The organism is Labilithrix sp. (genome assembly GCA_019637155.1).
Lineage (GTDB): Bacteria > Myxococcota_A > Polyangia > Polyangiales > Polyangiaceae > Labilithrix.
Genome location: JAHBWE010000014.1, coordinates 115,344 through 172,607 on the forward strand (window position 1 = coordinate 115,344; position 57,264 = coordinate 172,607).

The following is a 57,264-nucleotide window of genomic DNA, read 5'->3' on the forward strand; positions in this document are numbered from 1 at the left end:
CGCTCCTCGTCGAGGCCGACGATCCCGTCGCGCACGCGCTCGACATCGCGGCTGCCTCGGTCACCGGCCCGGTGAAGGCCTCGTTCACGAACGGCGCCGAGCTCCGTCGCTCGTCGGCGGAGGTCCCGCTCGACCGCGCGACCGCGGCGCGCGTGAAGACGACGTGGCAGTCGCTCCTCAAGCTCGCCGACGCGCGCATGCGCCTCGAGCGCACGCGCCCGCCGATGCTCGTGCGTATCGCCAACGCAGAGCTCGAGGGCCCGCCCCCGCCGCCGACGGCCGCGGAGTCGGTGCTCGGGATGCTCGATCAGAAGATCGCCGAGCACGTGACCGTCCTCTCGAAGGCGTACACCGCGGTCGACGCCGCCTCCGCCGCGCGCATCGGCCTCGACGACTCCGCGCTCAAGACGGTCGAGTCGCTCGGCGACAACCTCGAAGAGGTGAGCCGCGCGCTGGTGGAAGTCCGCGGCTCGTAGCGGCGTTATGCTCGGCGCCTCATGCGCCGGCTCTTCTTCGTGCTCCTCCTGATCGCGGCCTGCGATCGCAAAGCGAATACGACCGAGGCGCAGCCTGCTTCTTCCAAAGCAGGGCCTGCGCCTTCGGCGTCCATCGCGGCGCCGGTGGACGCGGGGCCGCGCGCGTGGCCGGTGTGGACCGCGAAGATCGCGAACGAGGAGGAGTTCGAGCACTACTCCACGCAGACCGGGAACGAGCGGTTCCTCAAGCTCGTCGTCGACCTGCACACGAAGGCGACGTACTACGCGGACGCCGACCTCTACCCGATGCACAAGGACTTCATCTTCGCGGAGATCCTGAAGAAGCCGCGCACGCCGGAGGCGGTCGCCGCCTTCGACAAGAACTACGGGAAGGACAAGCCCGACTTCTTGATGCTCTACGTCGTGCATCACCTGAAGCAGGACGTCTGGACGCTCGCGTACTGGGAGGGCGACAAGGCGACGGCGGCGCATACGCGGCTCGCGTTCGAGCGCCTGAAGGCGACGTTCTACGCCGCGGAGAAGGTGAAGCTCCGGCCGTGCTCCAACGATCAGGAGGCGGTCGCGAAGGAGCTCGCTGGCGAGATCGAGAGCATCTCGAACGACGCGCTCTACAAGGCGCTCAGCTACCAGCTGTTTCACGCCGGCGTCGCGGTCGGGAAGCTCCGCGTCGTGCGCGGGAACCCGGAGCGAGCGGTCTTCGCGCCGGACGAGATCGTCATCCTCTCGGAGCCGCTCACCGATCTCACGCCCGTCGCCGGCATCGTCTCCGAGTCGTTCTCCACCCCGCTCTCGCACGTGAACCTCCGCGCGGCGGCGTGGGACGTCCCGAACGCGGGGATGAACGGCGCGACGAAGGCGTTCGCCGCGCTCGAGGGCAAGGTCGTCCGCTACGAGGCGGGCACGCTCGGCGCCGACATCCGGCTCGCGACGCCGGAGGAGATCGCGGCGGCGCAAAAGGCAAAACGCGAGCGGACGACGATCCAGGTCCCGAAGGCGAACCTCGGCGCGACGTCGCTCGCGACGTTGAACGAGCTCCACGCCGCCGACGCGAGCGCTTATGGCACGAAGGCGGCGAACCTCGGGGAGATCGTGAATGCCAAGTTGGCGGGCGTCGCGGTCCCGCCCGGATTCGGAATACCGATTGGCTACTACGCAAAACACGTCGAGGCGATCGGGATCCCGGCGCAGCTCGACGAGCTCCTCGCCGATCCGAAATTCAAATCGAGCCCCGCCGAGCGCAAGTCCGCTCTCGAGAAGGTGCGAAAACGGATCAAGGACGCGCCGCTCGCGCCGGAGCTCGTCGCGCTGCTCCGCGACTCGCTCGCCAAGCTCACCGAGGACGCCGGCGCCGACCCCGGCGTCTTCGTGCGCAGCTCCACCAACGCGGAGGACCTCGACGGCTTCTCGGGGGCGGGGCTCTACGACACGGTCCCGAACGTGCACGGCGCGGCGGCGGTGGGCGACGCGGTGAAGCAGGTCTGGGCGAGCGTCTGGAACCTCGCCGCCTACGAGGAGCGTGAGCTCTACAAGGTCGATCAGAAGCAGGTCTACGGCGCGGTGCTCGTCCAGATCGGCGTGCCCGCGACCGCGGCGGGGGTCCTCGTCACCGCGCACCCGACCGACAAGAAGGACAAGCACACGATCCAGATCAACGCGAAGAGCGGCCTCGGCATGCGCGTCGTCGACGGCAAGAAGCTCCCCGAGATCGTCCTCTACAACACGTTCAACAAGGGCCTCCGCATCGTGTCGCGCTCCGATGAAGACACGATGCTGGTGTTCTCCGGCGACGGCGGCGTGCGCGAGGTCCCGAACCCGAAGAAGGGCGAGCCGATCCTCACCAACGCGCGCGTCGAGAAGCTCGCCGCCGCGGCGCTCAAGCTCCGCGGCGTCTTCCCGAAGGAGCGCCCGCTCGACATCGAGTGGGTGCTGAAGGGCGAGGAGCTCTTCATCGTCCAGTCCCGCCCGTTCATGGGCGGCCCGGACTAGCGGAACTGCGCGTCGCCGGTGATGGTCTTGTCCGCCTCGATCTCGCCGGGCAACGTGTCGACGAGCGTCTGGCCGTCGTCGCTCGTTACGCGGAGCTTGAGGCCGTTGGGCTGGTCGCCGACGCCCTTCTGGACGACGAAGTAGTTGTAGTCGAGGCGCGGGATCGCGACCCACGCGCCGTCCTTCTCGTATTCGAGCTTCGCGATCGGGTGCTTGTGGTTCCGGACCTGGATCGCGGTCCACCACTTCGAGCTGCCGTCCTTGAACCGGTAGGCGACGTTGCCCGTCACGGAGCAGGGGACCTCGGCGTAGCTGACGTCGACGCGGCCTTGCTTCGGCTCCGCGATCTTCGCGAAGGCCTTGGCGCCGAGATCGAGCGTGACGCCCTTCGACTCGCAGCCGGGGCAGCGATCGGTGACGCGCACGGTGACGATGCCCTTCGGTCCCTTCACGCGCAGGCACGCGCCGCACGCCTTGCTGCCGTTGTACTCCGGGTGCGCGAGCGCGACGACGTCGAGGTCGTCCGGCGTCGCGTCGAAGCTGCAGCTGCCCTCGCCGTTCGCGTCGTAGAACGTCGCGACGCCGTCCGTCGCGGAGGCAGGGAGCGAGCGCTCGTCGTCGACCGGAAGCCGCGCCGACTTGAGCGCCCCTTCGCTGCCCTCTCCCTCGCTCTCCTGGTCGGCCCCGCAAGCGACGAGCCCGACGGCGACGGCGAGGACGACCAACACGCGCTTCACGTCACTCAGCGTAGCCGGACACGCCGCGCAGGCGGAGTCTTCGAACGCGTGACCTCTCGATGTCGCAGGTGGGCACCTGCACTATGCAACCATGTCGCCCACGACCGCCCCTGGGTGGCCGTCGATGATGCCCTCGTACATCTCGCGGAGAAGGCTGGCGATGTGGGCGGAGCTGCCGAAGCTGCTCCTCGACCGCGACGTCGCGCCCGACCCGGCGCACGCGTGGCTCCGGCGCCTCGTCGCGAGCGTGAGCCGCGCGAGCTGATCAAGTGCAGATTACATGCACTCGAGCTTGTACGTCTTGCGCCCGGTCGTGGGGTCGATCGTGAAGTTCTGCTCGCAGCCCTTCTTCACCGGCGTCGCGCTCGCCTTCGGCGCGGGGGCGGGCTGCGGGCGCGGGTGGACGATCGGGGCGCGCGGCGCCGTCGGCCGCGGCTTCTCCGGCTCCGGCTCCGGCTTCGCGTCGTCGTCGCCGAGCTCCAGCGGCTCGTCGTTCGCCGCCGCGGAGGCGGGCGGATCGGGGATCGCGCGGTCGGGGCTCGCCGGCGCGCTGCTCGGCGCGGGATCGCCGCCGCTCGCGGCCGGCGCGTTCGACGCGATCGGCTTCGGCGCGTCCCCGGCCTTGCCCGCGACGACGAACACGACCACGACGATCAGCACGAGGAGCCCCGCGAGCGACGCGAAGATGGGGAGCTTCCGGCTCAGCGGGAGCTGCATCGTGCTGGTGAAGAGGTTCGAGCGCGTGCGCGTGCCGGTGTCCTCCGGCGTCGCGCGCTTCGGCGGGACGTGCCCCGGCGCGTGCTCGGAGCCGTACGGGATCGTGTCGATCGCGCCGCCCGCGGCCGCGACGATCGCGCGGGAGGAGCGAGCGAAGTCGGAGTCGCTGCTCTCCGGCGGCGGGATCGACTGCGACACCGTGATGCTCTGCGAGCTGAGCTCGATCTGGGCGATCGCCTCCTCGCGCGCGTTGAGCGACGGACCGACGAGGTCCTCGACCCACTCGCCGACCTCGGTCGGGCTCGCGATCCCGACGCACCGCTCGAGCTCCAGCGCGAGCTCCTTCGCGGTCGCGTGACGCTTCGTCGGATCGCGCGAGAGCGACTTCAAGACCGGCGCGTTGAACTCGCGCGGGACGCCGGCGTAGACCTCGCTCGGGGAGGGGACCGGCGCGCGGAGGATGCGCGTGAGCGTCTCCGCCTCGGTCTCCGCCTTGAAGAGGCGCTCCGCGGTGAGGGTCTCCCACATGACGACGGCGGACGCGTAGATGTCGACCGCGCGCGAGAGCTCGCGGCCGGCGAGCTGCTCCGGCGGCATGTACGCGAGCTTGCCCTTGATCTGGCCGTCGCGCGTGACCTGGATGCGTCCCGCTGCCTTCGCGATGCCGAAGTCGAGGACGCGCGGGATCCCATCGGCGCCGACGAGGACGTTCTGTGGCGACACGTCGCGATGGACGAGGTTCAGCGGCGAGCCGCGCTCGTCCTTCGCCTCGTGCGCGGAGTGCAGGCCGTGGAGGAACCCGCACATGATCGCGGCGGCGATGCGCGGCGGCACGTGCGCGTTCTTCTTGCGCACCATGCGGAGCAGCTTCGAGAGCGACTCGCCGCGGACGTAGTCCATGATGAGGAACAGCTCGCCGTCGGTCGCGACGACGTCGATCGTCGCGACGACGTTCGGGTGCTGCACGCGCGCGGCGAGGCGCGCCTCGTCGAGGAACATCGAGACGAACTCGGGGTCCTTCGCGTACTGCGGGTGCAGCCGCTTGACCGCCACCGTGCGCGCGAAGCCGACCGGCCCGAGGAGGCGGCCGAGGTGGATCGTCGCCATGCCGCCGGCGGCGATCTCGTTGTAGAGCGCGTAGCGCCCTACCACGCGGATCGGTGAGCGCGCGGCAGCCATCATCGCTCGAAGAGGATACCGCCCCGCGGTCTAGATCACTGCACTTTCGACGCTTCGGCGCAGGCGGTGGCGTCGACGGCGCCGCTCGCCCACCCGAAGAGGCACTTCCACCCGTTGTCGTCCTCGGCGTCGGTCAGGACCGGTCCGCCCTTGTGGCGCATTCCACCGTTCTCGAGGCTGAGGGGTTTCTTCAGCAGCTGCAGCAGAGTGTAGTCCTCACCCTTCGTGTCGTAGCACTTGGCGAGCTCCTCCGGCTCGAGCGACACGACCGCGCGGTAGTTCGCGACCCGCTCCGCCTGCGTCGTGGCCTTGGCGACGCGCTGGCCGTTCTTGTCCGCCTCGAGGCGGAGCCCCCACTCCGAGAAGAGGCGCAGCGGGCGGCCCTCCTGCCCGTGGCAGTCGAGCATGCCGCAGCGGCGCTCCATGTAGTCGGAGACCTTCCCGTCGATGAACGACTTCTGATCGGGCACCGCGCCGACCTCGCCGTCGGCGGTCGCGATCGAGCACGAGAGCGCGCTGACGGCGATCGTGACGAGGAGCGTGGCGCGGGACATCGGGATCACTAGAGCGTCTTGTAGATCTGCCCGGCGGAGGCGCGCGAGAGATCGATCGTGGTCGCTGGATCGTCGGTCTCTTTCGGATCGACGTTGGGCTGGTGGCAGAAGTTGCAGGACGGCTCGCGACCGATGAGGCTCTTCATCACCTGCAACGGCGGATCGCCTTCGCGGTCGTAGATCGCGACGCGGACGGGGAACGCGAGATCGGGCCAGTCCTCGATCGGGACGTAGAAGTTCCCGGTCGGGCCCGTCTCCGGGATCGCGGCCGGCTTGTTGCCGTTCGCGTCGACGAACTGCACGACGACCGCCGGCGCGCCCTTCGAGCCGACCTTGCGCGTCTCGTAGACCGTCCCCGCGATCGCGAACGACTTGCTCTCCGCGGGCCCACCTTCGGAGTGGCAGAGGACGCAGGGCTGGCCGGGACGATGGTCCTGGTTCGGCGCCTCGGTGTCGGGGCCGAGCGCCTCGATCTGCGCGGTGCGCACGGGGTCGGAGCAACCTGCGCCGACCTCGGTGCCGAGGACGGCGAGCACGGAGAGCGTGATCGAGAGGGCCCGGTTCATCTCAGAATTCGCCTTCGACGCCGACGGTGCCCCACAGCGCGGTGCGGCCCGTGATGTAGAGCGACTCGAGGTACTTATTGTACATCACGTCCGCGGACACCACGACGCCGAGCATCGGGAACGAGCCGGGGGTCGTGAGCGTGAGGCGGACGCCGCCGCCGCCGGTGAGCCCGATCATCGGCGCGAGCTCGCGGTCGGTCGTCCGGAACTGCGGCACGATGATCGCCGCGTCGCCGGTGCCTCCCGCCGCGACGTAGGCGAGCTGGTGGAACGAGGCGCCGGTCTGCGCGTGGAAGCGCCCGTGCGGCCACACCCGGATGCGATCGCTCAGGTCGATGAGGTAGACCCCATCCGTGGTCGACGCCGAGATCCCCCAGTTGTCGTTGTAGAGCCGCTCCTCGAGCCGGACCGTGCCGCTGGGGCTGACCTTGTAGTTCAGGCGGCCGTTCGCGGCGACGCGGAGGCGTTGCTGGGGGAGGTTCTCGCGCGGCCGGAGGTCGATGCGGTTGAAGTTGACCGCGTCGGGTGAGAGGCCGGGCTGCACGCGCGCCGCGACGTCCTCCGTGAACATCGGGACGAAGCGGTAGAGCTTGGCCTGCTCGCCCGCCTCGTACATGAGCGTGAGCGTCGCGACGACGAGCATGTCGGGGGCGACGATGAACGTCGCGCCGCCGTCGAGCGTGTGCGTCGTCAGCGACTTCGAGAAGTTCTCGAACGGCGTGTCGCGGTAGCCGAGCGTGTTGAGGCCGACGCGGTAGCCGACCTGCGGCATGATCATGCCGTCGCTCGTCTCGGTGTCGTAGGTCGCGCCGAACGAGATCGAGCGGTAGTCGGGCTCGGTCGAGAAGTAGCCGAGCGCGCCGACGCGACCGAACGCGAACTTGTAGGCGCCGTTGCCGCTGGCCTGATGGCGCACCTCGCGGAAGCGGCGCGACGCGCTCGACACCATGTCGGGCGAAGCGGCGGTGATGAGGTCGACGAGGTAGCCGCCGCCCGCGCGCCACTCGTTGTCCGGCGCGGCGACGTTGAACGTCACCGACGGCGTGGCGAGGTGGACGTTCGCGGTGTCGGTGTACCCGCTCATGAGGAGGCTCGCCCGCGCGATCACGGCGCGCGGAGCCTTCGGCGGCGCGGGCGGACCGTCGGGCTCGCCGCTCTCCGTCTTCAGCTTCACCTCGACCGTCTTCTCGTCGCCCTCGTCGAGCGTGATCGTCGACTTGAACGAGGCCTTCTTGCCGCTCTCGCTCTTCACCTCGAGCTTGTACTCGCCCGGATCGAGGGTGACCTTCTCCGCGAGCTGGGCCGGCTTCACCGGCTTGCCGTTGAGCGTGATCTTGAGCCCGTCGCTCTTCGCCGGCAGCTCTACCTTCAGCTTGGCGAGGCGCGGCAGGAGGTCGTTCACGCGCTTGAGCGAGGCCTCCTTGAGCTCGTCGTCGTCGTCCTGGAGCGCGGCCTGGAGCGCGGTGCGCGCGTTGATCAGCGCGTCCTTGTACTTCTTCTGCGCGGCGTAGCAGCTCGAGATGTGGAGCCGCACGTAGGGATGGTCCTCGAGGTTCAGCGACTCGCTGTCCTTGGCGATGCACTTCTCGATGTCGCCCGCCTTCTTCGCGTCGATCCCCTCCTTCGCGAGGGCGAGCGCGTCGGGGTTGTCCCAGCCTCGGGCCGCGCTCGCCCGTCGGGAGACGACGAGCCCCAGCACGAGGAGAAAGACGCGGAGAGCCCACAGCTTACGCAATGCGGGCCGAACGATACCTCGCTCCGCGGTATGAGACATGCTCTCCTTACGCCGATGCGGGCGATCGGTCTTGCTCTCGTCCTCTTCGCCGCCTTCGTCGCGGCGGCATGCAAGGATCCCGAGACCAACTTCGGCGAGGCGAACTCCATCGTCGGGCGCGAGCTGCCCGACGAGGGCACGCCGAGCACCTCCTCCGGCGGCAGCGGCACCGTCGAGCCGTCCCCGCCGCGGCTCTCGATGAAGGAGGCCCACGACGGCAAGGCGGGCGCGCCCGCGCCTGGCGGCAAGCTCGACTGCCTCTTGTGCCACAAGACGGGCGGCACCGCGCTGGCTTTCACCTACGGCGGCCAGTCGACGGCGGGCGCGGTGATCAGCATTCCAGGGACCGACGCGGTGAAGGCGGACGCCGACGGCTACTTCTGGCTCCCCGGCGGCGACATGCCGGCCAACTCGAAGGTCACCTCGACGAAGGGCGGGACCTCCAAGACGATGTCGGCGGCGCTGAGCCCGCCGACCGGCGGCAGCTGCGACGCCGCGAACTGCCACGGGAACGCGGACAACCCTGCAATTTGAGCGTCCGGGCGAGTAAGCTGGCGCGCGGTGGAGCGCGTCATCGCCGATCGGTTCGTCGTCGAACGCCTCGTCGGCTCGGGCGGGATGGGCGAGGTGTTCCGCGCGCACGACAAGGTCCTCGGCGGCCCCGTCGCGATCAAGGTGCTCTACACGTCGATGAAGCGCGACGCGGATCGCTTCAAGCAAGAGGCGCAGATCCTCGCCGACATCTCGCATCCGCGCATCGTCCGCTACGTCGCGCACGGGATGATCGAAGGCGGGCGCCCCTGGCTCGCGATGGAGTGGCTCGAAGGCGAGGACCTCGCCGATCGCCTCGAGCGGAGCGGGCTCGGCCTCCGCGATGCGCTCCTCCTCGCGCGCCGCACCGCGGAGGCGCTCGCGGCGCTGCACGATCGGAACGTCGTCCATCGCGACGTGAAGCCGTCGAACATCTTCCTCACCGACAACGACGTCGATCGCGCGAAGGTCCTCGACCTCGGCGTCGCGCGGCTCCTCCACGGCGCGCAGCCGTCGACGCGGAGCGGGGTGATGGTCGGCACGCCCGGGTACATGGCGCCGGAGCAGGCGCGCGGGACGCGCGAGATCGACGCGCGCGCGGACGTGTTCGCGCTCGGCTGCGTGCTCTACGAGTGCATCGCGGGCCGGCCCGCGTTCCAGTCGGACAACATCGCCTCGCTCCTCGCGAAGATCCTCCTCGAGACGCCGCCCTCGCTCCGCGAGATCGGCTGCGAGATCCCGCTCCCGCTCGACGAGCTCGTGCAGCGCATGCTCGCGAAGGCGCCCGCCGCGCGGCCGGCCAGCGCGGCGGCGGTGTTGAAGGAGCTCGAGACCTTCGGCGCGATCGCGGACGGCCCCGCCGTGCGCGCGAGCACGCCCGCGATGCGCGCGCTCACCGCCGGCGAGCGCCGCCTCGTCTGCGTGGTGATGAGCACGGCGCCGGCGCTCGCGCAGGACGACTCGCAGCCCGACCTCGGCGCGTTCGGTCCGACCGACTCGGGGACCGAGACGATGGCGGCGTCGTTCGATCCGCGCACGCTCGTCACGAGCTTCGGCGCGGAGGCGGAGGTCCTCGCCGACGGCACGATCGTCGCGACGCTCACCGGGATGGGCGGCGCCGGCGATCAAGCCGCGCAGGCGGCGCGCTGCGCGCTCGCGCTCCGCTCGCACCTCATCGACGCGCCGGTCGTCCTCGCGACCGGGCTCGCCACCGTGACGGGGCGGAGCGCGGTCGGTGAGGTCATCGAGCGGGCGGCGGCGATCCTCGCGTCGGCGCGCGTGCGCCACGGCGCGATCGGCGAAGATTCGCTCGGCGGCCAGAGCCCGGTGTTCCTCGACGAGACGACGGCGGGGCTCCTCGACATGGGCTTCGACGTCGGCGGCGACGAGCGCGGGCTCTTCATCCGCGGCCTCCGCGAGCGCGACGCGAAGGCGCGCACGCTCCTCGGCAAGCCGACGCCGTTCGTCGGGCGCGACCGCGAGCTCTCCACCCTCGAGGCGCTCTTCGAGGAGTGCGCGAACGAGCCGGTCGCGCGCGCGGTGCTCGTCACCGGCTTCCCCGGCGCGGGCAAGTCGCGCCTCGTCGCCGAGATGATGCGGCAGATGCAGCGCCCCGGCGTGGAGCTGTGGCTCGCGCGCGGCGACGCGATGAGCCAGGGCTCGCCGTTCGCGCTCGCCCTTCGACTGCTGCGCCGCGGCGCAGGGATCACCGGCGGGGAGCCGCTCGTCGTACGGCAGCAGAAGCTCCGCGCGCGCGTGGCGCGTCACGTCGCGGAGGCGGACGTCGTGCGCGTGACCGAGTTCCTCGGCGAGGTCGCGAGCATCCCGTTCAATGACACCGACAGCGTGCAGCTCCGCGCCGCGCGGCAGGACGTGCAGCTGATGGGCGATCAGATGCGGCGCGCGTTCTGCGATCTCGTCCTCGCGGAGTCGCGCGCGAACCCGTTCGTGCTCGTGCTCGAGGACCTGCACTGGGGCGACCTACCGAGCGTGAACCTGCTCGACGCCGCGCTGCGCGCCGCGAACGAGCAGAGCTTCATGGTCCTCGCGGTGGCGCGCGGCGAGGTGCACGACGCGTTCCCGCAGCTCTGGGCGCAGCGCTCGCTCCAGGAGGTGCGCCTCGGTCCGCTCGTGCGCCGCGCGGGCGAGAAGCTCGTGCGCGACGTGCTCGGCGAGGACCTCCCCGCGACGGAGGTGGCGCGCCTGCTCGATCGCGCGGCGGGCAACGTCTTCTACCTCGAGGAGCTGATCCGCGCGTTCGCGGAGGGGACCGGGCGCGTCACGCGCGCGAGCATCCCGCCGCCGGGGACGATCCCGCCGCCGCCGACCTCGTCGACGGTGATGAACGCGGGCGAGCCGTGGTCGCTCCCCACCACCGTGCTCGCGATGGTGGAGGCGCGCCTCCAGCGGCTCGATCCGATGGCGCGGCGGGTGATGCGCGCGGCGAGCGTGTTCGGGGAGGCCTTCTGGCGCGGCGGCGTCGTCGCGCTCACGGGCGGGCAGTACAAGGCGACGGAGATCGACGAGTGGATCGCGGAGCTCGTGCGGCGCGAGATCGTGCAGCGGCGCGACAACTCGCGCTTCGAGCTCGAGACGGAGTACGCGTTCCGCCACGCGATCGTGCGCGACGCCGCGTACCAGATGCTGACGACGGAGGACCAGGAGCTCGGGCATCGCCTCGCGGCCGACTGGCTCGAGAAGGCGGGGGAGGACGATCCGATGGTGCTCGGCGAGCACTTCGAGCGCGGAGGCAACCGCGCCCGCGCGGCCTTCTTCTACGCGCGCGCCGCGTTCCAGGCGCTCGAGGGCAACGACTTCGTCGCGGCGAAGCTCCGCGCGGACCGCGCGCTCCAGGCCGGCGCCGGCGCGGACGTGCGCGGGCAGCTCCAGCTCGTGCTCGCGGAGGCGTCGCGGTGGTCGGGCGAGCACGAGGCCGCGCGCGGCCACGCCCTCGCCGCGCTCGAGGCGCTCGAGGCGCGCTCCGCGGATTGGTACGTCGCGGCGGCGGAGGCGACCGAGTCGGCGATGACGCTCGGCCACGTCGACGAGGCGCACGGCATCGCGCGGCGCCTCACCGAAGACGACGCGCCGATGAGCCCCGCGCGCGTGATCGCGAGCTCCCGCATCGCGGTCGTGCTCGGCGTCACCGGCATGTACGACGTCGCGACGCAGCTGCTCGCGCCGATCGAGCGCGCGACGGAGCTCCTCGATCGCGAGCCGGCGGCGCGCGCGTTCCTGCTCTCGGCGAACGTCTCGCGCGCGCTGTGGGAGCCGGACCTCGAGCGCGCGGTCGTCCTCGCGGACAGCGCGATCGCGTCGTTCGAGGAGATCGGCGACGCGCGGAACGCGACGCGGCAGCGCCAGAAGGCGGGGTGGGCGCTCGCGGAGCTCGGGGCCTACGACGAGGCGGAGGCGATCCTCACGCGGGCGCGGGCGGACGCGGAGCGGCTCGGCCTCGTCGCGGTCGCGAACGACGCGACGCTGCGGCTCGCGTTCGTCTGCGTGCGCACGGGGCGCTACGACCACGCGGTGGCGCTGACGAACGAGATCATCGCGGCGTACTCCGCGCAGCGCGATCGCGCCGGCGAGGCGCACGCGCGCGCGTACCTCGCGAGCGTCTATTACTTCGGCGGGCACTTCTCCGCCGCGGCGACGGAGGCGCGCGGCTGCCTCGCGCTGATCGAGCACTCGCCGCCGTACCGCGCCGCGGTGCTCGGCTTCCTCGCGCTCACGCTGATGCACGAGGGCGCGCCGCCGGCGGAGGTCGTCGCGACGGCGAAGGAGGCGTTCGACCTCCTCGAGGAGCTCACCGGCATCGCGGAGGGCGAGGCGGTCGTGCGCATCGCCTACGCGGAGGCGCTCCACTACGCCGAGGACCTGGAGGGCGCGAAGAAGGCGGTCGCGTCCGCGCGCGATCGCCTGCTCGCGCGCGCGGCGAAGATCGGCAACGCATCGTACAAGCGCAGCTTCCTCGGCGCCGTCCGCGAAAACAGCCGCACCCTCGCCCGCGCCGGCGAATGGCTAGCGTGAAGCACACACCCTCGCGAGGGCGGGGGCGGGTACCGAGCGACGGCGTGCTGCCGACACGCGTGCATGGGGCGCTCTTTATTTTTTTCATCCTCTGCGCGGTGGCGTGTGGGGCGTCGTCGCGTGATGCGGCGGAGCCTCGGGCGGGCGGGGGCTCGGTGGGGGTGGTGCGGAGCAACGTGCGGTTCGAGGACTACGCGGGGACGGAGTCGTGCCGGCGCTGTCACGCGGCGTACGTCGAGAAGTGGCTCGCGACGCCGATGCACAACATGACGCGGGCGGCGCGCACGGCGGAGGGGGTGCAGGGGCCGTTCGACGGCACCGTCTTCAAGTTCCGCGAGGACACCGCGACGCTCACGTCGGACGGAGGCGAGCGCTTCGTGACCCTCGCGTCGAAGCGCTTCGGCGGCGGCATCTACAAGGTGACGCGCGTGATCGGCGGGCATCATCGCGAGGACTACGCCGGCGTCACGGTGTCGGCCGCGCGCGCGGACGCCAAGCCGATGGGCGATCCGACCGAGGAGCTCGTGCTCCCGGTGAGCTGGGTCTACAAGACGAGGTCGCTCCGCTACAAAGGGTTCTCCGTGATGGTGAAGGAGCGCGCCGGGCTCCGCGCCGGTCCGGTCTGGAACCAGACCTGCATCTTCTGTCACAACACGCCGCCGTATCTCTCGACCGTGCTCGGCGCGCTCTCCGGCACGCACGGCTACCAGGGCGAGGTGCTCGATCCGCTCCTCCCGTCGTCGATGCGCGCTCAGTACGTCGTGACCGATCCGAAGAAGATGGAGGAGGCGCTCTCCGCCGAGTCGGCGCGGCTCGGCGGCTCCGGCCGCACGTTGCGCGCGACGATGGCGGTGACGCGGAGCCGCTTCCGCGCGAGCCACCTCGTCGAGGTCGGGATCGGCTGCGAGTCGTGCCACCTCGGCTCGGCGGAGCACGTGAAGGATCCGGAGCGCCTGCCGTCGCTCGAGCCGCGGAGCGACGCGTTCGCGGTGCGCCTCGCGAAGCCGCCCGCGGCGCAGCGCGCGGAGTCGATCAACCGCGTCTGCGCGCGCTGCCATCAGGTCCTGTTCTCGGGCTACGACCCCACCTGGGAGGGCGGCTCGCGAAAGCGCGGTCCGGGCGGCAGCCACATCAACTCGGGCGAGGCGCGCGACATGATGCTCGGCGCGTGCGCGACGAAGATGTCGTGCGTCGACTGCCACGATCCGCACGCGCCGGACGGCGTCGCGCAGCTCCGCGCCGCCGACGCGGCGACGATGGATGCGCTCTGCACGAAGTGCCATTCCAAGTACGCGGGGGCGGAGGCGCTGCGCGCGCACTCGCATCACGATCCGGCGCGCGAGGGGGCGCGGTGCGTGAGCTGCCACATGCCGAAGAAGAACATGTCACTCGACGGCGACCTCACGCGCTACCACCGCGTCGGCTCGCCGACCGACATGACGAAGGTGATCGAGGACCGTCCGCTCGAGTGCGCGCTCTGCCACGCCGACAAGTCCGTGAACGACCTCGCGCGGACGATGGAGAAGTGGTGGAGCAAGGCCTACGACGACGGCTCGCTCGAGCGGCTCTACGGCTCGCTCGACGCGAACGTGCTCCTCGCGACGGCGGAGAAGGGGAAGCCACACGAGCAGGCGGTCGCGTTCCAGGTGCTGGGCGACGCGAAGGTGAAGGAGGCGGCCCCGGTCCTCGCCCGTCAGCTGACGCACACGTACCCGCTCGTCCGCGGCTACGCGAAGCGCGCCCTCGAGTCGATCCGAGGCGCCCCGCTCGCGATCGACATCGACGCGCCGGACGACGCGATCGCGGAGCAGGTGAGACAGCTCCGCTGACGCGCCCGCGCCGCCGCGCCGCTCACTCGCGCTCGACGACGTTGCCGTGCTCGAAGCGGGTTCGCTTTCGGAACGTGCCGTCGGAGCTCCATTCGCGGACGACGCCGTGGAGGACGCCGCCGGCGTACGGCTCCTCGCGCCAGACCTTGCGGTTCGCGTGGAGCATGAGCTGCACGCCCTCGCGCCGGTCGTCGACGCGGTTCTCGATCGACCACGGGTTCCCTTCGGCGTCGAAGCGGAAGAACCGGCCGTTCATCTTGTCGTCGACGTACGTGCCTTGCTGCTGGAGCTTGCCGTTCGTATGGAAGCGGAGAAAGGGACCGTGGAATTTCCGGTCGGGGCGCCGGCACGCGAGCACGAGCTCGTCGCGGAAGATCGTCGTGCCCGCCGGGCAGGGAAGCTCCGCCTTCATCGAAGGCGACGCCACGACGGGGACGAACGCAGGCACGAGCGGCGGCGTCACGTCACCGGACCCACGCGGTGACGGCAGCGAGGATTCGTGCACCTTACCTGCACTCGTCCATTTGACGACGAAGATCATAAAGAAGGCAAATACGGTAAATACGGCAGCGAACGCCAGGCCGACCACGGTTCCCACCCCGACCTTGCTCGTCGCCGGCCGCTCCCGCCACGCAGTCGCCGCTGCGATGGGGAGCGCTGGCGTGCGCGCGAGGTTGGGCGGCGTCGCTGCGATGGGGGGCGCCGGCGTGCGCGCGAGGTCGGTCGCTGCCGTCTCGAGAAGCGCGATGACCTCTTTCATCGAGGGGTGACGGCGATCGGGATCGCGATCGAGCGCGCGATCGAGCAGCAGGGCGATGGCCGCCGGTGCGTGTGCGTGGGTGGGGAGCGGCGGCGGGCGGCGATGCAGCTTCGCCTCTCGGATCTCCTCGTACTCTCCGGTGAAGGGGCGCTCGCCTGCGATCGCCTCGTGGAGCGCGACCGCGAACGCGTATTGATCGGCCTTCGCGGACGCGGGCAGTCCGAGGTGCTGCTCCGGCGCCATGTACGCGGGCGTGCCGAGGACGGCCCCGGATTTCGTCAGCGCGCCCGCGGCGAACGGCGCGTCGTCGGCGGCGCGGACGAGCCCGAAGTCGCCGACGCGCACGCGCCGGTCGCGCCCGACGAGCACGTTGTCCGGCTTGAAGTCGCGGTGGATCAGCCCCGCCTCGTGCGCCGCGGCGAGGCCGCGCGCTGCCTGGAGGAACAGGTCGATCGTCTGCGCGAGGTCGCCCGGCCGCGCGCTCGCGCGCAAGGTCCCGCCTTCGACGAGCTCCATCGCGAGGAAGAGCTGGCCGTCGGGGAGCTCGCCGACGTCGTGGACCGTCACGACGTTGGGGTGCGTGAGCTTCGCCATCGCTCGCGCCTCGCGCGACATGCGAAGGCTCGCCGTCGAGTCACCCTCGTCCGGGCGAACCAGCTTCAGCGCGACCTTCCGCTCGAGCGCCGGATCGAGCGCGACGAAGACGACGCCCATCCCTCCACGACCAAGCTCACGCTCCACGACGTACCGCGCAACCCGGTCCCCCGGCGCCAGGCCCCCACCCCGCCCCCGCCGCTCCACCGGGATCGTCGCGCCCGCCACCGTCACGCCCGCCGCGTCCGCCGCCCCTCCTCCCTCGGTGCGGAGGTGGACGAGGTGTGCGACGACGGTCCGGCACGTCGCGCACTCGTCGAGGTGGGCCGCGACGGCGCTTGCCTCTCTCGCGTGGGCGGAGGCGAAGGCGGCGAGAGCGTCGTCGCTCGGGCATCCGGTCACGGTTCGAGGTGCCCGCGTAAGGAGAGCTCGATCCCGCTCGCGAGCACACGAAGGAGGCTCGCGACGCTCTCGTCGCGCGCGCCGATGCGGCGGCCCACGCTCGCGATCAGCTTCGCTCGTAGGTGGTCGCGCGCGGACCCGATCCATCGCGCCGCCGTCGCGCGGTGGATGCCGTAGAGCTCGCCGATCGCGTCGATCGAGAGGCCGTCGCAGACCGCGAGGCGGAGGAGCGTGCGCTCGCGCGGCTCGAGCTCGCCGACCGCCTCCGCGAGCGAGTCCTTCAGCGCCGGGCCGTAGAGCCTCCGCGCGTGGTCGACCTCCGCGTCGGCCCCCTCGCGCGGCAGCACCGCCAGCATCGCGTCGTCGAGCTCGATCTCGCGCGGCGATCGCGTCGCGAGGTTGACGAGCACGCGCGTGACCGCGACGCGGAACCACGCCCGCAGCGGCCCCGCGCCGGTGTAGCCCGCGACGCGCGGCGGCGCGTCCTCGCTCCGGACGAAGAGGCGATGCCGCATCATCTGCGTCACCTCGTCGACGCCGACGTTCGGACGAACACGCGCGTGCGCGTGACGGACCTCGCCGAAGCACTCGCGCTCGAACGCCTCGATCGCGGCGCGGTCGCCCTCCGCGCAGCCGAGCGCGATCACGAGCTCGCCGCCGCGCAGCGGAGCGAGCCGCTCGGCGAGCGCTCCTTCGCCCGGCGCGACGCCGACGGCGAGCACGTGCGCGGCGAGCTTCGCCGGCGCGACCTCGATCACCGGACGTTCCCGCCGCGCCGCGTCGACGAACGCCACGAGCGCGGCGAGATCCGCGGCGCTCGCCACCTTCGCGCGGTGCTCTTCCGGCAGATCGTCGAGCGAGAACGACATCGAAGGAGGAGCGTACCGACTCACCTGAGGACCGCCAACGACGCGCTAGCGCGGGCTCATCTCGAGCTCCTTGCCGGACTCGTCCACGCACGCGCCCTTCGCGAAGTCGCACTCGAACACGCCGTTCTCCGCGTACACCCTCACGCCGTCGCCGAGGCACACGTAATAGAAGCCGCCGTCGACCGGCGGCCGCAGGCACGTCTCGCCGTCCTGGACGAGCATCGAGAAGTCGAGCGTCTCGCCGCCGGAGCGGAGGCCCTCCGCCGACCAGAGGAGGTTCGGCCCGAAGGAGGAGGACGAAGCCTTCGGCGCCTTCGCGCTCTTTCCTCCCGTCCACGTGCTCTTGTCGACGATCGGATCCTTGCTCTGGATCATCGTCATGCGCCCGTCGAGGGTGCTGTCGCCGAGGCGGCAGTCACGGAACACGAACGACATCGTGAGCTCGCCTTCGAGCTTCTGCGCCTTCACCGCCTCGAGATCGCTGATCGCGTACGAGACGTCGCCGGAGCCCTCGCACGGGCAAGTGCCTTCGTCCTTGCCCGCCTCGATGTCGGGGCAGTCCGTCGCGGGCTCGTCGGAGAGGAGGTGGATCGAACGCAGCGCGAGCGCGCGCGTCCCGACGCCGGGCGTGCTCGTCGCGCCGCCGCCGCCGAGCGGGTTGAAGCCGCCCGCGCTCCGCTGCTTGCTCGACGTCGCGTGCGCGCCCGCGCCGTTCTCCTTCGTGAGCGCCGCGGTCGCCGGCTCGGACATCGCGCGCTTCGCGGACGCCGCTCCCGCGCGAGCGCTCGCGGCGGCGCCGCCGTCACCGTCGCCGCACGCGAGCACGAAGCCGGCGGTGGCGACCAGAGCGACGACGCGGCCCGAAACCGAACGGATGCTGAACATGAGCCTCTTCTCCTTCGCGAACGCTGCGCGCGCGGCCCCCGTGGCCTCGTGCCGGAGCGTCGTTCGGAGGCCAAGACACGGCGCGAGCGCGAGGTCGCAAAGATCGGTGCGCGGAGGTGCGCAGCGACGACGATGACGATTTCGATGCGACGAGCGCCGCGACGCGTGTCCAGGAGGCGCTGGAGGAAAGATCCCGATGAAAATGAGCTTCCGTCCCCTCGTCCTCGCGTCCGTGCTCTCGCTCTCCCTTTCCCTCGCCCTGGCGCCGGACGCCGCGGCGGCAGGAGAGACGTTCGTCGAGCCGAAGGAGCTCGCCGTCGTCGAGCACGCGTACGTCTCTCCGCCGCGCGGCAAGGACGACAAGGAGAACTACACGCTGCAGCTCCAGATCTGGGGCGAGCTCCGGAACGACTCGAAGCAGACGGTGCGCACCATCACCGCCGACGTCACGTTCTACGACGCCGCGGGCAAGCTGATCGGGATCGACTCGATCGGGACGGCGTCGAAGAAGGACGTGAACGACCCCACCCCGGGCGATCGGGTCGACGCCGAGGTGCACTTCGTGCCGCCGGGCGCCTCGGTGCCGTTCCAGTATCGCCGCAACCTCGCCGCGATCCGCGGCGTCCCGGCGACGCACAAGATCACGCTCCGCAAGGCCGTCGTCGTCCCCGACGGGCCGCGCGCCGTCCTCACGAACGCGTCGGAGAGCGTCGCCGTGACGGCGAACCCCAACCTCCCCGACAACCCGACCGTCGCGCGGCGGCGCGTCTTCTCCGCCACGCTCGAGAATCAGGGGCCGGCCGCGTGCCGCGCGCCGCGCCTCGTCATCTCGTTCTTCGGGCCCGACGGCAAGATCAAGGACGTCCGCACGTTCGGCGCGCGTCCGGAGAAGAACTGGGAGCTCGTGGTCCCGAAGGGCGGCTCGGTGCCGGTGAAGGGCGCCGTGCTCGTCGAGCACGCGAACGCCTGGTACGAGAAGGCGCCGGTGAAGACGTACGCCGACTGCGATCCGTTTGGCTGACGCCGGCGCGGCGTTCGCGCGCCCGAACGGCGTCGCGCCGGCCCGGACCGAGACCGCGTGAAATCAGGCCTCGTCGGCAGAATCCCGTTATCCTTGCCGGCGGATGGCGCGTTACCTCTACGGCGACTCGACTCCGTTCCCGCTCGGGTACAACTTCCTGACGACGCTCGAGGCGTTCATGTCGGCGGCGACGCGCATCGTCCAGCTCGACGTCGAGGGCAGCATCATCGCGAAGCAGCGGGACGAGGTCGCGCAGAACCGCGTGCGCGGGCTCGAGGCGCTCGAGCAGTTCCACACCGTCGTGATGCGCGCGGTGCAGGACACCGCCGCGAAGGTGCATCACCAGCACGCGCTCGACTACGCGCGCGCGGTCGCGGAGTACGCGACGCAGTACATCGAGGACCATCGCCGCGCGACGCTCGCGAACAACGAGCGCGAGTCGCTGCAGCTCCGCGGCGACGGCGACCGGCGCGCGAGCGAGATGCGCGCGCACCTCGACGCGTTCCTCAAGGCGTCGCTGCTCCCGGTCGTGAGCTCGCGCCTCGCGCTGCGCCTCAACATCGAGGGCAAGGACGCGCGTCACTCCGGGAGCGCGTCGTTCGAGCATCCGGACGGCATCGCGTCGTCCTTCACCCTCGCCCCGATGCGCGCGCCGAGCTGGCAGTCGCCGCGCAAGGTCTCCGACTTCGCGTCGGGCGTCGACCTCCGCGTCGGCGTCGAGAAGAGCTGGCTCAGCGGCAAGGTATCGGCGAAGCAGCTCAACGTCGACGACTGGACGATCATGCAGATCGACCTCACCGACGACACCTTCGAGCTCACGCTGCGCAAGAAGCTCACCGAGCGCGAGATGCTCACGCTCGCTTTGCGCCGTCACGAGTCGGGCGCGACGACGGGCACGGTGGAGCACGGCGGCATGCCGGGCGCGGAGTCGCTCCCGTCGAACCTCGCCGGTCAGGACGTCGCGCACATGGAGCGCCTCTGGACCGCGATCAAGAACGCGACGCGCGAGGTGCTGGAGCACAAGGAGCAGCTCCTCGGCGTGACGCTCGACAGCCAGCCGGTGTTCGAGGGCGGGCTCGCGGTGCCGTTCGTCGTGCGTCTCGTCGCGATGTTCGCCCCGACCGTGCGCGAGATCGCGAAGCGGAGCCCGAACGAGGTGGAGCTCACGCTGAAGGTCGAGAACGAGAGCGGCCGCCGCGAGGAGCTCTACCTCCGCAAGGAGGGCCTCCTCAACGCGCTGCAGCCGCTCCCGGCGAAGGGCCGCGAGGTCTTCGCGCCGCTCGGCCTCGACTCGTGGGTCCCCGCGATGACGACCGCGCCGCCGCCGGTCGTCGCGACGCAGACGCTGCGCGACGCCCACGAGCGCACCGCGGAGAGCCTCGGCCGCACCGCCCCGGCGCAAGAGGGGCCCCCTTCGATGCCGGTCCCTCGCCCGGTCGATCCGGCGTCGAACCCGTTCATCGCCGCGCCGCCCTCGTCGAAGAAGGTCCCTGGTTGACGGTGCTATGATCGACGCGTGAGCGCCGCATCGAAGACCCTCGCGACGGCGGAGACGTTGCTCGCGCTCGGCGACGAGCCGTTCGAGGTCATCGGGGGTGAGCTCGTTCGGCGGGCGGATCCGAGCGCGGAGCACGGCGACGCGCAGGGAAGCCTCGTCGCCTCGATCCGGTCGCGTTTTCATCGGGGCAGCGGCGGGCCCGAAGGTCCCGGCGGTTGGTGGATCTTGCCCGAGGTCGACGTCGAGCTCGCGCGGCACGAGATCGTCCGTCCGGACCTCGGTGGATGGCGCCGCGATCGCGTTCCCGAGCGGCCGACGGGACGGCCCATTCGTCACCGCCCTGATTGGATGTGCGAGGTGCTCTCCGCGATCAACGCGCGAAACGACCTCGTGTGGAAGCTCGACCTCTATCGGCGCGTCGAGATCCTGCACTACTGGATCGTCGATCCTCAGACCGAGACGCTCACCGTGCATCGGCTCACGCCCGACGGTTACCTCATCGCCCTGCGCGCGGACCGTTCCGCGACGGTGCGCGCCGAGCCTTTCGAGGCGATCGAGCTCCGTGTCGGCGCGCTCTTCGGCGACGAATAGTCGCGAGACGCCAGTGATATTGCTTCCGCGGCGCCGCGAACGTAGAGGTCGGCGCGATGTTTCGCCCCTCCCGTCTCGCCCCGTGGGCTCTCGTCCTCCTGGCCGCGGCGTGCACGACGCCGGCGAGCGACGATGGCGCGGCGGCGACCGCGTTCGGCGCGGAGGCGCCGCTCCTCCGCGCGGTGGTCACGACTTCGGACGCGGCGCCGCTCTTCGCGGCGGGCTTCGACGTGGTCGAGGGCAGCGTCGAGGCGACGTCGCTCGAGGTGATCGGGAGCGAAGAGGAGATCGAGCGGCTGCGCGCGCTCGGCTACGAGGTGGAGGTCATCGGTCGCGGCGGTCCGCTCGCGGCGGAGGAGGCCCTCACCTACCCGCCGCTCGCGGACATCCACGCGGAGATGCGCGCGATCGAGGCGGCGTACCCCGCGATCGCGAAGGTCGTCGACCTCACCGCGACGCTCGGCACGCCGCCGACCGCGCAGGGCCGTCACCTCCTCGCGCTGAAGGTCTCGAAGAACGTCGACGCCTCCGAGGACGAGCCGACGTACCTCCTCGTCGCGAACCATCACGCGCGCGAGCTCGGCACGCCGGTCGCCGCCGTGAACGCGATGAAGATGCTGACGAGCGGCTACGCGACGGACCCGCGCATCCAGCGCGTCGTCGACACGCACGAGCTCTGGATCGCGCCGACGTGGAACCCCGACGGCCTCGAGCACGTGCACAACGCGGAGAAGATGTGGCGGAAGAACCGCCGCCCGAGCGCGGGCAACCGCTTCGGCGTCGATCTGAACCGCAACTACCCGAGCCTCTGGTCGTCGAGCTGCGCCGGCAGCACGGCCACGTCGTCCGAGACGTACAAGGGTCCGTCCGCGGCGTCGGAGCCCGAGACGCAGACGATGATGGCGTTCGCGGAGGACCGCCGCTTCGCGAAGGTGCTCGACCTCCACTCGTCGGGGCGCGAGGTGCTCACCGGCTATGCCTGTTCGAGCTACGCGCTCGCGACGTACTTCAAGGGCATCGCGACGCAGCTCTCGAACGAGATGGGCTACGGCGGCCACACGCGCCGTCCTTCCGCGCAGGGCGAGCACGGCGACTATCACGTCGGGAATTTTTCGAACCTGTTCTTCCTCGTCGAGATCAACACGACGTTCCAGCCCCCGCTCGCGGCGGCGCAAGCGGAGGCGGAGCAGATCTGGCCCGGCATCCTCTGGCACATGGAGCGCCCGGTCCCGCTGAGCGGCCACGTCGTCGACGCGGTGACGCGCGCGCCGCTCGCGGCGAGCATCGTCGTGCGACCGGTCGCGTACTCGCAGGGCGAGGTGAACTCGAGCGGCGGGAAGTTCGGCCGCTGGCAGGCGTTCTTGCCCGCCGGCGCCTACGAGATCGAGGTCTCCGCGCCGGGCCGCGTCACGCAGCGCCTCGCGGTCGACGTGCGCGACGGCGAGGAGCGGGTCTTCGACGTCGCGCTCGCCGCGCCCTGACGCAGGCGCGCGCGATTCAGCTCCGCGAGCACGCGCGCCTCCAGTGCGTGCGTGCGTGCGTGCGTGCGCGGCAGGAGGCTCGGGAGGCTCGGATCATTTCACTGCGCGACGGGCTCGTCGGCGATCGGCTCCTCGACGTTGAGCGTCTCCGGCTCGTCGAGCGAGGAGAGCTGGCGCGAGAGCGAAGCGCGGAGGTTGGGGCGCGCGGCGGCCTCGTAGGTGACGAAGAGCTTCCGCGCGCGGATGAGGGCGCCGATGCCGTCGTTGATGGTGCGCGGGCTGCCGTTCGCGGCGGGCGAGCCGGCGAGCTCGAGGATGTCGTTCTTGAAGTCGTCGTAGTTGCCGATGATCTCCACGCAGCCGGCGGAGCCCCAGCCGTAGTCGTCGACGCTCGCGGGCCCGGCATGAATGTAGAATGCACCCTTCACGACGATCGCGCCGCCGAACGGCGAGAAGCGGTTCTGGACCTGGTAGTCCGGCTTGTACGTGCTGACCGCGAAGCGCGGCACGTTCGAGAGCCCTGCGGTGACGAACCCGACCGTCTTGTAGTGGTTGTCGTAGAGCGGGCCGGCGGGGTTGTTGTACGGCATGTACCGCGGCGTCTTCCACGTGCGGCGCTCACGCTTGCCCGCGGCGTTGATGCCGTCGACGTACACGTTGTAGATGGGCGCGTTGTACAGCTCGATGCGGCCGTCCTGGTCGACGTCGTCGACCGGGTAGGCGCGCGCTTCGTAGTTTTCGCCCGTCTTCTTCGCCGACACGATGACGTCGACCGCGCGGAGCGCCGACCCGGTCTGGGCGCTCTCGGTGTCGCCCATCTCCTCTTCTTCCGAGGCAGGCGCCACACAGGCGACGGCAAGGGTGGAGACGACGAGAGCACCGAGGAGAGCGAGCTTACGGACCATGAGAGTGTACAATTACACGACCCATGCCTACATCCCGCGACAGTGGATATGGAGTTAAGTTACTGAATTTATTGTTGTTACAAAATTCCAGCGTCAAGGATTCGAGCTGTACAGGATCCAGTCCTGAGGAATCCAGTATCCGCCACGCGCGTACGGCGACGCGGTTGGGCTTCCACGCCCGTGCCGGCGCGTCCTCTCCGGTGCGTGGGCGGCGCCGGCGTGTTCGGGATGGTGCGTCCTCTCCGGGCGCGTGCGGCGTGTTCGGGCGAGTGCGTTCGGGCGGCGCGTCCTCGTGGGCGGCGCCGGCATGTTCGGGACGGCGCGTCCTCTCCGGCGTGCATGGTCGCGGCGGCGCTCCGGCGTGCATGGTCGCGGCGGCGCTCCGGCGTGCATGGTCGCGGCGGTGCTCTGGTGCGTCCGCTCTGGCGCGTGCGCCGGTGTGTTCGGTGCGTGGGGCGGCGCTCCGACGTGCATGGGCGCGTGCGGCGTGCGCCAGCGCGTCATGCGGTCGCCGCGCCGTCGCGCCAGCGCGTTCGCGCTACGCTGCGCGTGTGCGTGGGAGGGTGCGGTCGATCGTTGGGGGCTCGGCTGGGAACCTCGTCGAGTGGTACGACTGGTACGTCTACTCTGCGTTCTCGCTGTGGTTCGCGCCGGTGTTCTTTCCGGCGGGGGACCGTACGTCGGAGCTGCTCTCCGCCGCGGCCGTGTTCGCGGTTGGGTTCGTCGTGCGGCCCGTCGGCGCGTGGGTCATGGGCGCCTACGCGGATCGCCGCGGGCGGAAGGCCGGGCTCACGCTCTCCGTCAGCCTCATGTGCGCCGGGTCCCTCATCATCGCGTGCACGCCGGGGCAGCGCACGATCGGAGCCGCCGCCCCCGTCATCCTCGTGATCGCGCGGCTCGTGCAAGGGCTCAGCGTCGGCGGCGAGTACGGCGCGAGCGCCACCTACCTCTCCGAGATCGCCACGCGCGAGCGCCGCGGCCTCTGGTCGAGCCTGCAGTACGTCACGCTCATCGCAGGACAGCTGCTCGCGCTCGGCGTCCTCATGCTCCTGCAGGCCACGCTCGGTCGCGAGGCCCTCGCGGCGTGGGGCTGGCGCGTCCCGTTCGCGATCGGCGGCGCGCTGTCGGTCGGCGTCTTCTGGCTGCGGCGCGGCCTCGTCGAGACGCTGCGCGCGCCCGCCGATCGGCCCGCGCCGTTCCTGCTCCTGCGCCGGCATCCGCGCGAGTTTGCGCTCGTGTTGGGGCTCACGTCGGGCGGGACGCTCGCGTTCTACGCGTACACCACCTACCTCCAGAAGTTCCTCGTCCTCACCGCGGGCTTCTCGAAGGAGACCTCCACCCGCATCACCGCCGCGGCGCTGTTCGCGTTCATGCTGCTCCAACCCGCCGTCGGCGCGCTCTCGGACCGCGTGGGGAGGCGCCCCGTCATGATCGCGTTCGGCGTGCTCGGCACGACGCTGACGTATCCGCTCTTCAGCGCGCTCGCGCGGACGCGGGCCCCGTACGCGGCGTTCGCCCTCGCGCTCGGCGCGCTCGTCATCGTCTCCGGCTACACCGCCATCAACGCGGTCGTGAAGGCGGAGCTCTTCCCCGCCGAGGTGCGCGCCCTCGGCGTCGCGTTCCCGTACGCGCTCGCGAACACGATGTTCGGCGGCACCGCGGAGTACGTCGCGCTCTGGCTCAAGACCCGCGGCAGCGAGCACCTCTTCTACGTCTACGTCAGCGTGATGATCGCCGCGTCCCTCGTCGTCTACGTCCGCATGCGCGACACGCGAACGCACTCGCGGATCACGGACTGAGGCCAGGAGCAGGGGTCAAGGACGAGCGCCGCCGCGCGCCAGGCTCGCGACGACGGCGACGAGCTCGGCGGGATCGACCGGCTTCGACACGTGCATGTTGAAGCCGGCGTCGATCGTGCGGCGGCGGTCCTCCGCGCGCGCGTAGGCGGTGAGCGCCGTCGCCGGGATCGCGCCGCCGCGCTCCGGCGGCAAGGCGCGGAGCGCGCGGATGAGGTCGTAGCCGTCCTGGCCCGGCATCCCGATGTCCGAGACGAGGACGGTGGGCACCTCCCGCGCGACCGCGGCGAGCGCCTCCGCCACGCTCGCCGCGAGCGTCACGCGCGCGCCGAGCTCCTCGAGCACCGTCTTCACGAGCGTGCGCGCGTCTTCCTCGTCGTCGACGACGAGCGCGTGCACGCCGTCGAGCTTCGGGAGCTGCTCGAAGACGCTGTCGATTCGGAACTTCCGCACGCGCCCCGTGCGCTGGAGGGCGGGGGCGCCCGCGCTTCCGCCGGCCGGGAGCTGCACACGGAACGTCGCGCCCTTGCCCTCGCCCTCGCTCTCCGCCGCGATGTTGCCGCCGTGGAGCTCGACGAGCTGGCGCGTGATCGCGAGGCCGAGGCCGAGGCCGCCGCGCGAGCGCGTGTGGCTCGCGTCCTCCTGCCGGAACGGCTCGAAGACGTGCGGGATGAAGCGCGCGTCGATGCCGCGCCCCGTGTCGGTGACCGCGATCTCGACGCTCTCCTGCTCGCGCACGAGCTCCACGTCGATCCGGCCTCCGCGCGGCGTGAACTTCACCGCGTTGCTGAGGAGGTTCCACACCACCTGCTGGAGACGCGCGGGATCGCCCGACACCGACTGCGCCTCCGCGTCCGTGCGCTCGAGGATCTGGATCTCCTTCGCGTCGGCGGCGGGGCGGATGGAGTCGATCGCGGCCTCGATCACGCGGCCCAGGTTCACCGGCTGCACCTCGAGCCGCATCTTGCCGCTGATGATGCGCGAGATGTCGAGGAGGTCCTCGATCAGCTGCGCCATCGCGACCGCGTTGCGGTCGATCGTCGCCACCGCGCGCGACCTCTTCGCCTCGTCGAGCGCGCCGGAGGCGAGCATCTTCGCCCAGCCCATGATCGCGTTGAGCGGCGTCCTGAGCTCGTGGCTCACCATCGCGAGGAACTCGTCCTTCGCGCGGTTCGCGACGTCGGCGGCGGCGCGGGCGCGCTGCTCGGCGTCGTAGATGCGGGCGTTGTCGATCGCGCTCGCGCAGCGCGCGGCGAGGTCCTCCGCGAACGCGAGGTCGGACTCGTCGTAGAGCTCGCGCGCGTCGTCGGTGCGGACGAAGCTGAGCGCGCCGAGCGTGTGTCCGTGCGCCCGGAGCGGGACGATGATGACGGAGCGGAGCCGGAGCTCGAGCGAGATGCGGAGGTGCTCCTCGTCCTGCGCCGCGGCGCGGATCATCTCCTCCGTCACGAGCGGGTAGAGCTCGGACCGCCCCGTGCGGAGCACGTTCGGCACGCCGTGCGGCGCGTCCGGCGGCGGCGGGTACTTCTTGGCGAGCTCGATCGCCCAAGCCACCTTCGCGGGGTCCACGTGCGCGACCGCGACTTGACGCGTCGTCGTCGCGCCCTCCTCCACGACGTCGACCCCGCACCAGTCCGCGAACCCCGGCACCGCGAGGCGCGCGACCTTCGCGAGGGTCACGTCGTAGTCGAGCGACTCGCCGAGCGCGGCGCTCGCCAGCTCGAGGAGCTCGCGGCGCGTCTCCGCCCGCTTCTTCTCCGTCACGTCGCGGAACACGAGGACGACGCCCTCGATCGCGCCGTCTTCGCCGCGGATCGGCGCGCCGCTGTCGTCGATCGGGGTCTCCGTCGCGCCGCCCCTTCCGATGAGCACGGTGTGGTTCGCGAGCCCGACGACGGTCCCGACCTCGAGGACGCGGTCGACCGGCGAGACGACCGGCGCGCGTGTCTTCTCGTTGACGATCATGAAGACGTCGCCGAGCGGACGCCCGAGCGCCTCGGCCTCGGGCCAGCCGGTGAGCTCGACCGCGATCGGGTTCATCATCGTGACGCGACCGAGCTTGTCCGTCGCGATGACGGCGTCGCCGATGCTCCGCAGCGTCGTCGCGAGCCACGCCTTCGCCGAGAGCTCGCGCTGCGCCGCCTCGAGGCTCGCGAGCGCCTGCGCCGCCTGACCGGCGAAGGTCAGGATGAACGCGCGCTCGGCCGCGTCGAAGACGCGCGGCTCCGCGAACCGGAAGCTGACGACGCCGAGCACGTGCCCCGACGCGACGAGCGGGAGCGAGCACGACGCGCCGGTGATCGCGTGGCTCGGGGAGTCGGGGTACTGCTCGACGAACGCGGCGTTGTTCTCGATCCACTCCGGCTCCGCGGTGCGCAGCGCGCGGACGCCGGCGACGCGCAGCGAGATCGAAAAGCGCGCGTAGGCCTTCGTCACGTCGGCGGGGACGCCGGTGTTCTTGAGGACGTAGACCTCGTCGCCGTCTCGCCGGATGAACGCGCTCGCGTCGGCGGAGAGCGTGGCGGCGCCTCTCTCGACGAGCAGCTCGATGACCGCGCTCGCCGTGCGCGCCCCCGCCAGTGCGACACCGAGGCCCTGGAGCTGCGTGAGGAGCTCGAAACGCGCCTCCATCTCGCGGAGGGCGCCACGCGCCGCCGCCAGCTCGTCCTCGGCGGTGGGTTTCGGGACAGACACTCACGCGCCATCGTACGATACGCGCGATGGAGGAGACGACGAGGAAAGGGCCGCGCGCCTTCCTCATCATGCTCGTGGCCGTCGGTGCGGCAGTGCTCCTCTACAGGATGGGCCGCATTCCGCAGCCGGAGGGCTACCACACGTTCGCGGACACGCGGACGATCTGGCGCATCCCGAACGCGCTGAACGTCCTCTCCAACGTGCCGTTCTTCGTCGTCGGCTGGCTCGGCATCGCGTTCCTGCGCCGCGGCCCGACGCGCGATCCCGACGGACCCTACCGCCCCGGCGCGCACACCGCGTTCGAGTCGATGCGCGAGCGCCCGGCGTACGTCCTCTTCTTCCTCGGCGTGCTCCTCACCGCGTTCGGCTCCGGCTACTACCACCTCGCGCCGTCGACGACGCGCCTCTTCTGGGATCGCCTCCCGATGGCGATCGGCTTCACCGCGCTCTTCGCCGCGATGATCGCCGAGCGCGTGAGCATCTACTGGTCGCGGATGGTGCTGCTCCCGCTCGTGTTCGCCGGCATCGCGAGCGTCGTGCAGTGGCGCCTCTCCGAGGACGCGGGGCGCGGCGACCTGCGCTTTTACATCTTCGTCCAGCTCTTCCCGATCGTCGCGCTCCCGCTGATGATGCTCCTCTTCAAGCCGCGGTACTCGCGCGGCGGAGAGCTCCTCCTCGTCGCCGTCGTCTACGTCGGCGCGAAGGCGCTCGAGCACTTCGACGCGAAGGTCTGGGAGGTCAGCGGCCACGTCGTGGGAGGCCACACGCTGAAGCACCTCGTCGCCGCCGTCGCGACGTACCTCGTCCTCGACATGCTCAAGAAGCGCGGGCGGCCCTTGCCCTCGCTCACCGCGGCGCTGGCGGCGAGCGTCGACGACGACGACGACGAGCCCCAGAAGGTGGGCGACATCGACTAGGATGGCGCCATGAGGCACCTCCTCTCCCTCGCGCTCGCGACCGGGCTCGCGCTGGCCACCGCGTGCGGCGACTCCACCAAGGAGCCCGCGACTCCCGCGAACCCTCCGCCGACGGAGCCGACGGAGACGCCGCCGGTCGCGTCGTCGCCGCCCGCCGCCGCGAGCTCCACGCCGCCGGCGGAGACACCCGTCGCCGCCACCCCCGCGGAGGACGCGGGCGCCCCCGTGGCGCCGGCGTCGAACCCGAACACCGGCATCATCGGCGAGACGAAGGACGAGTGCACGCCGGTCGGCGTCGACTTCGAGAAGCGCGCGCGCCCCAAGCTGAAGGAGTGCTACGCGGAGGGGAAGAAGAAGGATCCGAACCTGATGGGCACCGTGAAGATCAAGGTCACGGTCGACGTGAAGGGGAAGATCAAGAGCACGAAGGTGATCGAGAAGACGCTGCCCGATCCGGTCGCCGACTGCATGCTCAAGGCGGTGAAGGGGACGCCGTTCCCCGAGGTCGACAAGTGCTGGGACAGCACGATCACGATCCCGATCACGTTCCCGACTCCGCACTAGATTCGAGCTGACTAAATCGGGGGATTCGAATAGAGAGCGCGGCCATGCGCCCCGCTCTTCGTTGTCTCCTCGCTGCACTCGGACTCACCCTCACCGCGCGGACCGCGTCCGCACAGCCCAGCGGAGCCGGCGCCGGAGCGCCGCCCGCGACCGCGCCGGAGGGCACGGTCCAGAGCTCGACCTCCGCCGCCGACGGCGCGAACGAGATCGCGAAGGGCGGCATGGTCGTGTCGGCCACGCCGGTGGAGGACGATCCCAAACACGTGACCGACGTCAGCATCGGCGCGGGCGGGCTCTTCTCCGCCGGCAACGCGCGTCAGATCGCGCTCACGACGCTCGGCCGCCTCCGCCTCCGGCGCGAGGAGCACCAGTTCAGCACCGCGCTGACGGGCAACTTCGCGCGCGCCGGCAAGAAGGGCGAGCTCATCGACACCACGGTCGAGAACTACCAAGGCCTCCTCCGCTACGACTACTACTTCGGCGAGCGCGTCTCGGTGTTCCTGCAGTCGACCGGCCGCCGCGATCGCTTCCAGGGCCTCGACCTCCGTCTCAACGTCGACCCCGGCGTCGCGTACTACTTCCTCAACGAGAAGACGCACCGGCTCCAGGCCGAGGCCGGCTACGACCTCCAGCACGACATCCGCCGCGACGGCTCGCGCACCGTGCCGCCGCCGGACGACGCGGCGCCCGGCACGCTCCCGACGCGGCTCGACAAGACGCAGACGCTGCACAACGCGCGTCTCTTCCTCGGCTACGAGAACAAGCTGCGGAAGGAGGTCTCCCTCGTGTCGAGCGTCGAGTACCTCCAGAACTTCGCCGACATCGGGACCTACCGTTTCATCTTCGACGTCGGTCTCAAGTCGAACGTCTCCGACCACCTCGCGCTCGCGGTGGCGTACACGGCGCGCTACGAGAACAAGCCGCTCCCCACCGTCGAGTCGCTCGACTCGATCATGTCCGTCAACCTCGTCTACTCCCTCTTCTGAGGTTCCCCCGATGTCGTTCTTCAAAGAGTTCCGCGAGTTCGCGCTCAAAGGGAACTTCGTCGACCTCGCGGTCGGCGTCATCATCGGCGCGGCCTCCGGCAACGTCGTGAAGGCGCTCACGGACAAGGTCCTCATGCCGCCGATCGGCCTCATCACCGGCCGCGTCAACTTCAGCGAGCTGAAGTACGTGCTCCAGCCGGCGGAGACGGGGCCCGACGGCAAGGAGGTGGTGAAGGAGGTCGCGATCGGCTACGGCGCCGCGATCCAGTCGTTCATCGACCTGCTGATCATCGCGTTCATCGTGTTCTGGATCGTCCGCTTCATGCACCGCCTGCTGCACGAGAAGCCGCCCCCGCCGCCGGCGCAGGAGGTCCTCCTCACCGAGATCCGCGATCTGCTCAAGGCGAAGGACGCGAAGGCGGAGCCCGCGAAGGGCTAGATGCTGCGCTTCACGTCGCCCGGCATGTTCGGGTGGGCGAGGAGCATCTTCTTGAGCGCCACGTTCTTGCGGACGAACGGCTGCTTGATGAGGTGGGCGAGGAGGCCGGGCGGCGACGCGCCGAACTTCGCGACCGACTGAACGAACATCGCCGAGTTGATCGGGCGCCCGCAGAGGATGCCCGTCGTCTTCGCGTCGAAGGTGCACCCCGTCATCAGCGTGAGGCAGCGCGCCTCCGTGCGCTGGAGCAGCTCCGCGCGCTGCTCGGGCGGCGCGGTCCCCCACTTCTTCTTGAGGATGCCGCGCAGCTTCACGCGCGTCGTCTCCGGGATGTCGCGGTCGATCGCGAGCTTGTACGTGTGCAGCACCAGCTTCGCGTTCATGAGGCGGTTCAGCACCACGTCCGGGAGCTGCGGGTTGCGGAAGAGGCGCCGCTCGACGAGGCCGTCGCGGATCCAGTCGGCGCGCCGCGCGAGCATCTCGAGGCCGGTGCCGGTGCGATGGTGGAACGCGATGAGGCGGACGTGCTCGAGGGTGGTGGCCGTGTTCTCGAGGATCGCCGCGACCACGCGCGCCTCGGGATCGAAGCAGAGCGCGAGGAGGTCGGGCCCGCGGATCTCCTTCGCCCGCGCGATGCGCACGTCGATGGTCTGCTTGTGCCACACCTTCTCGTAGAGCTCGCGGTAGTTGCCCTCGCGCACCGCGATCGCGCCCGCGTCTTCATCGGGCGCGCTCGTGTCCGCCGGCGCGGCCTCTTCGGCGGGTGCGGCCTCTTCGGCGGGTGCGGCCTCTTCGTCGGGCGCGGGCGGCTCGGGCGGGGGAGGTTCTTCGAAGGCCTCCGCGAGCGCGGGCGTCATCTCGGGCAGCTCGTCGTCGGCGATCGGCTCGGGCTCGGGCTCCGGCTCGGGCGGGGGAGGAGGCGGCGGCGGGACGTAGTCGTCCTTCGGCTTCGGCGGCGGGCGGCGGACGATGCGCTCCGACGGCGCGGCCTCGGGGAGGTGGAGCGCGCCTGCTCCCGCGAGCTTCGCGACGAGGTCGCCCACGCGCTCGGCGCCGAGGCCGGTGACGTTGCCGAGATCGGCGAGGGTGAGCTGCCCGTCGACGCGCGCGAGCAAGAACCGCTCCTCGCGCGAGAGGCGCAGCCGCGCGGCGTTGACGCCGACGACCCTCGGCTTCCTGCTCCAGTGATCGCTCATCCGGCGGAGGCGATCTTAGCGTTCTTTGCGAGCTGTGACGGCGTCTTCGGGGTGTCCGGCTCGACGAAGACCCACCGGATCTCCGGCCGCTCTCTTCGGAGCGCCGCCTCGTACTCGTTGATGACGCTGCAGGCCTCCTCGATCGTGAGCGACGGGATGAACGCCATCTTCACGTGGACGAGGACCTCGCCCGGACCCTGCTGCATCGTCACGACGTTGAGGACACGCTCGAGCTGCGGGAGCTTCTTCGCGACCGCGTGCGCCGCCTCCGTGATCTCCGCCGGCGCCGCTTCGCCGAGGAGGAGCGAGCTCACCTCGATCGCGAGGAAGACCGCGACGCCGACGAGGACGAGGCCGATCGCGATGCTGCCGATCCCGTCCCAGCGTCCGTCGTTCGTGGTCGACGCGAGCGCGAGCGCGATCATCGCGAAGCCGAGGCCGAGGACGGCGGCGGAGTTCTCGCCGAACACGACGACGAGGTCGGAGTCGGTCGTGTCGCGGAGGTACTTGAAGAAGCGCTTCCCCTTCGCCCGCTTCTTCAGCTCCTTGACGTTCGAGAGCGTGGCCGAGCCCTCGAGCGCGAACGACACCACGAGGACGAGGATGCCGGCCCACACGTGCTCGACCGGCTCGGGGTGCATCACCTTGTGCACGCCCTCGTAGATCGAGAACGCCCCGCCGCCGCTGAAGAGGAGGAGCGCGACCATGAAGGACCAGAAGTAGAGCGCGCGGCCGTAGCCGAAGGGGTGCGTGTCGTCGGCCGGCTTCTGCGCCTGCTTCACGCCGACGAGGAGGAGGAGCTGGTTGCAGCAATCGGAGAAGGAGTGGAGCGCCTCCGCGAGCATCGCGCCCGACTTGGTGAAGAACGCCGCGACGGCCTTCACCGAGGCGATGATCAGGTTGACGACCAACGACTGGATGATGTGGCTCGTGTCGTCGTCTTTGTCTTCCTTCGCGTCCTTCTCAGGGGGCTCCTTTGGCTCGCTCATCGCCCGGCGGAGTATCGCTTAACCGCGGGAGGCATGCAGAGAAGCCGCTCCGGACGACGCTGCAGCGGTACGCGGGCTTGCATTCGAGGGGGCTCGTCTGGCCGCAGCCGACGACCGCGAGCGCGAGCTCGTCCGGATCCGCGACGACGGTCTTCACCTTCGTCGCGAAGTGCCGGGTCACCTTCGGCGTGGTCAGGTCGATGACCACGCGCTCCGTCGCGCCGTCCTCGCGGACGAGATCGAGCTCGAGCGGGAACGCGAAGCCGCCGGCCGGTCCCGTCGTCTGGAGCTGCTCGATCGTGACGTCGACGCCGTCGTCGTCGCCGCTCGACGCGTAGGACACCTTGAGCTCGGGGTGCCCCTCGCCGCGCACGAACGTCTCGAAGAAGCGGCGGAGGTCCTTCTTCGTCTCCGCTTCGAGCTCGCTCCGCAGCTGCTCGGTGTCGACCGCCTTCCCGAAGCCGTGGCGATCGAACCAGCCGCGGAGGAATTTCGCCCACGCCGCCTCGCCGACGATCTGCTCGAGCATGCGCACCGTGAGCGCGCCCTTCGCGTAGGGGATGCTGTCGAAGATCTCGAGGACGTCGATCTCCTCGCCGGCCGGCGCGAGCGGATGCGGGTCCACCTTGTCCTGCTTCAGCACGTCGGAGAGGTAGCCGCGCCAGTGCGCCTTGCCCGCTTCGGCGCCGTCGAGCCGCGCGATCGCGCGCGCGGTGAGGTACTCGGTGAAGCCCTCCGAGAGCCAGAGATCGTTCCAGCGCCGGAAGTGGACGAGGTTGCCGCTCCAGTGGTGCGCGAGCTCGTGGAAGGCGACCGCGCGCGCCTCCTTCGGATCGTCCGCGACGAAGAGCGTCTCGTCCATGCTCACGACCGACGCGTGCTCCATCCCGCCGCCGAAGATCGGCTCCTGGATGAACGTCGCGGTGCCCCAGCGATACGGGCCGACGAAGCCCTCGAAGTAGTCGAGCGCCGCGCCGAGATCGCCGAAGATGCTCTTCGCCTTCGGCTTGCCGCTCGCGTACGTGTACGACGCGATCGGCACCTTCGACGCCGATCTCGCTCGATCGACGTTCCAGCCCTCGTACGCCGCGACGTGGAAATCGTAGGTCGGCATCGGCGTGAGCGCTTCGTAGCGCCACGTGCGCCCGTTCGGCGCGTCGTCGGTGCGGACGTGTTTGCCGTTCGCGAGCACGGTGAACGTGGCGGGGAAGGTGGCGGCGAACGTCACCATCGCGGCGTCGCGCGGATGGTCGCGGAGCGGCAGCCAGCGCCGCGCCTTCGACGGCCAGCTCAGCGTCGTGAAGATGCGCGCGCCGTCCGTGTTCTTCTGCTTCACCATGAAGCCGCCGAACCCGGCGAAGTCGTCGGGGTCCTGGCCGTCGGCCTGGCGGATCGCGCCGTGGTAGGCGATGCGCGTCGAGAACGTGCTCCCTCGCTTCACCACCTCCGGCAGCGTCACGCGCAGCGTCGCGCCGTCGCGCGTGTGCTCCGCCGGACGCGCCCCGACGCTCACGTCGTCGATCTCGTTGCCGTCGAGATCGAGCGTGAGCTCGGTGAGGTCCTCCGTCGCGACGTACGTGCCCGTCACCGTCGCGCGGAACGACTCCTCGTTCGGCGTGTCGTCGACCGCGAGCTCGACCTCGTAGCCGAGCGCGTCGACCTCCGGCAGCGCCTCGTCGATCGCGCCCGCGCGGAAGCGGATCTCCGCGTCGTCGCCGGTCACCGCGCGGTCGGGCGCCGGCGACGCCCCGCACGCGACGGCGGCCGCGAGCGTGGCGAGGCAGACGAACGCGCGGGTCACGGCTCCCGTGACGCAGCCTCCGCGCCACGCGCAACCGTAGGAAATGATTGAGCTCGGGAGGTGTGTGGGTGGATCGGCGACAAGGTCGCCCGGAGCCTCTGCGATCCATCTGATCAGGCCGCGGGGAGACGGACGACGAACGTGGCGCCTCGTCCGGCCTCCGACGTGACGTCGATCGAGCCTCCGTGCTCCCGAACGATCGCGCGCGTGAGGAAGAGGCCGAGGCCGGAGCGATCGCGCGTCGTGAAGAACGCGTCGAAGACGCGCGCGAGGACGGGCGGCGGCATGCCGGGCCCCTCGTCGCGCACGGTCGCGACGATCGCGTCGCCGTCGCGCTTCACGCCGACGTCGAGCTTCACCCTCTTCCCCGTCGTCTTCGCGGCCTGGGCCGCGTTCACGAAGAGGTGGAGGAACGCCTGCGCGAGCCGGCCGGGGCTGCCGCGGACCGGCGCGGGACCTTCGACGTGCGCGCCGACCTCGAGCGAGGCGCGCATGGTGGAGCCGGCGATGCGGAGCGCGGAGCGGACCACGTCGCCGGTGTCGAAGGGCTCCGCGGTGGCGCCGCGCGAGAGCACGCGGAGATCGCGCGTGATGTCGCCGATGCGCTCGGCGCCCTCCTTGATGTCGTCGAGCATCGCGCGGAGCTCGCTCGGATCGAAGCCCGGCCGCGCGATCTCTTCCATCGCGGAGTGCGCGTTGCCGAGGAGGTACGTGAGCGGGCTCGCGATCTCGTGCGCGACACCTCCCGCGAGCTCGGCCACCGCCACGAGGCGATCGTTCGCGACCGCCTCCTCGATGCGCCTCGCGCGCGACCAACGGTGCTCGAGCGCGCGCTCGACGACGGCGCGGAGCTCGGCGCGATCGAGCGGCCGGCGGACGAAGTCGAACGCGCCGAGACGGACGTGTCGCACGACGTCGCCGTCGTCGCCGGCGGGGAGGACGACGACGACCTTGGTCCTCGGCGAGAGCTCGCGCGCGGCGCCGGCGTCTTCGACGAACGCGAGATCGAGCTCGGGATCGACCGCGTCGACGACCGTGCACGAGAGCGCCTCGAGCTCGGCGCGGAGCGCTCGATCGGTCGTCGCGACGAAGACGCTCGCGATCGGCATGTCATCCCTAACGGCCCGTCCGCGTGTCCCTTCAGAGCTCGGCGCGCGGGCCGTTCGTCGATCAGAGGCCGGTGACGGCGACGGGGGCGCGTGTCCCGACCGCTTGCCCGTTGCCGAGCTGGCCGCGATCGCCCGCGCCCCAGCACGTGATCGCGTCGGACGTCGTCGTCGCGCAGGTGTGCTCGGCGCCGGCGCCGATGCGGAAGCCGTCGGCGAGCCGCGCCACCGGGACGCTGCGCGGAACGGCGGTGCCCGCGTCGCGCTGGACGTCGTCGCCGAGCTGTCCGGCCTTGCCTTCGCCCCAGCACACGACCTGGCCGCCCGTCCGCACCGCGCAGGTGTGGTTGCGTCCGGACGCGATCGCGACCGCGTCGCGCAGATCGGCGACGGAGATCGGCGACGGGTTGGGGTTCGTGTTCGCCGCGCCGCTGCCGAGCTGGCCGACCTCGTTCGCGCCCCAACACAGCACCGAGCCGGTCTCCGTCAGCGCGCACGTCGAGCGCTCGCCGGCCGAGACGGCGACGGCCTTCGGCAGCGACGCGACCTCGACCGGCTCGAAGCTGCCCTGCGTCTTGCCGTTGCCGAGCTGGCCGTTGCCGCCTTCGCCCCAGCACAGCACCTTGCCGTCTTCGCCGCGCACCACGCAGACGTGGGCCTGCCCCGCGGAGATGCGCTCGATCCCGCTGAGCCCCGCCACCGCGCGCGGCGTCAGGCTCGGGCTCGTGTCGCCGGAGCCGAGCTGCCCGCTCCCGTTGCCGCCCCAGCACACGACGCTGCCGGCGCCGCGGAGCGCGCACGAGAAGTTGCCGCCGGCCGCGACCGCGAACGCGTTCGTGATGCCGCCGGCGACCTCGACTGGCGCGGGGCTGCGGTCGCCGCTCTTGCCGTTGCCGAGCTGACCGTCGAGGTTGTAGCCCCAGCACGAGAGCTTGCCGCTCACGTGCGCGACGCACGTGTGGACGCGGCCCGCCGCGATCGCGCGCGCGTCGGTGATCGACGTCACCGCCGCCGGCGTCGCGACCACGCTCGTGGTGGCGTCGGCCGCCGCGCCGAGGGTGCCGGTCTGGCCTTGCGAGTCGTCGCCCCAGCACTTCACCGTGCCGTCCGTCTTGCGCGCGCACGTGTGCGCTTCGCCGAGCACCACCGTCAGCTTGTTCTCCTGCGTCGCGCCGTCGACCGGCGGCGGGGGGGTGGTGTTGTCGTCGTCGTCGTCGTCGCCGACGACCTCGCCGGCGTCGTTCCGGTCTCTCTTCAGCTTCACCTCCGTGACGCCGACGATCTGGTTGCACGCGAACGTCGCGCCGGCCACGAGCACGCACGCGAACGCGACGTCTCGCGCGCGCGCGACGACGTTCACTGGAACGTGCCCCCGAGGACGAGCGAGCCCGGCCCGATGCCGACGCGGACCGGGCCGTGGCTCTTCGCCGAGCTGCCGCCGTCGCTCGCGGTGAAGAAGAGGACCGCGCCGCCGATGAGGAGCGCGCCGCCGGCGATGCTCGCGATCGTCGCGATGTTGCCCGAGCTCTTCGCCTGCGCGGCGAGGTTCACGCCGGTCTGATCGCACTCGTTGCCGTTGCAGTGCGTCTGCGCCTCCTTCCACTGCGACGACGTACGGAGGCCGAAGAACCCGCCGACGCCGAGGCCGATGACGCCCGCGCTCGCGACGACGACGCCGAGCGTCTTCTGTCCGCTCCAGCCCCGGCCTTGCTCCTTCGGCGGCTCGATGACCTTCGGTCCGTCGGTCTTCTCCTCCGGCGCGTCCTCGAGCGGAGGGATCTCCACGCTCGGCGTCTTGTTCTTCGTGTCGCTGACCTCGACCGTCGTCGTGAACGTCTTCTTGCCCTTCGCCGACGCCTCGAGCGTGTGCTTGCCCGCGTCGACGGGGATCGGCGTGCCGAGCGCGGCGGGATCGATCGTGTTGCCGTCGAGCTTCACGTCGATGTTCGTCGCCTTCGACTGGATCGAGAGCTTGATGAGGCGAGGCTCGAGCTTGTCGGCGCGCTCGCGTGCGGTCTGCTCGCGCGTGGGGCGGTTGAGCCGCTGCGCCATCGCGATCGCCTCGTGGAAGCGCGCCCACGCGCTCGCGAGCTGGTTGTTCTTCTCGTAGCAGTCGGCGAGGTTCAGCAGCGTGCCGATCGCGGGGGCGAGCTTCTGGCTCGCGAGGAACTTCGGACACGCCTCGCTGTACCGCTTCGACTCCATCGCCTTGCGCGCTTCCTGGAAGAGCGACTCCGCCGCTGCGGCCCCGCCTTCGCTGTCGCCGGCCTGCGTGACGGGCGCGACGAGGCACACGGCGAGAGCGAACGATGCAATGACGCAGCCCTGTTTCATGGCGTAAGCAGGCTAATCGCGTGTCGTCGGAATATCCTCACCCGATTTGGGCGCCGGGGAAGGACGTGGCGCGGGCGCCGGGCGCGACGCGGGGCGCGGAGCCGGCTGCGGCCGTCGCGGAGGTGGCTCGGCCTTCGGCACCCCGGTGGCGGGCGCGGCGGGCGTCGTGGGCGTCGCGGTGGGCAAGACCTCGGGCGCGGTCGGCGCCGGCGCGATCGCGGGCGGCGGCAGCACCGGCGCGATCGGCGCGGTCGTGAGCACCGGCGGCGGCGCGGCCGCGGCGGCGGCCATCGCGGCGCGCGCGGCGGCCTCCTCGCGCTCGCGGAGGTTGTTCGCCTGCCGGACCTTGGCGAACGTGAGCGAGCCGACGAGGAGGACCGCGAGCCCGAGCGCCGCGATGATCGTCGTCATGTGGCCGCGCGGCTTCAGCGCGCTGTGCGTGCCGGAGGCCCACGGCGACGCGGTGCCGCCGGTGTCGCTCGCGCCCGGCGGATGGCTGTTGCGCCCCGTGTTGCGCCCCGTGCTCCGGACCGAGTGCATGCTCGCCATACGCGGCTGGATCGGCGGCAGGTTCGGGCCGGTCGGGCCCGTGATCGGGGCGACGAGCGGATGCGAGACGTCGCTCCGGTTCGAGTGGGGCATCGCGACGACGGCGGCGATGCGATCGGCGCTCGCGCGCGCGCGCTCCGGCTCGACGCAGTACGGCGCGAGCTCGCGCGCGAGATCGGCGACGCTCGCGAAGCGAACGGCCGGGTCCTTCTGGAGGCAATGCGCGACGATCTCGGAGAAGCCGGGCGGGAGGTCCTTCCGGACCGAGGAGAGCGGCATCTCCTGCTCGTGCATGACCATCGTGAGCAGGCGGCCGAGCGTGTCGGCCTCGAACGGAGGGCGCCCCGCGACGAGGCGGTAGAGCACGACGCCGAGCGACCAGATGTCGGTGCGCCCGTCGACGGCGCGCGGGTCGCGCATCTGCTCGGGCGACATGAAGCGCGGGGAGCCGAGCATCGACGCGGTCCGCGTCATGTCGTGCTCGGACTCGCCGAACGGGTTCGTCTTCGAGATGCCGAAGTCGAGGACCTTCACGAGCGGGCTCCCCGCGGGGCCGCGCGTGACGAAGATGTTCGCGAGCTTGATGTCGCGATGGATGATGCCGAGCGAGTGCGCCTCCGCGAGCGCCTCGCAGGCCTGCAGCACGTACTCCGCGGCCTCGGGGACGGGGAGGACGTGGCGCTCCTTCGCCATCGCGGAGAGGTCCGCGCCGTCGAGGTACTCCATGACGATGTACGGCTCGCCGCCCTCGAGCGTGCCGACGTCGTAGACCTTCGCGACGTGCTCGTTCTTCAGCTTCACGACCGCCTTCGCTTCGCGGAGGAAACGAGCGGACGCTTCGGTGTTCTCGATCGCCCCCTTGCGGAGGAACTTCATCGCGACGAGCTGATCGAGCTGCAGGTGTCGCGCGGCGACGACGTAGCCCATGCCTCCGGCGCCGAGGACCTTCTCGACGCGATACTTCCCGGCGAGCACGTCGCCCGGCTTTACGGAGGCATTCGACATTGACGTCCCGACTGGAAGTGTACGCTCTCCGACGATGGACGAGCAACCCGATTAGCAGAGAAATTCCGAGTAGATGGAGCATCTTCGATCCACCAAGATCGAGTTGTCATGAGTAGGATGCTCACCCATGTCGACGAGCACGCTGGGACCACTGACCGTCCGCCGTTTCGTGAAGGGCGCGGAAACGCAGGACAAGCCGCCGCTCCACGTCGTCCTCCTGCACGGCTTCGGCGCGCCGGGGGACGACCTGGCGGGGCTCGCCGACGCCATCGACGTCCCTCCCGGCACGACGCTGGTGTTCCCGGAGGCGGTCCACGCGCTCGCGGAGATCACCGGCCAGCGGATGTACGGCGACGCGCGCGCGTGGTGGATGATCGACATGGTGCGCCTCCAGCTCGCGATGGCGTCGGGTCTCGAGCGCGACATGTCGAGCGAGGTTCCCGAAGGGCTCGCGGAGGCGCGCGCGGCGGTGAACGCGATGCTCGACGCGCTCGCGAAGGAGGCGCCCGACGCGCGGCTGATCCTCGGCGGCTTCTCGCAAGGCGCGATGCTCTCGCTCGACGTCGCGCTCCGCGATCCGTCGCGGAGGCTCGCCGGGCTCGTGCTCCTCTCCGGCACGCTCATCGCCGAAGCCGAATGGCGGCCGCTCCTCGAGGGACGGCGCGGGCTCCCCGTGTTCCAGAGCCACGGGCGGACCGATCCGATCCTCTCGTACGGGATGGCGGAGCGCCTCTCGTCGGTGCTGAAGGAGGGAGGCCTTGACGTCACGTTCGATCCGTTCTCGGGCCCGCACACGATCCCGCTCTCCACGCTCGGGCACTTGAGCGCATGGATCCGCGCGCGCGCTTGATATACGTTCGAACGTCCGAGCATGTGCGAGCTCCTTGGAATGGAGTGCAATGTCCCGACGGACATCGTGTTCTCGTTCTCGGGGCTCGCACTCCGGGGCGGCGTGCGTGGTCCGCACGCGGACGGCTGGGGCCTCGCGCTCTACGAGAAGCGCTCGGTGCGCACGTTCCTCGAGCCGTCGGCGGCGGCGAAGTCGCCGCTCGCGGAGTACATCCGGAAGAACCCGATCAAGACGCTGCTCGCGATCGCGCACGTGCGGAAGCGCACGCGCGGCCCGGTGAACCTCGCCAACACGCACCCGTTCGTCCGCGAGCTGTGGGGGCGTCACTTCACGTTCGCGCACAACGGCACGGTGAAGGGCGCGCGCAGGCTCTCGGCGGGGCGCTTCAGCCCGATCGGGACGACCGACAGCGAGCACGCGTTCTGCGCGTTGATGAACCGCCTCGAGCAGCGCTTCCCGAACGGCTACCCCGGCGCTCCCGCGCTCGCGCGCGCCGTCGCGAAGGCGGGCGCGGAGATCGGCGACCGCGGCACGTTCAACTTCCTCCTCGCCGACGGCGAGCAGCTCTTCGCCCGCTGCGCGACGAAGCTCACGTACATCATTCGCAAGGCGCCGTTCCGGAAGGCGACGCTCGCCGACGACGACATCGAGGTCGACTTCTCCACCGTGACGACGCCGAAGGATCGCGTCGCGGTGATCGCGACCGCGCCGCTGACGCGCGACGAGTCGTGGACGATCGGCGTGCCCGGAGAAATGTGGGTCTTTCGCAAGGGGCGCCTCGCGGAGACCCTCGCCTCGTGACGTCCGGACCGCCGCGCCGCACGACCGTCGCGATCAAGCGGGTGCTCGATCATCGTGACGTCAGCGTCGTCTACCAGCCGATCGTCGATCTCAAGACGAAGCGCATCTTCGCGTACGAGGCGCTCGTTCGCTCGAAGTCGGCGGACTTCAACGGCCCGATGGACCTCTTCGCCGCCGCGGTGAAGCACACCGTGACGGGCCAGCTCGGGCGCATCATCCGCGAGATGGCGGTCGAGGGCTGCCCCGGCCACCCGCTCTTCCTCAACATCCACCCCGCGGAGCTGAACGACAAGTTCGTGGTCCAGCCGGACGATCCGATCTTCCGTCACTCCGAGGACGTGTACCTCGAGATCACGGAAGGTGTACCGCTCTCGCATTTCCGTCTCTGCCAGAGCATCCTCGCGGAGGTCCGGCAGCGCGGCGTGTACCTCGTCGTCGACGACCTCGGCGCCGGCTACTCGAACCTCCGCTACATCGCCGACATCCAGCCGCGCGTGGTGAAGCTCGATCGCGATCTCGTCGCCGGCCTCCGCAAGGGCACGCGCATGTTCAAGCTCGTCGCCGCGATCGTGGTCCTCTGCCGCGAGCTCGACGCCCAGGTCGTCGCCGAGGGCATCGAGACGGTCGAGGAGCTCGAGGCCGTCCAGGAGGCCGGCGCCCGCTACGGCCAGGGCTACCTCCTCGCGCGCCCCGCCTTCCCCCCGCCCCCCATCACCTGGCCCGTCAACGTCACCCCCCGCGTCACCATGCGCAAGCTCGAACAAGTCCCGCCAAAGAAGAAATAGCTCTCAACGTCGGGGCTTCGCCCCGACACCCCACCCCAGACACGGCCCTCGCGCTGCGCGCTCGGGGCGCTTCGCGCCCGCTTTCGCGGCCGCTTCTGGGGCCCGGGCACGGCCGGCAGACATCTCGTCTTGGAGCGGGGGCTCCGACTTTACAAACCATTGATGCAGACGCGGTTGCGGCCGGACTTCTTGGCTTCGTAGAGCGCGCTGTCGGCGTCGCGAATGAGCTCGGAGGGCTGGGTCGCTTGCGCCTCCGGCAGCGCGGCGACGCCGACGCTGATCGTGACCGGGAGGCGCGTGCCCTGGTAGTCGAAGATCTCCTGCTCGACGCGCGCGCGGAGGCGCTCGCCGAGGACGCCGGCGTTGAGGAGCGGGATGCCGCGCGAGACGACCGCGAACTCCTCGCCGCCGTAGCGCGCGAGGACGTCCTCGGTGCGGATGGTCATCTGCGTGATGCGTGCAAGATGCACGAGCACCGCGTCGCCGGCGAGGTGGCCGTACGTGTCGTTGACCTTCTTGAAGTAGTCGACGTCGAACATCACCAAGGACAGCATCGTCTTGTGCCGCTTCGCGTAGGCGAACTCGGTCTCGAGGCGGTCCTGGAAAAACTTCTTGTTGTAACAGCGCGTGAGGCCGTCCCGCAGCGCGGCGTCCAGCATCTGCTGCTGGAAGCTCTCGTCGAGCTTGTCCTGATACGTGAATTTCAGCGTCGTCGTCGCGCCGAGGCGGATCTTGTCGCCCTCTTTCAGCACGTGATGCTGGATCATCTCGCCGTTCACGAGCGTGCCGTTCGCGCTCCCGAGGTCCTCGATGACGACCTGGCCGCCGATGGACAACACGCGGCAGTGACGCCGGGAGATACCGTCGTCGTTCAGTCGCAGCGTGGCGCTCGCGGCGCGGCCGATGACCACCTCGCCGTTTTCGAGCTTGTGCATTTCTCCGACGTTGGTGCCCTGCAAGACCACCAGATACGCGGCGACCTGCCGCCGTCGGGCGCGGAGCTCGGACTCGAGGCTGGCGAGGCTCGTGATCCGGGTCGCCTCTCCCTCGTCGCGATCGGCCGGCATGCTCGGCCGAGCTCGAAACGGGGGATCAGTCGCCATGACCTGTTAGGGTGCCGAGGTTTCGGAACAGGGTCAAGGACGGCAAACACCCACCCACATTCCACGTTGAAGTGTTCTCGCGCTCGCGTCTTGTCACGAGAGAAGGACGTGAAAGACTGTGTGGATGAGGCCTATTCCTCTTCTTCCTGTCGCGCTCGTCGCTCTCCTCTCCTCCGTGGGCTGCGAGACCAAGGACGTGCCGGCGACCCCGGACCCGGCCGCCGTCAACGGCGGCGGAGGCGAGAAGCCGAGGGGCACGACGGAAGAGGACACCGACAAGCCGCCGGTCGCGGCGACGTGCACCGGCGCGCCCGGCTCGATCTATGCGCTCTCCGTGAAGCGCCTCGGCGCGGAGGAGGAGAAGCTCTGCGCGTACGAGGGATCGGTCATCCTCATCGTGAACGGCGCCTCGAACTGTGGGTACACCGCGCAGTACGAGCCGCTCCAGGGTCTCTACGAGAAGTACAAGGAGACGGGGCAGAAGTTCGTCGTGCTGGGCTTCCCGTCGGACTCCTTCAACCAGGAGCTCGCCGACGACAAGGAGGTCAGCGAGTTCTGCACCGACGAGTACGGCATCACGTTCCCGCTCTTCACGATCGGACCGGTCATCGACGACACGGCGAAGAACGTCGTCGCGCAGCCGGTGTACAAGTGGCTCGCGTCGCAGCCCGGCATGTCGGACCCGGTCTCGTGGAACTTCGAGAAGTTCCTCGTCTCGAAGGACGGCAAGGTCGTCAAACGCTGGGCCCGCGACGTCGTCCCGAACGAGGGCAGCGACATCGACAACACCATCTCCGCCGAGCTCGCTAGGAGCCCGTAGGACATAGAATTTTTCTACCAGCCGTCGTGGTGTGCGGAACAAACGCACCGCGACAGGTTGTATGCGAAGCGCCGATTTTGGCCTTTGCGCTACACGCTCCTAGGTAAGCCTTCACGTCGAGGCCTTCGCCCGTTGCACACCAACGCTGCGTGAGCCCCGGGGCCCCAGAAGCGGCCGCGCAAGCGGGCGCGAAGCGCCCCGAGCGCGAAGCGCGAGGGCCGTGTCTGGGGTGGGGTGTCGGGGCGAAGCCCCGACGTTGAGTGCGGGGATGAAGCGGTCGTGGGTGTCGTCGAAGGCGAGGAGTTTTGCGTTCGGGATGTCGAACCACCAGGCGTGGAGGGTGAGCTCGCCGCGGCGTTCGCGGCGCGCGACGTGCTCGTACGTGCGGAGGTTGTCGAGCTGCCGTCGCGCGTTGATCTGCGAGAGCTGATCGACCGGCGCGTACGACGGATCGTACGGTCCTCGCTCCGTCCAGATCGCGAGCGACGCGGCGGCGGGCGTGAGCCAGCGCTGGAGATGCTCCGGCGCCACGTCGCCCATCACCGCTTGCATGCCGCCGCAGCCGGAGTGGCCGCACACGACGATCTCGCGGACGCCGAGCACCTCCGTCGCGTACCAGACCGCCGACGCGACGCTCACGTCCGCGCCGTGTCCGTCGTCGCAATGGGGATGCACGAGGTTCGCGACGTTGCGGACGACGAAGAGATCGCCGGGCCCGGCGGAGGCGACCAGGTGCGGGACCACGCGACTGTCGGCGCAGCCGATGAACATCGCGAGCGGGTCCTGCCCGCTCGCGAGCTCGGCGAAGCGCGCGCTGTAGCGCGGCCGCTGGAGGGTTTCATAGCGACGGATCCCATCGTTGAGCGACTTCACGGTTCGGGAGCCACTTCAATCCTCGTGCCTTCGCGCGCCGCGGCGCGATCTCCCCGCGATCGTGCGCTTTCGCGCTACGGCCGCGTTCGCCGTCGTCGGCCGCGCCCGACGCTGCGACGTCGGCGGCCTCCGACACGGAAAAATAGGCGCGAAATAGCGCGGCAGCATTTGCGCGCGTGTCTAAGATCCGAGGCCGATGCCGTCCACCCTCGCGACCCGGATGCCGTCCACCCTCGCGACCCGGCTCGGGATTACGCACGGCGCGCTCGTTGTCGTCCTCGCTGTGCTCCTCGTCGTCACGCTGCAAGGGCTCGTGCGTATGCTCGGCGTGATGACGGTCATCCGCGACCAGCGCCTCTCCTCGCTCGACGCCGAGGAAGAGCTCCATCGCGCGGCGTGGCAGGTCGAGGTCGCGCTCCGCCACGGACGCAACGACTGCGTGGAGGGGAAGTCGGAGGTCCCGCTTCGCCAGCACCTCGCCGAGGCGCGCGCGCAGTTCGAGGAGGTGAGCACGCGGACGGCGACCGAGGTCGCGCCCGCGCTCCGCGACGTCGCCGCGAAGTACAAGACGTTCGCCGACGACGCGCTCGCCGGCGGCACGTGCGCCTTCCTCACGCGTCAGAGCTCGGACGAGCGGCGCCTTCGCCTCGACGAGGAGCTGACCGACACGTGGATCGATCGCCTGCAGGACGTGCACACCGACATCGAAGCGAAGGAGGCTCGCGCGCGCGACATCGGCAGCCGCACGACGCGGAGCGGCCTCATCGTCGCGGCGGTGGGCGCGATCGCCGCCGTCATCGTCGTGCGCTGGACGGCCGCGAGCGTCACGCGACCGATCGCGCGGCTCGCGGCGGCCGCGCGGCGCCTCGGGGAAGGGGAGTTCACGCCGATCGCGTCGGTCGGCGGCCCACACGAGGTGGAGGCGCTGCGCCTCGATCTCGAGCGAACGCGCGAGAAGCTGCTCGGGCTCGATCGCATGAAGCAGAGCTTCCTCGCGAGCGTCTCCCACGAGCTGCGCTCGCCGCTCGGCCGCCTCCGCGAGGCCCTCGCGCTCCTCTCCGACGGGACGGTGGGCGATCTCAGCGCGCAGCAGAAGCGCGTCGTCACCCTCGCGAGCCGCGCGTGCGAGCAAGAGGTGCGCATCGTCGAGGCGCTGCTCGACATGACGCGCATCGGCTCGGGCATGCCGGTGCAGCGCGAAGCGGGCTGCGACATCGTGCGGATCATCGAGGCCGCGGCGGAGGCCGAGCGGCCCGAGGCGACGGCGCGCGGCGTCACGATCGAGGTCGACGCGGCGGGGACCTTCCCGAGCATGACGCTCGACAGCGCGCTCGTGGAGCGCGCGATCGCGAACCTGGTCCGCAACGCGGTGTCGGTCTCGCCGAAGGCGAGCAAGGTCCGCGTCGTCGCGACGCTCGACGACGGCCGCGTCCGCATCGACGTGCACGACAACGGACCGGGCCTCGATCCGGAGCTCGCGGACAAGCTCTTCCAGCCGTTCAACGCCGTCGCGGTGAAGGCGGCGGGGCGCCCGGCCGGCATCGGCATCGGCCTCTCGATCGTGCGCGAGGTCGCGCGCGCGCATCACGGCGACGTCGCGGTCTCGCGCGAAGCCGACACCACGACGTTCCGCCTCGAAATCGCCACGGAGCAAACATGAGCGACGTCCCTCACGTCCTGTTGGTCGACGACGATCAGGAGCTCTGCGAGCTCCTCTCCATCCGCATCGAAGCCGCCGGCTACCGGATCTCGGTCGAGCACGACGTGAAGGGCGCGCTCGCCCGCGTCGGCCGCGAGCAGTTCGACTGCGTGCTCCTCGATCTCCGCCTCGGCAACGAGAACGGCTTCGACGTCCTCGACGGCGTCGCGAAGCGGAGCGCGGAGATGCCCGTCATCATGATCACGGCGCACGGCACGATCGACCTCGCGGTCGAGGCGATGAAGAAGGGCGCGACCGGCTTCGTCACGAAGCCGTTCCACGATCACGACCTCCTCCAGAAGGTGAAGCAGACGATCGAAGCGAGCCGCATGCGCCGCGAGCTCGCCGGCCTGCGCCGCCTCGTCGGCGCGCCGGACGATCGAACGCGCCTCGTCGGCGTGAGCCCCGCGATCGAGCGCGTGCGCGAGATGATCGCGCTCGTCGCCGGCTCCGACAGCACGGTCCTCATCCTCGGCGAGTCGGGCACCGGCAAGGAGCTCGTCGCGCGCTGCATCCGCGCGCTCTCTTCGCGCAAGGACGGCCCCTTCGTCGCCGTGAACTGCGCGGGCCTCTCCGCGGAGCTCCTCGAGAGCACGCTCTTCGGCCACAAGCGCGGCGCGTTCACGGGCGCGGTCGCGGATCGGGAGGGCCTCTTCGGCGCGGCGAAGAAGGGCACCCTCTTCCTCGACGAGATCGGCGAGACGCCGCTCGAGGTGCAGGCGAAGCTGCTCCGCGTCCTCCAAGAACGCCGCTACACCGCGGTCGGCTCGACGATGGAGCAGGAGGCGGACGTGCGCATCATCGCGGCGACGAACCGCGACCTCCGGCAAGAGATCGCGGAGAAGCGCTTCCGCGAGGACCTCTTCTACCGCCTGCACGTCGTCCCGATCGCGATGCCGCCGATCCGCGATCGCGCCGACGACATCCCGCTCCTCGCGGAGATGTTCCTCGAGCGCGCGGCGGCGCGGATGAACCGCCCCGCGCCGAAGCTCGGGCAGCGCGCGCTCGCGGTCCTCACCGCCCATCCGTGGCCGGGCAACGTGCGCGAGCTCGAGAACGTGATGGAGGCGGCGGTGCTCCTCTGCCGCTCCGACGAGCTCGACGTGAACCACCTGCCCGGCATCGGCACCGCGACCTCTCCCGCGCCGGCGGGCGGCCTCTCGGACATCGCCCGCGGCTCGGAGGCGATGTTCGCGCCCTACCTCCCCGCGAGCGCGCCCGCTCCGCCCCCGCTCCGCGAGGCCCGCGACGCCTTCGAGCGCGCCTACGTGCACGCGATCCTGAAGCGCTCCGGCGGCAACGTCACCGCCGCCGCGAAGCTGGCCGAGCGCAACCGCACCGACTTCTACGACCTCATGCGCCGCCACGGCGTCACCCCGCGCCGCGACTGAGGCTCAGGCGGGGCGGTATTCGTTCCAGTACTCTTCCAGGTGGTCTTCGTAGTCGGCGTCGAAGGAGACGATCTCGTTCAGGAAGGTGGTCCCCTTCGCGGTGAGGACGTCCGAGTCCAAGACGAAGCCCTCGTGCACTCCGTCGCGCGCGTACGAATCGAGGCCGGCTTTGTTCAGGAGCTTCTTCTGTTTGAAGAACTTCATGCTCTGGTCGATCTTGTCGACGACGTGAGCCCTGATCTTGGGTGAAAACATCCTTGGAGACCCGTACCAACGGTACTTCGGGTCCACCTGTTTGGCCTTGTGCAGCGCCTCCAGGATGTTCTCCATCGCGACGCACGTGGGGGAGCTCCCCGTCATCTTGGACTTGTCGATCTTCAGCGACGTGGGGAGAGCTCTCTGGCCGACCACCTTCCAGGCCCCCCATCCGACACCAGTGAGTTGAACGGCCAGGTGTCGTCCCCAATGAGGGTGCCGGAGATAGCTCGAAGGGGTCACCTCGGCGTCGAACCGTACCTTGGTCGAGAAGTGCGGGAGGACGCCGATGACGCCGCTGTCTCTACGGCTCACCTCGAGCACGTGCACCAAGGCGTAGCCGCGCTTGCCGAAGGGGACGGCGATCACGTCCCCCGGCGTCGGCTTCTTCCCGTCCGAGGCGGCGCTCCGTCCCATGGCTCGACCATACACCGAGCGGCCCTACTCCGCCGTCACCGTGACGCCGGAGAGGGCGATCATCGCGTCGCGCTTGGTGCCCTTCGCGACGAAGTCCTGGACCGTGCGCGCGAGCGTGGACGACACGAGCGCGATGAGCGGCAGGTGCTCGCCGCCCTCGCACGTCGCCTGTCCGGGCGCGCCTTCCTCGTCGGCGACGAAGCGCTCGTCCCACCGCACGAGCCCGAAGGTCCCGTCGGCGGAGACGGCCGCGTGCACGAGCGGCTTGTCCGCGGCGCGCGCCCAGGTCGAGAGCGTGCGCCGCGACTTCGCGTTGTCGAACGCGTCGACGACGAGGTCCGCGTTCCCGCAGAGCGTCGCGACGTTCGTCTCTTCGACGCGCACGCCGAACGACTCCGCCTTCACGCCCCAGAAGTTCGCGAGCTGCAGCTTGAGCGCCTCGGCCTTGTTCTTCCCGACCGACGGCTTCACGAACGCCTGCGAGAGGCAGTTCTTCGACTCGACGCGGTCGAAGTCGACGAGCACGAGCTGCGCCTCGAGGTTCCGGCAGAGGACGACGGCGTTGGAGCCCAGCGCCCCGACCCCACAGAAAACGATGCGCTTCATGCTCGCCTCCTTTCAGGCGAAGTCAGCAGCCGAAGGGGACCTTCGGGCGCAGGTAGATCCGACGGCCGCCCTGCGGCGTGTCGAAGCGGTCGACGACGTAGTCGTCGAAGGCGTTGTCGCGCAGGTGCGCGACCTGGAGACCGCGGACGCCGCCGGAGCGGACGACCTCGATCGCGATGCGACGAACGTCCCGATCGTTGAGCTGGTAGTCGACGTCGAGCGGGTAGTCGGCGGAGAGACCGTTGTAGGTGATGTTGAGGACTGCCTGGTTCATGGGATCTTCTCTTTCTCGGACCGCTCCGCCACAGCCGGCCGGGCTTTATCTCTGCTCATTCCGGAGGCCATCCGCAAGAGGGCGGCCCACCACGGCTCCGCGCCGGAGAGCACTTCGTCCGGCGCGGGCGGGCCCTCGTCCGAGGCGAGCCTCTGCACGCGGCGCACGATGCCGTGCGGCGCGACGACCGCGAACGTCATCGGCTTGCCGAGCGCCGAGACGAGCGCCGCCATCGTCGTCTCGTCCTCGCGCGAGAACGCGAGCGGGCCGACCGGGTGCGAGTGCACGATCTCGGCGATCCGATCGCGGCGCGACCAGATCGCCTCCCAGCGCGCGCGCGAGTCCGGGAGGAGCACCGGGCTGTCGGAGGCGTCCGACCAGAGCACGTTCTGGTTGTCGTCGACGAGGAGGAAGACTTCACGCATGGGATTCGAATCGTTGTCACGCTAGCGGCGCGTGATGACGAGGACGTCGTCCTCGATCGCCTCGCGGATGACGCCCGGGAGCGCATCGAGGGTGATGAGCTCGTCCGCGCCCGCGAGGCAGACGCCCGAGTCGTAGACGTGGAGCGTGATCGCGTCGACCACGCTGATGAAGCGCTCGCTCATGAACATGAACGTCACTTCGACGTTGCCGTTGCCGAGGTTGCGGCACGAGAGCATGCGCGCGTCCGCGGCGGCGAGGGTCTCCTCCGCGCGCAACGCGGCGTTGTCGACGGACGGCTGATGACGCGCGGGCGTGCGGTACGCGACGACCTCGCGCGGCCGCTGGCCGGCGAGGATCGCGTGGATGCGCGCGCGCTCCATCTCCTCGGCGCGGCGCGCGTCGAGGGCGACGAGGAACGGACGCGCCGCGGGCTCGCCTTCGTCGGCGACGCGACGGGCGGCGGACAGCGCTTCGCGCACGCTGACGTCGACGCCGACGTCGCGCGCGACCGCCGACGCGAGCGCGACGCCGTACGCGGTGCGGAGCGTGAGGGCGGCCCCTTTCAGCTCGCCGAGCGCTTCCTTCTGTTCGAGCTTGAGGCGAGCGGCTTCTTCCGGCTCGCCGTCGAAATCGAGCGACTCGAACACGAGATCGCCCGAGTGCCAGCGCCGCGCGCGCACGAGCGCAAGCGGCGGCGGCTCCTCCGCGGGCAGGAGCTCGATGCGCTCCGCGCGGGTCTTGAGCTCGCTCGACACGAGCCACCCGCGCACGTGATGACCACGCACGCGCGGGAGCCCTTCGAGCGCCGGCGAATCCACCGCCTCGATCGCGCGGGCGTTGCGGCCCTTGATCTCGAAGCGGTGGAAGCCGGGGGGCGGACGAGGCTCGTCCACGCGCACCCGCCGGTCCTTGCCATAGGCAAAGGGCCCGCCGAGGTACGCGAGGACGGCCTCCTCCTTCTTGTTCAGGAACTTCCCGTAATCCAAGCTCGCCTACGAGGGCAGCGCGAGGAGCGGGGTCGCGAGGACGCGCTCGAGCCAACCGACCTGGGCGGCGACCGCAGATGCTCCCGGCCCCAGCTTCGGGGCCTCGAGCAGTGCACCGAGGACGCGGGGGACCTGGTACGGGTCTTCGAACTGGTCGATCTTCACCTCGGAGTACGGGACGCCGAGCGCGCGAGCGCACGACTGGACCGTGGTTCCGCGGCCGCTCGAGACGTTGACGAGCATCGCGATCGCCGCGACGGTGTAGCCGAAGTCGTTGAACGCGCGCGCGAGGTGCGCGCCGTCTTCACCGGCCTCGTCACCGACGACGATGACGATGAGCTGGTGTCCCGCCGCGATGCGGACCCCCGAAGCATGCAGCGCGCGGAGCGCCGCTGCGTGCATCGTTCCTCCGCCCGCCTTGATGCCTCCGAGCATGTGCTGCACGGCGGCACGGGTGGCGGCCTTGGGCTTGAGCACCGTTCCGACGGTGTCGAAGCTCGCGATGTGCACGTGCTCCGGCGGGAACCCCGCGAGGATACGCGACAGCGCTTCCTTCGACTTGTCGATCGCGCCTTCCATCGATCCGGACTTGTCGATGAGGAACATGACGTCGATCGGCTGCTCGGCGGTCGCCTCCTTCACCGCGTTCTTCGCCGCGTTGTCGGACGCCTCCTCGAGCTTCGACTTCAGCTCCTTCGAGCGGACGTTCTTCGCGATGTTGAGCGCGCGCTGGTCGGTCGCCTGCGCGATCGCCTTCTCCCAGCGCTTGCGGATCTCGGGCTCGGTCATGAGGCCGAGCTCCTCGAGCGTGGGGGTGAGCATGCGGAGGTCACGGTCCGAGAGCGACGGGAGCAGCGCCACCATGATGGCGGGCGTGAGCCCGATGTCCTTCGGGAGCCGTCCGACGACGTCCTTGTGCGAGAGCTTCTGCATGACGATCGCTTCGCAGATCTCGGCCTCGGAGAGACCGTCGAACCGCTCGCGCTTCTGCAGCTTCATCGTCCCGGAGAGACCCACCTCACGGTGACCTCCCGCGGACTGCTTCTGCTTCCAGCCGAGGACCTCGAAGAACGCCTGCGTCTCCGGCTTGTAGCCGGACTTGCGCGCGATGTTCTTGATCGTCTCCTTGTATCCCGCCTTCACGAGACCCTGGAGCATCGGCAGGTTCTTCTCGCGCAGGGCGAGCCACCGCGTCGCGGCGCGCTTCCAGCGGCCGAGCTGCGGCTTCTTCGAGTCGGGGTCGGCGAAACCGGCGATTCGGTTCAGCTCGGCGATATCGGGCGTCTCGAGCAGCTCCGCGATGCGGAGGACCGCCTTCGGCGTGAGCATCTTGGTGCTCTTCTTCTCGTAGAAGAGCGCCATCGCCTCACCGACCGCGCGCCAGTCGTCGTCGTGGAACCCGACGCTTCCGTCGTCGTCCTTGATCGGCTGTCCGGCGTGCGGCTGGACGAGCATGAGCGCCGCGCACGCGACCTTGAGGTCACGCCACTCGGTCTGCGTGAGCGCGTACGACGCGAAGCGCGCCATGAGCTCCGAGTTGAGGTTGTAGATGTCGATGAGGCGCTCGTAGAGCTTCACCGCCGCGGGGACGAAGAGCCCCGGCTTGACCGCGGTGCCGCGCGAGAGGACGTCCTTCTTCGCGCCGCGCTTCGCGTGCCACGTCCCGTTCAGGTCGAGCCCGGGCCGGTTGTGCCAGAGGTGGGCGGACGAGGAGAGGACGAGATCGAGCATCTTCTCGGCGGGCCCCTTCTGGGCCTCCGCGAGGATGCTCTGGTGGGGAGTGGTGTTGGTGGTCATGGTCATGGTCGTGTCACCGTCGGAGCGCCGCCTGCTCGCTCGGCCGGATCGGCACGAAACCCGAGCGTCGCTCCCCTTTCCGCCGCCTGACAAGAGTCGACGGCGTCTTACCGCCGCGCGGGGTTTGGCGACCTTCGAGCTCCCGCCTCGAACACCGCCTCGCGCGACGCGCCAGAGGTTGAGCACGCGCCCCGCTCTTGTCCAGCCCCTCCCCAGCCGCGACGCGATCTACTCGAGCGCGACGGGATCCCCGCCCATCGCCGCGGTGAAGAGCGCGGTGAGCTCGTCCCGCGAAAGCTCGCCCGCCGCGAGCCGCTCGATGTGACGGATCCACTCATTACCGAGCTTCAGGCGCGGAAATCCGTTCGTCTTGAGGAACGCGCCGCCGATCGTCAAGCCGGTGCGCTTGTTGCCGTCGAGGAACGGGTGATTCTTCACGATGCCGTGCGTGTACACCGCCGCGAGCTCCGCGAGAGAATTGTAGTAGCCGGTCCGAGGCGCCATGACGGCTGACTCGAGGAGGCCGCGATCACGGACACCGTCCTGGCCTCCGTCCTTCGCGAGGACGCGCGAGTGAGCTGCGAGGACCTCGTCGACGTCGACGAACACGACATCGAACTTCATTTCGAGAGCGCGGTCAGGATTTCGCCGTGGTCGGCGACGAACTCTTCGACCGCTGCAGCGAAGCGCGCATGTTTGGCTTCGTGCGCGAGCTTGATCGCGAGCTCCTTTGCCGCGGTCGAGACGCTCACGCCGGCCTCGATCCGATCGGCGATCTCGCGGATCCCACGAACGGTCTCGGCATCGGTCAGCGTCGTCGCAGCAGCCATGCCCAAAAGGCTAGCACGCGGGCTGGGCCGTGCGAGCGCGGCCCGAGGACATGACACGAGGCCACGTCCTTCGTGAACGTGGCCTCGGTCGATGCGGGTCGGAGGCGCGATCAGCCGGAGACGGTGATCTTCTTCATCTGCACCGGCTCGATCGGGCGGTCGCTGCGGGTGCGCACCTTTTCGATCTTGTGCACGACGTCCATGCCTTCGATGACGCGGCCGAAGACCGGGTGCTTCGACGCGCCCGGCGTGAAGAAGTCGAGGTACGCGTTGTGGACCGTGTTGACGAAGAACTGGCAGGAGCCGCTGTTCGGCCGGCCCGTGTTCGCCATCGAGAGCGTGCCCGGCTCGTTCGAGAGCTTCGCGTCCGCGGGGTGCTCGTCCTGGATCGTGCCGTCCGGGCCGTCGCCCGTGCCCGCGCGCGGGCTGTTCGGGTCGCGGCTGTGCGGGCAGCCGAACTGCAGCATGAAGCCGTCGATGACGCGGTGGAAATGGAGGCCGTCGTAGAAGCCGCTCTTCGCGAGCTTCACCCAGTTGCCCGCCGTGATGGGCATCTTGTCGACGAAGAGCTCGACGGTGAAGTTGCCGAGCGTGGTCTCGCAGAGCGCAGTGGGGTTCGCCATGGCGCACGAACCTACCCGGCGCGCGACGGCGAGGGAAGAGTCAGCGGCGATCGATCTCGACCGGCAGCGCCATCGTGAGCGCCTGCGCCTGCGGAAGGAACTCCCACGCCTTCACGTGCGACTCGACGCAGTCGCGCATCACCGGCGACGCGCCCGACGCCGCTGCATAACGGATCCGGCCGTCGACGCCGACCTCGAGCGCGACGGTGAGCCGCGCGGTGCCCTGCGTCCCCAGCCCCGCCCAGCACGGCGTGCCGATGTCGTGCGCGTGGAGACGAACGATGTTGTCGAGCATCGCGTCCGGCGCCGCCGGAGGAAGCGACGCGCTCGCGTCGCTCGAGCGACCGATGCTCAGCGCCGCGATCAGCACGAGACCGAGGAAGATGCCGGCCACGAGGTAGCCGCTCATCCCCACCCACTGCTGCGGGATCTTCAGCTTCGCCGCGATGCCCGCGAGCGGATGCGCCGGCGGCGGCACCGAGTGGCTCGCGTCCAGGTCCATCGCCACCGGGGCATCGGTCGTACGGTTCCGCGGGTTGAAGTCGCTCTCGTACGTCATGGCGAATTCAGAAACTGCAAACGCGAGGCCACCCGCCGTCGTGGATCCAGGTTGATCCCAGAGCTGCGCAACACGGTCCCAAGTGCCCGAAACCACGAGGTGGTATCCCTCACTCTCGCCGCGATCCCTACATGTCCGATTGAGATCGAGAGGATCCGGGGGTGTCCGCTTCCAAACCCCCAGGGTTGCGCGGAAATGTTCGCTTACGGGTGGACGATGACGACCGTCCCCTTGTTCGGATCGATCTGCACGCCGTGCCAGCCGTCGGGGACCGGCGGGTCCGTGAAGCGGAACACGCGCATCGCGTCGATGGGCGCCAGGTTGATGCACCCGTGGCTGCGTGGGATCCCGAACCGGTCATGCCAGTAGGCGCTGTGGATGGCGTAGCCCTCGTGGAAGTACTGGACGTAGGGGACGTCGCGCAGCTCGAAGGAGGTGTCGTGCTGGTCGTCCGCCGCCGCCGCTTCGCCCGCGTTCGGATCCGGCGGCGCGCCGCCCGAGACCGACGAGCGCTCGCCCGAGTCCATCGTCGCCGTGATGTGCTTGCTCTTGAGGCGGAAGAAGCCGCGGATCGTCGCCTTCGAGTTCTTCGGATCCTTCACGCCGTCCTGCCCGGCCGAGACCAGCGTCGTGAAGACGGGCTTTTTGCCCTCCCACATGACGAGGACCTCGTCCACGATCGCGACGTCGATCCACTTCTCGCCGCGCTCCGCCGCGCCGGGCCAGCGATGCGGCGTCATCGCGATCGCGAGGTCGCGCTCGCGCATCCAGTAGCCCGCCTTCGTCTCGTAGTAGGGGACGTCGTCGAACACCTCCCGCACCCCCGTGAGCTGGAGGAACGCGCGCGACGGGATGACGTCGCTCTCGCGCTTCATCCGCTTGCCGTTCTCCGACTTCCGATAGATGCGTCGGCACGCCTTCATCTCCTCGCCGCGCTTCTTCGGATCGCACGGCCGCGCGAAGGCGAGCGGCAGCTTCATCTCGGGCGTGATCTCGACGCCGTGGAACGGCGACCCGACCTCGGGCTTCACCTTGTCGATCGGGAGGAGGCGCAGGTCGACGGTGACGGCGAAGCGACGATGATCGAGGTTGTCGCCCGCGTCGAAGGTGCCGATGAAGGACACGCCGGTGTGGCGCTTCACCATGTTCGCGAAGAACGACTCCGGCTTCACGTCGAAGCCCTGCACGTTCGGGATCGCGCGGTTGCCGTTCTCGATCCAGAACGGCGGCGGGTCCGCGTTCGACTTGCCGCCGAGGAGGACTCCGTCCGGCGTGTCCTCCGCCGGCGGCACCACCGCGGCGTCGGGGATGAGCTCGCGCGCGTGCTCGTTCGCGCCGCTGCCGACGCGCTGCTCCTCGGGGTGGTTCGCGAACCAGCGGAAGTGGTTCTCGATCTTGTACTCCTGCTTCTTCTGCTCGGCGCGCGACGGCACGCGGAGGTAGAGCGGCGACACCGAGCGGACGAAGCCGTAGGCGTACGGGAGCGGCTTCGACGTGTCGGGCCGCACGCTCGCTGCTTTCACGATAAGCGGATAATCATCGATAGACGCATATTTCCCGCTACACACGAAGCCGCGGGGGGCGATGCCGTACCAGCCGCCGGGGCAGTTCGCGTTGCCGTACGGCGTGTCGCTGCGCGAGACGACGGTGCCGAGGCGGAGGTATCCGATCTTCTTCACCGTGTCGGGGGTCTCGTAGATCGGCACGTGCATGCCCGCCGCCGCGAGCTTCGCCACCTTCGAGAGCACGACCGGCGGAGGAGCGTTCGCCAGCTGTCCCGACGCGATCGTCGCCGCGGCCGGCATGTCGCCGTCCTTCTTGCATCCGATCGCGCTCGCGCCGGTGAGGGCGACGAGCACGACGAGCGCGGTGGAGATCGGGGTCCGCATGCCCCCACCGTGCATGCTGGCGTGGAAAGGGCCAAGAAACCGACGGTCGCGGTTAGGATGGCGGCCGATGCGGACGAAGCGCTGGCCCGAGACTCTCGCTGCGGTCGACCCCAATCCGGAGGAGCTCGACGATCCGTCCGCCGAAGTGATGCGCGTCGTCGTTCACGGCGAGCACGTCTTCTTCTTCCTCTGGTGCTGGGACATGAGCGCGGAGGGACCTCAGGTCTCGGTCCTGTTCCGCGCGCCGCTCTCGTTCGACGCCGACGCGGTACGTCTCGCGTCGATCAGGAGCGAGATGGTGGACCTCGCGCGGTACGACGGCGCGCTCTTCGCGCTCGAGAACGGCGTCGACGCGGAGGGCGGGTTCGGTGCGGTGCATCGCCTCTCGCGCGACGCGACCGTCCCCGCGAGCACCGTACGCTTCAAGCTGGGGAAGGTGTTCAAGACCCTCGGCCACGGAGCGGACGGCCAGCTCTACGCCGCGGGCAACGCGATCTTC

51 protein-coding genes (2 of these 51 running past the window's edge) are annotated in these 57,264 nt (G+C 70.3%); 21 read left to right on the plus strand and 30 right to left on the minus strand.

The window, feature by feature from the left end:
• Both KF837_28285 and KF837_28290 read left to right on the plus strand, forming a co-directional pair.
• A protein-coding gene (locus KF837_28285; protein ID MBX3231255.1) for a hypothetical protein crosses the window boundary here: on the plus strand, positions 1-476 show its 3' portion. It extends 424 nt beyond the left edge of the window; the window shows 476 of its 900 coding nt (coding positions 425-900); the start codon falls outside the window, past its left edge; the stop codon is at positions 474-476.
• Positions 477-497: 21 nt separating this feature from the next.
• Positions 498-2,483 (plus strand): PEP/pyruvate-binding domain-containing protein, encoded by a 1,986-nt coding sequence (locus tag KF837_28290; GenBank protein MBX3231256.1) that lies wholly within the window; start codon positions 498-500, stop codon positions 2,481-2,483.
• On the opposite strand, the gene KF837_28295 is transcribed toward KF837_28290, so the two are convergent.
• From KF837_28295 to KF837_28315, 5 genes are all read right to left on the minus strand, one after another.
• The gene (locus tag KF837_28295; GenBank protein ID MBX3231257.1) at positions 2,480-3,208 is read right to left on the minus strand and encodes a hypothetical protein; all 729 of its coding nucleotides are present in this window, start codon (positions 3,206-3,208) and stop codon (positions 2,480-2,482) included. The genes KF837_28290 and KF837_28295 overlap by 4 nt on opposite strands.
• Positions 3,209-3,496: 288 nt before the next feature.
• Positions 3,497-5,119 carry a serine/threonine protein kinase gene (locus KF837_28300; GenBank protein MBX3231258.1) on the minus strand — a complete coding sequence of 541 codons (1,623 nt, stop codon included), beginning with the start codon at positions 5,117-5,119 and terminating at the stop codon, positions 3,497-3,499.
• A 32-nt stretch (positions 5,120-5,151) separates the two neighbouring features.
• On the minus strand, positions 5,152-5,670 hold the full coding sequence (locus tag KF837_28305) for a hypothetical protein (GenBank protein ID MBX3231259.1): 519 nt from the start codon (positions 5,668-5,670) through the stop codon (positions 5,152-5,154).
• Between the two features lie 8 nt (positions 5,671-5,678).
• Positions 5,679-6,236, minus strand: coding sequence for a hypothetical protein (locus KF837_28310; GenBank protein MBX3231260.1), 558 nt, complete (start codon positions 6,234-6,236; stop codon positions 5,679-5,681).
• A 1-nt stretch (position 6,237) separates the two neighbouring features.
• Positions 6,238-7,971, minus strand: coding sequence for a DUF3570 domain-containing protein (locus tag KF837_28315; GenBank protein MBX3231261.1), 1,734 nt, complete (start codon positions 7,969-7,971; stop codon positions 6,238-6,240).
• Positions 7,972-8,025: 54 nt separating this feature from the next.
• On the opposite strand from KF837_28315, the gene KF837_28320 reads away from it, so the two are divergent.
• The 3 genes from KF837_28320 (at position 8,026) to KF837_28330 (ending at position 14,399) form a co-directional block, all read left to right on the plus strand.
• The gene (locus KF837_28320) at positions 8,026-8,544 is read left to right on the plus strand and encodes a hypothetical protein (GenBank protein ID MBX3231262.1); all 519 of its coding nucleotides are present in this window, start codon (positions 8,026-8,028) and stop codon (positions 8,542-8,544) included.
• Between the two features lie 27 nt (positions 8,545-8,571).
• A complete protein-coding gene (locus KF837_28325) occupies positions 8,572-12,570 on the plus strand; it encodes a protein kinase (protein MBX3231263.1) in 3,999 nt (1,332 codons plus the stop codon).
• Positions 12,571-12,731: 161 nt separating this feature from the next.
• Positions 12,732-14,399: a hypothetical protein gene (locus KF837_28330; GenBank protein ID MBX3231264.1), complete on the plus strand. Its 1,668-nt coding sequence runs from the start codon at positions 12,732-12,734 to the stop codon at positions 14,397-14,399.
• 22 nt (positions 14,400-14,421) lie between these two features.
• On the opposite strand, the gene KF837_28335 is transcribed toward KF837_28330, so the two are convergent.
• The 3 genes from KF837_28335 to KF837_28345 form a co-directional block, all read right to left on the minus strand.
• Positions 14,422-15,873 (minus strand): protein kinase, encoded by a 1,452-nt coding sequence (locus tag KF837_28335; protein MBX3231265.1) that lies wholly within the window; start codon positions 15,871-15,873, stop codon positions 14,422-14,424.
• Between the two features lie 278 nt (positions 15,874-16,151).
• On the minus strand, positions 16,152-17,024 hold the full coding sequence (locus tag KF837_28340; GenBank protein MBX3231266.1) for a hypothetical protein: 873 nt from the start codon (positions 17,022-17,024) through the stop codon (positions 16,152-16,154).
• A gap of 45 nt (positions 17,025-17,069) precedes the next feature.
• Positions 17,070-17,909 carry a hypothetical protein gene (locus tag KF837_28345; GenBank protein ID MBX3231267.1) on the minus strand — a complete coding sequence of 280 codons (840 nt, stop codon included), beginning with the start codon at positions 17,907-17,909 and terminating at the stop codon, positions 17,070-17,072.
• A gap of 202 nt (positions 17,910-18,111) precedes the next feature.
• Here KF837_28345 and KF837_28350 point away from each other — a divergent pair, with 202 nt between their 5' ends.
• The 4 genes from KF837_28350 (at position 18,112) to KF837_28365 (ending at position 22,500) form a co-directional block, all read left to right on the plus strand.
• On the plus strand, positions 18,112-18,930 hold the full coding sequence (locus KF837_28350; GenBank protein MBX3231268.1) for an FxLYD domain-containing protein: 819 nt from the start codon (positions 18,112-18,114) through the stop codon (positions 18,928-18,930).
• A 103-nt stretch (positions 18,931-19,033) separates the two neighbouring features.
• Positions 19,034-20,428, plus strand: coding sequence for a hypothetical protein (locus KF837_28355; protein MBX3231269.1), 1,395 nt, complete (start codon positions 19,034-19,036; stop codon positions 20,426-20,428).
• Between the two features lie 18 nt (positions 20,429-20,446).
• Complete coding sequence (locus KF837_28360) at positions 20,447-21,019, plus strand: Uma2 family endonuclease (protein MBX3231270.1); 573 nt, start codon at positions 20,447-20,449, stop codon at positions 21,017-21,019.
• Between the two features lie 56 nt (positions 21,020-21,075).
• Positions 21,076-22,500, plus strand: a complete 1,425-nt coding sequence (locus KF837_28365; GenBank protein MBX3231271.1) for a hypothetical protein — start codon at positions 21,076-21,078, stop codon at positions 22,498-22,500.
• A gap of 98 nt (positions 22,501-22,598) precedes the next feature.
• Here the strand turns inward: KF837_28365 and KF837_28370 are convergent, their stop codons facing one another.
• Positions 22,599-23,405 carry a hypothetical protein gene (locus KF837_28370; protein MBX3231272.1) on the minus strand — a complete coding sequence of 269 codons (807 nt, stop codon included), beginning with the start codon at positions 23,403-23,405 and terminating at the stop codon, positions 22,599-22,601.
• A gap of 365 nt (positions 23,406-23,770) precedes the next feature.
• Here KF837_28370 and KF837_28375 point away from each other — a divergent pair, with 365 nt between their 5' ends.
• Entirely contained in the window at positions 23,771-25,204 is a 1,434-nt protein-coding gene (locus tag KF837_28375; GenBank protein ID MBX3231273.1) for an MFS transporter, read from the plus strand.
• Positions 25,205-25,219: 15 nt separating this feature from the next.
• Here KF837_28375 and KF837_28380 read toward each other — a convergent pair whose 3' ends face one another.
• Positions 25,220-27,895, minus strand: a complete 2,676-nt coding sequence (locus tag KF837_28380; protein ID MBX3231274.1) for a response regulator — start codon at positions 27,893-27,895, stop codon at positions 25,220-25,222.
• A 26-nt stretch (positions 27,896-27,921) separates the two neighbouring features.
• Between KF837_28380 and KF837_28385 the strand changes: the two genes are divergently transcribed.
• From KF837_28385 to mscL, 4 genes are read left to right on the plus strand one after another with little or no spacing between them, the layout of a single operon-like run.
• Positions 27,922-28,812 (plus strand): hypothetical protein, encoded by an 891-nt coding sequence (locus tag KF837_28385; GenBank protein ID MBX3231275.1) that lies wholly within the window; start codon positions 27,922-27,924, stop codon positions 28,810-28,812.
• A 9-nt stretch (positions 28,813-28,821) separates the two neighbouring features.
• Complete coding sequence (locus KF837_28390; GenBank protein ID MBX3231276.1) at positions 28,822-29,376, plus strand: AgmX/PglI C-terminal domain-containing protein; 555 nt, start codon at positions 28,822-28,824, stop codon at positions 29,374-29,376.
• Between the two features lie 44 nt (positions 29,377-29,420).
• Positions 29,421-30,362, plus strand: coding sequence for a DUF481 domain-containing protein (locus tag KF837_28395; protein MBX3231277.1), 942 nt, complete (start codon positions 29,421-29,423; stop codon positions 30,360-30,362).
• 10 nt (positions 30,363-30,372) lie between these two features.
• Positions 30,373-30,801: a large-conductance mechanosensitive channel protein MscL gene (mscL, locus tag KF837_28400; protein ID MBX3231278.1), complete on the plus strand. Its 429-nt coding sequence runs from the start codon at positions 30,373-30,375 to the stop codon at positions 30,799-30,801.
• Here the strand turns inward: mscL and KF837_28405 are convergent.
• The 7 genes from KF837_28405 to KF837_28435 all read right to left on the minus strand — a co-directional run bounded on the left by KF837_28405 (position 30,798) and on the right by KF837_28435 (position 39,781).
• On the minus strand, positions 30,798-31,997 hold the full coding sequence (locus KF837_28405) for a hypothetical protein (GenBank protein ID MBX3231279.1): 1,200 nt from the start codon (positions 31,995-31,997) through the stop codon (positions 30,798-30,800). The genes mscL and KF837_28405 overlap by 4 nt on opposite strands.
• Positions 31,994-32,986 (minus strand): cation transporter, encoded by a 993-nt coding sequence (locus KF837_28410; GenBank protein MBX3231280.1) that lies wholly within the window; start codon positions 32,984-32,986, stop codon positions 31,994-31,996. Before KF837_28410 ends, KF837_28405 begins: the two co-directional genes overlap by 4 nt.
• Complete coding sequence (locus KF837_28415) at positions 32,961-34,787, minus strand: M1 family metallopeptidase (GenBank protein MBX3231281.1); 1,827 nt, start codon at positions 34,785-34,787, stop codon at positions 32,961-32,963. Before KF837_28415 ends, KF837_28410 begins: the two co-directional genes overlap by 26 nt.
• Positions 34,788-34,900: 113 nt before the next feature.
• Entirely contained in the window at positions 34,901-35,896 is a 996-nt protein-coding gene (locus tag KF837_28420) for a hypothetical protein (GenBank protein MBX3231282.1), read from the minus strand.
• A gap of 61 nt (positions 35,897-35,957) precedes the next feature.
• Entirely contained in the window at positions 35,958-37,253 is a 1,296-nt protein-coding gene (locus KF837_28425; protein ID MBX3231283.1) for a hypothetical protein, read from the minus strand.
• Positions 37,250-38,227 (minus strand): hypothetical protein, encoded by a 978-nt coding sequence (locus KF837_28430; GenBank protein ID MBX3231284.1) that lies wholly within the window; start codon positions 38,225-38,227, stop codon positions 37,250-37,252. The genes KF837_28425 and KF837_28430 overlap by 4 nt, the downstream gene beginning before the upstream one ends.
• Before the next feature lie 12 nt (positions 38,228-38,239).
• Positions 38,240-39,781 carry a serine/threonine protein kinase gene (locus KF837_28435; protein ID MBX3231285.1) on the minus strand — a complete coding sequence of 514 codons (1,542 nt, stop codon included), beginning with the start codon at positions 39,779-39,781 and terminating at the stop codon, positions 38,240-38,242.
• Between the two features lie 127 nt (positions 39,782-39,908).
• Here KF837_28435 and KF837_28440 point away from each other — a divergent pair, with 127 nt between their 5' ends.
• The 3 genes from KF837_28440 to KF837_28450 are packed head-to-tail and all read left to right on the plus strand — an operon-like array spanning position 39,909 to position 42,217.
• On the plus strand, positions 39,909-40,631 hold the full coding sequence (locus tag KF837_28440; GenBank protein MBX3231286.1) for a phospholipase: 723 nt from the start codon (positions 39,909-39,911) through the stop codon (positions 40,629-40,631).
• A 21-nt stretch (positions 40,632-40,652) separates the two neighbouring features.
• Entirely contained in the window at positions 40,653-41,432 is a 780-nt protein-coding gene (locus KF837_28445; GenBank protein MBX3231287.1) for a class II glutamine amidotransferase, read from the plus strand.
• Positions 41,429-42,217, plus strand: coding sequence for an EAL domain-containing protein (locus tag KF837_28450; GenBank protein MBX3231288.1), 789 nt, complete (start codon positions 41,429-41,431; stop codon positions 42,215-42,217). Before KF837_28445 ends, KF837_28450 begins: the two co-directional genes overlap by 4 nt.
• 149 nt (positions 42,218-42,366) lie before the next feature.
• Here KF837_28450 and KF837_28455 read toward each other — a convergent pair whose 3' ends face one another.
• Positions 42,367-43,284, minus strand: coding sequence for a GGDEF domain-containing protein (locus tag KF837_28455; GenBank protein MBX3231289.1), 918 nt, complete (start codon positions 43,282-43,284; stop codon positions 42,367-42,369).
• A 211-nt stretch (positions 43,285-43,495) separates the two neighbouring features.
• Between KF837_28455 and KF837_28460 the strand changes: the two genes are divergently transcribed.
• Complete coding sequence (locus KF837_28460; protein ID MBX3231290.1) at positions 43,496-44,140, plus strand: glutathione peroxidase; 645 nt, start codon at positions 43,496-43,498, stop codon at positions 44,138-44,140.
• A 111-nt stretch (positions 44,141-44,251) separates the two neighbouring features.
• On the opposite strand, the gene KF837_28465 is transcribed toward KF837_28460, so the two are convergent.
• Entirely contained in the window at positions 44,252-45,013 is a 762-nt protein-coding gene (locus KF837_28465; GenBank protein ID MBX3231291.1) for a carbonic anhydrase, read from the minus strand.
• 196 nt (positions 45,014-45,209) lie between these two features.
• On the opposite strand from KF837_28465, the gene KF837_28470 reads away from it, so the two are divergent.
• On the plus strand, positions 45,210-46,673 hold the full coding sequence (locus KF837_28470; GenBank protein MBX3231292.1) for a HAMP domain-containing histidine kinase: 1,464 nt from the start codon (positions 45,210-45,212) through the stop codon (positions 46,671-46,673).
• Positions 46,670-48,103, plus strand: coding sequence for a sigma-54-dependent Fis family transcriptional regulator (locus tag KF837_28475; protein ID MBX3231293.1), 1,434 nt, complete (start codon positions 46,670-46,672; stop codon positions 48,101-48,103). Before KF837_28470 ends, KF837_28475 begins: the two co-directional genes overlap by 4 nt.
• A 3-nt stretch (positions 48,104-48,106) precedes the next feature.
• On the opposite strand, the gene KF837_28480 is transcribed toward KF837_28475, so the two are convergent.
• The 11 genes from KF837_28480 to KF837_28530 all read right to left on the minus strand — a co-directional run bounded on the left by KF837_28480 (position 48,107) and on the right by KF837_28530 (position 56,588).
• Positions 48,107-48,775 carry a hypothetical protein gene (locus KF837_28480; protein MBX3231294.1) on the minus strand — a complete coding sequence of 223 codons (669 nt, stop codon included), beginning with the start codon at positions 48,773-48,775 and terminating at the stop codon, positions 48,107-48,109.
• A gap of 24 nt (positions 48,776-48,799) precedes the next feature.
• A complete protein-coding gene (locus KF837_28485; protein MBX3231295.1) occupies positions 48,800-49,381 on the minus strand; it encodes a ThiF family adenylyltransferase in 582 nt (193 codons plus the stop codon).
• A gap of 22 nt (positions 49,382-49,403) precedes the next feature.
• Positions 49,404-49,655: a hypothetical protein gene (locus KF837_28490; GenBank protein ID MBX3231296.1), complete on the minus strand. Its 252-nt coding sequence runs from the start codon at positions 49,653-49,655 to the stop codon at positions 49,404-49,406.
• Complete coding sequence (locus KF837_28495) at positions 49,652-50,080, minus strand: Mov34/MPN/PAD-1 family protein (GenBank protein MBX3231297.1); 429 nt, start codon at positions 50,078-50,080, stop codon at positions 49,652-49,654. Before KF837_28495 ends, KF837_28490 begins: the two co-directional genes overlap by 4 nt.
• A gap of 21 nt (positions 50,081-50,101) precedes the next feature.
• Positions 50,102-51,067 (minus strand): hypothetical protein, encoded by a 966-nt coding sequence (locus KF837_28500; protein ID MBX3231298.1) that lies wholly within the window; start codon positions 51,065-51,067, stop codon positions 50,102-50,104.
• 6 nt (positions 51,068-51,073) lie between these two features.
• The gene (locus tag KF837_28505; protein ID MBX3231299.1) at positions 51,074-52,864 is read right to left on the minus strand and encodes a VWA domain-containing protein; all 1,791 of its coding nucleotides are present in this window, start codon (positions 52,862-52,864) and stop codon (positions 51,074-51,076) included.
• Between the two features lie 228 nt (positions 52,865-53,092).
• A complete protein-coding gene (locus KF837_28510; GenBank protein MBX3231300.1) occupies positions 53,093-53,488 on the minus strand; it encodes a type II toxin-antitoxin system death-on-curing family toxin in 396 nt (131 codons plus the stop codon).
• Positions 53,485-53,694 (minus strand): hypothetical protein, encoded by a 210-nt coding sequence (locus tag KF837_28515; GenBank protein MBX3231301.1) that lies wholly within the window; start codon positions 53,692-53,694, stop codon positions 53,485-53,487. Before KF837_28515 ends, KF837_28510 begins: the two co-directional genes overlap by 4 nt.
• A 110-nt stretch (positions 53,695-53,804) precedes the next feature.
• Entirely contained in the window at positions 53,805-54,317 is a 513-nt protein-coding gene (locus KF837_28520; GenBank protein ID MBX3231302.1) for a peptidylprolyl isomerase, read from the minus strand.
• A gap of 40 nt (positions 54,318-54,357) precedes the next feature.
• A complete protein-coding gene (locus tag KF837_28525; protein ID MBX3231303.1) occupies positions 54,358-54,876 on the minus strand; it encodes a hypothetical protein in 519 nt (172 codons plus the stop codon).
• Between the two features lie 203 nt (positions 54,877-55,079).
• Positions 55,080-56,588, minus strand: a complete 1,509-nt coding sequence (locus KF837_28530) for a L,D-transpeptidase (GenBank protein ID MBX3231304.1) — start codon at positions 56,586-56,588, stop codon at positions 55,080-55,082.
• A 244-nt stretch (positions 56,589-56,832) separates the two neighbouring features.
• Here KF837_28530 and KF837_28535 point away from each other — a divergent pair, with 244 nt between their 5' ends.
• Positions 56,833-57,264, plus strand: partial view of a hypothetical protein gene (locus KF837_28535; protein MBX3231305.1) — the 5' portion only. 552 nt of this gene lie beyond the right edge of the window; only the first 432 of its 984 coding nucleotides appear in the window; its start codon is at positions 56,833-56,835; its stop codon lies beyond the right edge, outside the window.

Bases quoted from the DNA above. Each gene is read 5' to 3' on its own strand.
- KF837_28365 (MBX3231271.1), top strand. From the start codon at position 21,076: ATGTTTCGCCCCTCCCGTCTCGCCCCGTGGGCTCTCGTCCTCCTGGCC.
- KF837_28420 (MBX3231282.1), bottom strand. From the start codon at position 35,896: ATGCCGATCGCGAGCGTCTTCGTCGCGACGACCGATCGAGCGCTCCGC.
- KF837_28435 (MBX3231285.1), bottom strand. From the start codon at position 39,781: ATGTCGAATGCCTCCGTAAAGCCGGGCGACGTGCTCGCCGGGAAGTAT.
- KF837_28390 (MBX3231276.1), top strand. From the start codon at position 28,822: ATGAGGCACCTCCTCTCCCTCGCGCTCGCGACCGGGCTCGCGCTGGCC.
- KF837_28310 (MBX3231260.1), bottom strand. From the start codon at position 6,236: ATGAACCGGGCCCTCTCGATCACGCTCTCCGTGCTCGCCGTCCTCGGC.
- KF837_28320 (MBX3231262.1), top strand. From the start codon at position 8,026: ATGCGGGCGATCGGTCTTGCTCTCGTCCTCTTCGCCGCCTTCGTCGCG.
- KF837_28430 (MBX3231284.1), bottom strand. From the start codon at position 38,227: ATGAAACAGGGCTGCGTCATTGCATCGTTCGCTCTCGCCGTGTGCCTC.
- KF837_28385 (MBX3231275.1), top strand. From the start codon at position 27,922: ATGGAGGAGACGACGAGGAAAGGGCCGCGCGCCTTCCTCATCATGCTC.
- KF837_28490 (MBX3231296.1), bottom strand. From the start codon at position 49,655: ATGAACCAGGCAGTCCTCAACATCACCTACAACGGTCTCTCCGCCGAC.
- KF837_28485 (MBX3231295.1), bottom strand. From the start codon at position 49,381: ATGAAGCGCATCGTTTTCTGTGGGGTCGGGGCGCTGGGCTCCAACGCC.
- KF837_28455 (MBX3231289.1), bottom strand. From the start codon at position 43,284: ATGCCGGCCGATCGCGACGAGGGAGAGGCGACCCGGATCACGAGCCTC.
- KF837_28355 (MBX3231269.1), top strand. From the start codon at position 19,034: ATGGCGCGTTACCTCTACGGCGACTCGACTCCGTTCCCGCTCGGGTAC.
- KF837_28510 (MBX3231300.1), bottom strand. From the start codon at position 53,488: ATGAAGTTCGATGTCGTGTTCGTCGACGTCGACGAGGTCCTCGCAGCT.
- KF837_28480 (MBX3231294.1), bottom strand. From the start codon at position 48,775: ATGGGACGGAGCGCCGCCTCGGACGGGAAGAAGCCGACGCCGGGGGAC.
- KF837_28335 (MBX3231265.1), bottom strand. From the start codon at position 15,873: ATGGGCGTCGTCTTCGTCGCGCTCGATCCGGCGCTCGAGCGGAAGGTC.
- mscL (MBX3231278.1), top strand. From the start codon at position 30,373: ATGTCGTTCTTCAAAGAGTTCCGCGAGTTCGCGCTCAAAGGGAACTTC.
- KF837_28475 (MBX3231293.1), top strand. From the start codon at position 46,670: ATGAGCGACGTCCCTCACGTCCTGTTGGTCGACGACGATCAGGAGCTC.
- KF837_28495 (MBX3231297.1), bottom strand. From the start codon at position 50,080: ATGCGTGAAGTCTTCCTCCTCGTCGACGACAACCAGAACGTGCTCTGG.
- KF837_28410 (MBX3231280.1), bottom strand. From the start codon at position 32,986: ATGAGCGAGCCAAAGGAGCCCCCTGAGAAGGACGCGAAGGAAGACAAA.
- KF837_28350 (MBX3231268.1), top strand. From the start codon at position 18,112: ATGAGCTTCCGTCCCCTCGTCCTCGCGTCCGTGCTCTCGCTCTCCCTT.
- KF837_28305 (MBX3231259.1), bottom strand. From the start codon at position 5,670: ATGTCCCGCGCCACGCTCCTCGTCACGATCGCCGTCAGCGCGCTCTCG.
- KF837_28505 (MBX3231299.1), bottom strand. From the start codon at position 52,864: ATGACCACCAACACCACTCCCCACCAGAGCATCCTCGCGGAGGCCCAG.
- KF837_28445 (MBX3231287.1), top strand. From the start codon at position 40,653: ATGTGCGAGCTCCTTGGAATGGAGTGCAATGTCCCGACGGACATCGTG.
- KF837_28530 (MBX3231304.1), bottom strand. From the start codon at position 56,588: ATGCACGTGCCGATCTACGAGACCCCCGACACGGTGAAGAAGATCGGA.
- KF837_28340 (MBX3231266.1), bottom strand. From the start codon at position 17,024: ATGTCGTTCTCGCTCGACGATCTGCCGGAAGAGCACCGCGCGAAGGTG.
- KF837_28470 (MBX3231292.1), top strand. From the start codon at position 45,210: ATGCCGTCCACCCTCGCGACCCGGATGCCGTCCACCCTCGCGACCCGG.
- KF837_28370 (MBX3231272.1), bottom strand. From the start codon at position 23,405: ATGGTCCGTAAGCTCGCTCTCCTCGGTGCTCTCGTCGTCTCCACCCTT.
- KF837_28345 (MBX3231267.1), bottom strand. From the start codon at position 17,909: ATGTTCAGCATCCGTTCGGTTTCGGGCCGCGTCGTCGCTCTGGTCGCC.
- KF837_28520 (MBX3231302.1), bottom strand. From the start codon at position 54,317: ATGGCGAACCCCACTGCGCTCTGCGAGACCACGCTCGGCAACTTCACC.
- KF837_28515 (MBX3231301.1), bottom strand. From the start codon at position 53,694: ATGGCTGCTGCGACGACGCTGACCGATGCCGAGACCGTTCGTGGGATC.
- KF837_28375 (MBX3231273.1), top strand. From the start codon at position 23,771: ATGGTCGCGGCGGCGCTCCGGCGTGCATGGTCGCGGCGGTGCTCTGGT.
- KF837_28395 (MBX3231277.1), top strand. From the start codon at position 29,421: ATGCGCCCCGCTCTTCGTTGTCTCCTCGCTGCACTCGGACTCACCCTC.
- KF837_28300 (MBX3231258.1), bottom strand. From the start codon at position 5,119: ATGATGGCTGCCGCGCGCTCACCGATCCGCGTGGTAGGGCGCTACGCG.
- KF837_28405 (MBX3231279.1), bottom strand. From the start codon at position 31,997: ATGAGCGATCACTGGAGCAGGAAGCCGAGGGTCGTCGGCGTCAACGCC.
- KF837_28290 (MBX3231256.1), top strand. From the start codon at position 498: ATGCGCCGGCTCTTCTTCGTGCTCCTCCTGATCGCGGCCTGCGATCGC.
- KF837_28525 (MBX3231303.1), bottom strand. From the start codon at position 54,876: ATGACGTACGAGAGCGACTTCAACCCGCGGAACCGTACGACCGATGCC.
- KF837_28440 (MBX3231286.1), top strand. From the start codon at position 39,909: ATGTCGACGAGCACGCTGGGACCACTGACCGTCCGCCGTTTCGTGAAG.